This window comes from Streptomyces sp. Z423-1 (assembly GCF_013009255.1).
Taxonomy (GTDB): Bacteria; Actinomycetota; Actinomycetes; order Streptomycetales; family Streptomycetaceae; genus Streptomyces; species Streptomyces gossypiisoli.
Genome location: NZ_CP053109.1, coordinates 8,136,912 through 8,194,067, shown reverse-complemented (window position 1 = coordinate 8,194,067; position 57,156 = coordinate 8,136,912). Strand labels below are relative to the sequence as shown.

The 57,156-nt window shown below is 71.1% G+C and carries 49 protein-coding genes and 5 pseudogenes (2 of these 54 running past the window's edge); 25 read left to right on the top strand and 29 right to left on the bottom strand.

The features are described from left to right. Together HJD23_RS37205 and HJD23_RS37200 are read left to right on the top strand one after the other, a co-directional pair. Window positions 1-663: the final stretch of a DUF6493 family protein gene (locus tag HJD23_RS37205; RefSeq protein ID WP_171113070.1), read on the top strand. Its footprint begins 1,992 nt before the window's first position; the window shows 663 of its 2,655 coding nt (coding positions 1,993-2,655); the start codon falls outside the window, past its left edge; its stop codon occupies window positions 661-663. A gap of 167 nt (window positions 664-830) precedes the next feature. After that, the gene (locus tag HJD23_RS37200; protein WP_171113071.1) at window positions 831-2,273 is read left to right on the top strand and encodes a GNAT family N-acetyltransferase; all 1,443 of its coding nucleotides are present in this window, start codon (window positions 831-833) and stop codon (window positions 2,271-2,273) included. Between the two features lie 621 nt (window positions 2,274-2,894). Here the strand turns inward: HJD23_RS37200 and HJD23_RS37195 are convergent. Then, window positions 2,895-4,109, bottom strand: coding sequence for a PLP-dependent transferase (locus tag HJD23_RS37195; RefSeq protein ID WP_171118618.1), 1,215 nt, complete (start codon window positions 4,107-4,109; stop codon window positions 2,895-2,897). Between the two features lie 114 nt (window positions 4,110-4,223). Here HJD23_RS37195 and HJD23_RS37190 point away from each other — a divergent pair, with 114 nt between their 5' ends. Then, on the top strand, window positions 4,224-4,715 hold the full coding sequence (locus HJD23_RS37190) for an Lrp/AsnC family transcriptional regulator (protein WP_141310310.1): 492 nt from the start codon (window positions 4,224-4,226) through the stop codon (window positions 4,713-4,715). Between the two features lie 33 nt (window positions 4,716-4,748). Next, entirely contained in the window at window positions 4,749-6,440 is a 1,692-nt protein-coding gene (locus HJD23_RS37185) for a DUF885 domain-containing protein (RefSeq protein ID WP_171113073.1), read from the top strand. Window positions 6,441-6,448: 8 nt separating this feature from the next. On the opposite strand, the pseudogene HJD23_RS37180 reads toward HJD23_RS37185, so the two are convergent. Next, a pseudogene (locus HJD23_RS37180) lies at window positions 6,449-7,320 on the bottom strand (SDR family oxidoreductase). A 67-nt stretch (window positions 7,321-7,387) separates the two neighbouring features. Continuing rightward, entirely contained in the window at window positions 7,388-7,870 is a 483-nt protein-coding gene (locus tag HJD23_RS37175) for a rhodanese-like domain-containing protein (protein ID WP_171113076.1), read from the bottom strand. Window positions 7,871-8,011: 141 nt separating this feature from the next. Between HJD23_RS37175 and HJD23_RS37170 the strand changes: the two genes are divergently transcribed. The 4 genes from HJD23_RS37170 to HJD23_RS44380 all read left to right on the top strand — a co-directional run bounded on the left by HJD23_RS37170 (window position 8,012) and on the right by HJD23_RS44380 (window position 12,003). Beyond that, window positions 8,012-8,458 (top strand): Lrp/AsnC family transcriptional regulator, encoded by a 447-nt coding sequence (locus tag HJD23_RS37170; protein WP_171113078.1) that lies wholly within the window; start codon window positions 8,012-8,014, stop codon window positions 8,456-8,458. Between the two features lie 195 nt (window positions 8,459-8,653). Further along, on the top strand, window positions 8,654-8,854 hold the full coding sequence (locus HJD23_RS37165; RefSeq protein ID WP_171118620.1) for a benzoate/H(+) symporter BenE family transporter: 201 nt from the start codon (window positions 8,654-8,656) through the stop codon (window positions 8,852-8,854). 113 nt (window positions 8,855-8,967) lie between these two features. Further along, a complete protein-coding gene (locus HJD23_RS37160; protein WP_171113080.1) occupies window positions 8,968-11,637 on the top strand; it encodes a glycosyl hydrolase in 2,670 nt (889 codons plus the stop codon). Window positions 11,638-11,817: 180 nt separating this feature from the next. Next, window positions 11,818-12,003 carry a hypothetical protein gene (locus HJD23_RS44380; protein WP_171113082.1) on the top strand — a complete coding sequence of 62 codons (186 nt, stop codon included), beginning with the start codon at window positions 11,818-11,820 and terminating at the stop codon, window positions 12,001-12,003. Between the two features lie 101 nt (window positions 12,004-12,104). On the opposite strand, the pseudogene HJD23_RS44375 reads toward HJD23_RS44380, so the two are convergent. The 9 genes and pseudogenes from HJD23_RS44375 to HJD23_RS37110 form a co-directional block, all read right to left on the bottom strand. Continuing rightward, window positions 12,105-12,298, bottom strand: a pseudogene (locus HJD23_RS44375) (IS5/IS1182 family transposase); the annotation flags it as partial. Between the two features lie 21 nt (window positions 12,299-12,319). After that, window positions 12,320-15,304 (bottom strand): SMC family ATPase, encoded by a 2,985-nt coding sequence (locus HJD23_RS37150; RefSeq protein WP_171113084.1) that lies wholly within the window; start codon window positions 15,302-15,304, stop codon window positions 12,320-12,322. Continuing rightward, entirely contained in the window at window positions 15,301-16,464 is a 1,164-nt protein-coding gene (locus tag HJD23_RS37145) for an exonuclease SbcCD subunit D (protein WP_171113086.1), read from the bottom strand. The genes HJD23_RS37150 and HJD23_RS37145 overlap by 4 nt, the downstream gene beginning before the upstream one ends. Before the next feature lie 126 nt (window positions 16,465-16,590). Next, complete coding sequence (locus tag HJD23_RS37140) at window positions 16,591-17,217, bottom strand: YigZ family protein (RefSeq protein WP_171113088.1); 627 nt, start codon at window positions 17,215-17,217, stop codon at window positions 16,591-16,593. A gap of 94 nt (window positions 17,218-17,311) precedes the next feature. Then, window positions 17,312-17,851 carry a histidine phosphatase family protein gene (locus HJD23_RS37135; RefSeq protein ID WP_171113090.1) on the bottom strand — a complete coding sequence of 180 codons (540 nt, stop codon included), beginning with the start codon at window positions 17,849-17,851 and terminating at the stop codon, window positions 17,312-17,314. Next, window positions 17,848-18,561, bottom strand: coding sequence for a hypothetical protein (locus HJD23_RS37130; RefSeq protein ID WP_171113092.1), 714 nt, complete (start codon window positions 18,559-18,561; stop codon window positions 17,848-17,850). The genes HJD23_RS37135 and HJD23_RS37130 overlap by 4 nt, the downstream gene beginning before the upstream one ends. 823 nt (window positions 18,562-19,384) lie before the next feature. Then, window positions 19,385-20,536, bottom strand: a complete 1,152-nt coding sequence (locus tag HJD23_RS37120; RefSeq protein WP_171113094.1) for a zinc-binding dehydrogenase — start codon at window positions 20,534-20,536, stop codon at window positions 19,385-19,387. A gap of 75 nt (window positions 20,537-20,611) precedes the next feature. Further along, entirely contained in the window at window positions 20,612-20,920 is a 309-nt protein-coding gene (locus tag HJD23_RS37115; protein WP_346770349.1) for a hypothetical protein, read from the bottom strand. An 88-nt stretch (window positions 20,921-21,008) separates the two neighbouring features. Beyond that, window positions 21,009-21,605: pseudogene (locus HJD23_RS37110) on the bottom strand (transposase family protein); the annotation flags it as partial. A gap of 570 nt (window positions 21,606-22,175) precedes the next feature. Between HJD23_RS37110 and mgtA the strand changes: the two are divergent. The 3 genes and pseudogenes from mgtA to HJD23_RS44370 form a co-directional block, all read left to right on the top strand. Beyond that, window positions 22,176-24,887, top strand: coding sequence for a magnesium-translocating P-type ATPase (gene mgtA, locus HJD23_RS37105; RefSeq protein WP_240980897.1), 2,712 nt, complete (start codon window positions 22,176-22,178; stop codon window positions 24,885-24,887). 164 nt (window positions 24,888-25,051) lie between these two features. After that, window positions 25,052-26,419 carry a hypothetical protein gene (locus HJD23_RS37100; protein WP_171113098.1) on the top strand — a complete coding sequence of 456 codons (1,368 nt, stop codon included), beginning with the start codon at window positions 25,052-25,054 and terminating at the stop codon, window positions 26,417-26,419. Window positions 26,420-26,504: 85 nt separating this feature from the next. Continuing rightward, window positions 26,505-26,757, top strand: a pseudogene (locus HJD23_RS44370) (transcriptional regulator); the annotation flags it as partial. Window positions 26,758-26,946: 189 nt separating this feature from the next. Here the strand turns inward: HJD23_RS44370 and HJD23_RS37095 are convergent. Together HJD23_RS37095 and HJD23_RS37090 are read right to left on the bottom strand one after the other, a co-directional pair. Beyond that, window positions 26,947-27,611: pseudogene (locus tag HJD23_RS37095) on the bottom strand (L,D-transpeptidase); the annotation flags it as partial. A 297-nt stretch (window positions 27,612-27,908) separates the two neighbouring features. Beyond that, on the bottom strand, window positions 27,909-29,021 hold the full coding sequence (locus HJD23_RS37090) for an Ig-like domain-containing protein (RefSeq protein ID WP_240981011.1): 1,113 nt from the start codon (window positions 29,019-29,021) through the stop codon (window positions 27,909-27,911). A 371-nt stretch (window positions 29,022-29,392) separates the two neighbouring features. Between HJD23_RS37090 and HJD23_RS37085 the strand changes: the two genes are divergently transcribed. The 6 genes from HJD23_RS37085 to HJD23_RS37060 all read left to right on the top strand — a co-directional run bounded on the left by HJD23_RS37085 (window position 29,393) and on the right by HJD23_RS37060 (window position 34,825). Then, complete coding sequence (locus HJD23_RS37085; protein WP_171113100.1) at window positions 29,393-30,115, top strand: M23 family metallopeptidase; 723 nt, start codon at window positions 29,393-29,395, stop codon at window positions 30,113-30,115. Between the two features lie 145 nt (window positions 30,116-30,260). Then, window positions 30,261-30,599, top strand: a complete 339-nt coding sequence (locus tag HJD23_RS37080) for a WhiB family transcriptional regulator (RefSeq protein WP_171113102.1) — start codon at window positions 30,261-30,263, stop codon at window positions 30,597-30,599. A 227-nt stretch (window positions 30,600-30,826) separates the two neighbouring features. After that, window positions 30,827-31,558, top strand: coding sequence for a hypothetical protein (locus tag HJD23_RS37075; protein ID WP_171113104.1), 732 nt, complete (start codon window positions 30,827-30,829; stop codon window positions 31,556-31,558). A gap of 297 nt (window positions 31,559-31,855) precedes the next feature. Further along, entirely contained in the window at window positions 31,856-33,022 is a 1,167-nt protein-coding gene (locus HJD23_RS37070) for an ATP-binding protein (RefSeq protein WP_171113106.1), read from the top strand. A gap of 128 nt (window positions 33,023-33,150) precedes the next feature. Beyond that, window positions 33,151-33,558, top strand: coding sequence for a CoA-binding protein (locus HJD23_RS37065; RefSeq protein WP_171113108.1), 408 nt, complete (start codon window positions 33,151-33,153; stop codon window positions 33,556-33,558). Between the two features lie 43 nt (window positions 33,559-33,601). Further along, window positions 33,602-34,825: a 4-hydroxybenzoate 3-monooxygenase gene (locus tag HJD23_RS37060; protein WP_171113110.1), complete on the top strand. Its 1,224-nt coding sequence runs from the start codon at window positions 33,602-33,604 to the stop codon at window positions 34,823-34,825. Window positions 34,826-34,838: 13 nt separating this feature from the next. Here the strand turns inward: HJD23_RS37060 and HJD23_RS37055 are convergent, their stop codons facing one another. Further along, window positions 34,839-35,198, bottom strand: a complete 360-nt coding sequence (locus HJD23_RS37055; RefSeq protein WP_171113112.1) for a metalloregulator ArsR/SmtB family transcription factor — start codon at window positions 35,196-35,198, stop codon at window positions 34,839-34,841. Between the two features lie 62 nt (window positions 35,199-35,260). Between HJD23_RS37055 and HJD23_RS37050 the strand changes: the two genes are divergently transcribed. Continuing rightward, window positions 35,261-36,322 (top strand): cation diffusion facilitator family transporter, encoded by a 1,062-nt coding sequence (locus HJD23_RS37050; RefSeq protein WP_171113114.1) that lies wholly within the window; start codon window positions 35,261-35,263, stop codon window positions 36,320-36,322. A 9-nt stretch (window positions 36,323-36,331) separates the two neighbouring features. Here the strand turns inward: HJD23_RS37050 and HJD23_RS37045 are convergent, their stop codons facing one another. Further along, on the bottom strand, window positions 36,332-36,889 hold the full coding sequence (locus HJD23_RS37045) for a YbaK/EbsC family protein (protein WP_171113115.1): 558 nt from the start codon (window positions 36,887-36,889) through the stop codon (window positions 36,332-36,334). Window positions 36,890-36,931: 42 nt separating this feature from the next. Next, window positions 36,932-37,504 (bottom strand): XRE family transcriptional regulator, encoded by a 573-nt coding sequence (locus HJD23_RS37040; protein WP_171113117.1) that lies wholly within the window; start codon window positions 37,502-37,504, stop codon window positions 36,932-36,934. 94 nt (window positions 37,505-37,598) lie between these two features. Here HJD23_RS37040 and HJD23_RS37035 point away from each other — a divergent pair, with 94 nt between their 5' ends. After that, window positions 37,599-38,456 (top strand): EamA family transporter, encoded by an 858-nt coding sequence (locus tag HJD23_RS37035; protein ID WP_171113119.1) that lies wholly within the window; start codon window positions 37,599-37,601, stop codon window positions 38,454-38,456. A gap of 47 nt (window positions 38,457-38,503) precedes the next feature. Here the strand turns inward: HJD23_RS37035 and HJD23_RS37030 are convergent, their stop codons facing one another. Continuing rightward, window positions 38,504-39,268, bottom strand: a complete 765-nt coding sequence (locus tag HJD23_RS37030) for an acyltransferase (RefSeq protein WP_171113121.1) — start codon at window positions 39,266-39,268, stop codon at window positions 38,504-38,506. A 109-nt stretch (window positions 39,269-39,377) separates the two neighbouring features. Between HJD23_RS37030 and HJD23_RS37025 the strand changes: the two genes are divergently transcribed. Continuing rightward, window positions 39,378-39,905 carry a gamma carbonic anhydrase family protein gene (locus tag HJD23_RS37025; RefSeq protein WP_171113123.1) on the top strand — a complete coding sequence of 176 codons (528 nt, stop codon included), beginning with the start codon at window positions 39,378-39,380 and terminating at the stop codon, window positions 39,903-39,905. A 54-nt stretch (window positions 39,906-39,959) separates the two neighbouring features. Here the strand turns inward: HJD23_RS37025 and HJD23_RS37020 are convergent, their stop codons facing one another. The 4 genes from HJD23_RS37020 to HJD23_RS37005 form a co-directional block, all read right to left on the bottom strand. Continuing rightward, on the bottom strand, window positions 39,960-40,610 hold the full coding sequence (locus HJD23_RS37020; protein WP_171113125.1) for a DedA family protein: 651 nt from the start codon (window positions 40,608-40,610) through the stop codon (window positions 39,960-39,962). Window positions 40,611-40,849: 239 nt separating this feature from the next. Continuing rightward, window positions 40,850-42,646: an RICIN domain-containing protein gene (locus tag HJD23_RS37015; RefSeq protein ID WP_171118626.1), complete on the bottom strand. Its 1,797-nt coding sequence runs from the start codon at window positions 42,644-42,646 to the stop codon at window positions 40,850-40,852. Window positions 42,647-43,919: 1,273 nt separating this feature from the next. Next, on the bottom strand, window positions 43,920-44,102 hold the full coding sequence (locus HJD23_RS37010; protein ID WP_171113127.1) for a hypothetical protein: 183 nt from the start codon (window positions 44,100-44,102) through the stop codon (window positions 43,920-43,922). Between the two features lie 143 nt (window positions 44,103-44,245). Beyond that, entirely contained in the window at window positions 44,246-44,683 is a 438-nt protein-coding gene (locus HJD23_RS37005) for a DUF4442 domain-containing protein (protein ID WP_141311695.1), read from the bottom strand. 202 nt (window positions 44,684-44,885) lie between these two features. On the opposite strand from HJD23_RS37005, the gene HJD23_RS37000 reads away from it, so the two are divergent. Together HJD23_RS37000 and HJD23_RS36995 are read left to right on the top strand one after the other, a co-directional pair. Further along, the gene (locus HJD23_RS37000) at window positions 44,886-45,908 is read left to right on the top strand and encodes a hypothetical protein (protein ID WP_171113129.1); all 1,023 of its coding nucleotides are present in this window, start codon (window positions 44,886-44,888) and stop codon (window positions 45,906-45,908) included. 48 nt (window positions 45,909-45,956) lie between these two features. After that, window positions 45,957-47,255, top strand: coding sequence for an MFS transporter (locus HJD23_RS36995; RefSeq protein WP_240980896.1), 1,299 nt, complete (start codon window positions 45,957-45,959; stop codon window positions 47,253-47,255). Here the strand turns inward: HJD23_RS36995 and HJD23_RS36990 are convergent. From HJD23_RS36990 to HJD23_RS36980, 3 genes are all read right to left on the bottom strand, one after another. Then, window positions 47,217-48,062, bottom strand: a complete 846-nt coding sequence (locus HJD23_RS36990) for a fused MFS/spermidine synthase (RefSeq protein ID WP_171134115.1) — start codon at window positions 48,060-48,062, stop codon at window positions 47,217-47,219. The two genes, HJD23_RS36995 and HJD23_RS36990, sit on opposite strands and share 39 nt — an antisense overlap. Before the next feature lie 97 nt (window positions 48,063-48,159). Further along, window positions 48,160-49,332, bottom strand: a complete 1,173-nt coding sequence (gene tuf, locus HJD23_RS36985; RefSeq protein WP_171113133.1) for an elongation factor Tu — start codon at window positions 49,330-49,332, stop codon at window positions 48,160-48,162. Between the two features lie 320 nt (window positions 49,333-49,652). Next, complete coding sequence (locus HJD23_RS36980; protein WP_171113135.1) at window positions 49,653-50,375, bottom strand: DNA alkylation repair protein; 723 nt, start codon at window positions 50,373-50,375, stop codon at window positions 49,653-49,655. 49 nt (window positions 50,376-50,424) lie between these two features. On the opposite strand from HJD23_RS36980, the gene HJD23_RS36975 reads away from it, so the two are divergent. Then, on the top strand, window positions 50,425-51,216 hold the full coding sequence (locus tag HJD23_RS36975) for a TVP38/TMEM64 family protein (protein WP_171113148.1): 792 nt from the start codon (window positions 50,425-50,427) through the stop codon (window positions 51,214-51,216). Window positions 51,217-51,418: 202 nt separating this feature from the next. Here HJD23_RS36975 and HJD23_RS36970 read toward each other — a convergent pair whose 3' ends face one another. Continuing rightward, a complete protein-coding gene (locus tag HJD23_RS36970) occupies window positions 51,419-52,588 on the bottom strand; it encodes a thiolase family protein (RefSeq protein WP_171113150.1) in 1,170 nt (389 codons plus the stop codon). Between the two features lie 150 nt (window positions 52,589-52,738). Between HJD23_RS36970 and HJD23_RS36965 the strand changes: the two genes are divergently transcribed. After that, window positions 52,739-53,206: a helix-turn-helix domain-containing protein gene (locus HJD23_RS36965; RefSeq protein WP_171113152.1), complete on the top strand. Its 468-nt coding sequence runs from the start codon at window positions 52,739-52,741 to the stop codon at window positions 53,204-53,206. A gap of 112 nt (window positions 53,207-53,318) precedes the next feature. On the opposite strand, the gene HJD23_RS36960 is transcribed toward HJD23_RS36965, so the two are convergent. The 3 genes from HJD23_RS36960 to HJD23_RS36950 are packed head-to-tail and all read right to left on the bottom strand — an operon-like array spanning window position 53,319 to window position 56,214. Continuing rightward, window positions 53,319-54,047: a cupin gene (locus HJD23_RS36960; RefSeq protein ID WP_171113154.1), complete on the bottom strand. Its 729-nt coding sequence runs from the start codon at window positions 54,045-54,047 to the stop codon at window positions 53,319-53,321. Next, complete coding sequence (locus HJD23_RS36955) at window positions 54,041-54,967, bottom strand: PmoA family protein (RefSeq protein WP_171113156.1); 927 nt, start codon at window positions 54,965-54,967, stop codon at window positions 54,041-54,043. Before HJD23_RS36955 ends, HJD23_RS36960 begins: the two co-directional genes overlap by 7 nt. Further along, complete coding sequence (locus tag HJD23_RS36950) at window positions 54,964-56,214, bottom strand: Gfo/Idh/MocA family oxidoreductase (RefSeq protein WP_232108338.1); 1,251 nt, start codon at window positions 56,212-56,214, stop codon at window positions 54,964-54,966. The genes HJD23_RS36955 and HJD23_RS36950 overlap by 4 nt, the downstream gene beginning before the upstream one ends. A 259-nt stretch (window positions 56,215-56,473) precedes the next feature. Between HJD23_RS36950 and HJD23_RS36945 the strand changes: the two genes are divergently transcribed. Beyond that, window positions 56,474-57,156 carry the 5' portion of an undecaprenyl-diphosphate phosphatase gene (locus HJD23_RS36945; RefSeq protein ID WP_171113157.1) on the top strand. The gene runs 193 nt beyond the window's last position, so only the first 683 of its 876 coding nucleotides appear in the window; its start codon is at window positions 56,474-56,476; its stop codon lies beyond the right edge, outside the window.

The window sequence follows — 57,156 nt, the reverse complement described above, 5'->3', positions numbered from 1 at the left end:
CCGATGAGCGTCTTCCAGAAACGGGCGTGGTGCCACCACTGGGACGACGACATACGGCAGCACTGGTCGGCCCTGCTCCCGGAGCGGCGCGAGCTGGTGGCGGCGCGGCTGCTGCAGGATCTGTCCGACCTCGCCGTGGACGACGCCCAGGGTGCCGCCGCCGCGCTGCCGCCGCTGGCCGAGTCCGGCGGCGAGGCGGGCGAGGCCGTTCATCTGGGCCTGGCCTACGGGCTCGGGGCACGGCATGAGGAGGACCGGCTCGCCGCCGTGGACGCGCTGCTGGTGCTGGCCGCGCGCGGGCAGTTGGACGTGGTTCGGCTGGGCACGGACCTCGGGCAGCTGGTCCAGTGCGGCGCGGTGAAGACGCAGCGGCTGGCCGAGTCGGCGCGGACGGCGGCGGCCACCGGCGCCAACGCCACCATCTGGAGCGTCCTGAGCCGGACGCTGCCCGTGCTGCTCGCCGATCTCACGACCGGCGGGGCGGCCGCGCCGGCCCGGGGGCTCGGGGAGCTGCTGGCGGTGGCGGCCGAGTGCGCCGAGCGGTCCGGGGCGCGCGGCGATCTGCCGCACCTGGCGCAGGCGGCGACACGGCGTGGCTCCTCGCGTCTGGTGACGCAGGCACGTCGGCTGCGCAATGCGTTGGTCGAGGAGGTGGCCGCATGACGTAGGCCGCTTGGTACAGGGCCTTGGGCGGACAGGCATGTCGTCGCAGGCCACGCATCCGCGGCACGACAGCAGTAGAAAGAGCAACAAAAGGGGCAGATCCACGCTTTACCGATCAGTCACAAAGCGTTCGTGATCACGCAACACCTTTCCTTCACAGTGGGTCCATGAGTCGAAACCTGTCTGATGTGACGCGAGCGAAACACGGCCGCCCCGTGCACCACTGGCGACGGGACGTCGTGGAACTCGCCGCGCTGTTCACCGCCGTCGCGGTGGCGGACGCCGTGGCGAACCTGATCGGCCACGGCCCCGACGGCCCCGCACTGCTGGTGATCTCCGCGATCGTCCTGCTCGCCACGGCGACCTTCCACATCTGGTGGTCACGCCGCCACGGTCACGCACCGCCGACCAGCGATACCGGCGCCCGGCCGCCCTCCCCGGAGCGGCAGGCCGGGCCGTCCGCGCCGACGTCGGCGAACCCGGAGTCCGAGTCCGGGGACGGCGCGCTGTGGCGGATGCGGACGACGGTGAAGGACGAACCCGGTTCGCTGGCCGCGCTGTGCACGGCGCTGGCCGGGCACCGCGTCGACATCCTGAGCCTGCAGACGCATCCGCTGGGTGACGGCACGGTGGACGAGTTCCTGCTCCGGGCTCCTGCCGGGCTCGCGGCGTCCGAGCTGACCCGGGCGGTGTCCCAGGCGGGCGGTACGCGCACGTGGATCGAGCGGGCCGACGCCCACGACCTGGTGGACGCGCCGACCCGGGTCCTGGGCCTGGCCACCCGTACGGCGCTGGACGCCGCCGAAATGCCGCTCGCACTACGGCAGTTGCTCGGCCGGTGCACGATCCGTTCGCTGCCCGCGGCCCCGGTGGGCGGCGGTCGCGCGACGGACGGCGTGCCGGTGGAGGGGGTTCTGGAGGACACCGTGATGCGGCTGCGCGCACCGGAAGGCGGAGTGATCACCGTGGAGCGGCCGTATCTGCCGTTCACGCCGACCGAGTTCGCGCGGGCCCGGGCCCTGGTGGAGCTGGACTCGCGGCTCGGACCGCGTGTCCCGGGCGGCCAGGATGTGCTGACGCTGCCGCAGGGCAACGCCATCACCGTGCGCCGCGCCGACACCGGCGACGTTCAGGCCGCGAAGGAGATGCACGACCGCTGCTCGGCGCGCACCCTGTCGATGCGCTACCACGGGCCGGTCGGGGACGCCGACCGCTACCTCAACCACCTGCTCAGCCCGCGCTTCGGCCGGACGCTCGCCGTGCAGACCGCGTCGGGCCGGATCGTCGGGCTCGGCCACCTGCTGTGGGACGGGGACGAGACGGAGGTCGCGCTGCTCGTCGAGGACGAGTGGCAGCGCCGGGGTGTCGGCGCCGAGCTGCTCGGCCGCCTGGTGGCGATGGCGGTCGAGGCGGGCTGCGAGAGCGTGTACGCCGTGACGCAGTCCTCCAACACCGGCATGGTCGCCGCGATGCGCGGCCTTGGCCTGCCCCTCGACTACCAGATCGAGGAGGGCACCCTGGTGATCACGGCCCGGCTGGACGCGACGCCGGTTCGTCCGGGGCTGCCGTACGACGAGGAGCGGCTCGGCGAGCGGATCGTACGGGAGTGAGGTGACCGACGGGTCGGGGGCGGCACGGTGCTGGACACCGGGCCGCCCCGAGCGGTCCCGGAGTGGTCCCCGAGCGGTCCCGGAGTGGTCCCCGAGCGGTCCCGGAGTGGTCCCCGAGCGGTCCCGGAGTGGTCCCCGAGCGGTCCCGGAGTGGTCCGCGAGCCATCCCCGGCCTCCCCGAGCCATCCCGGAGCGATCCCCGAGCCATCCCCGACCGTCCCCGAGCGATCCCCGAGCACCCCCGACCTCCCCGAGCCATCCCGAAGCGATCCCCCGAGCGGTCCCCGAGCCATCTCCGAGCCGTCCCCCGAGCGGCCCGCGAACCTCCTCGAGCCGTCCCTGAGCGGTCCGCAAGCCACCCGAACATCCCCGAGCCATCCCGAAGCGATCCCCCGAGCCATCCCCCGAGCGGCCCGCAAACCATCCCCGAGCGGCCCGCGAGCCATCCCGAAGCGATCCCCCGAGCCGTCCCCGAGCGGCCCGCGAACCATCCCCGACCGGTCCCCGAGCCATCCCCCGAGCGGCCCGCGAACCATCCCCGACCGGTCCCCGAGCCATCCCCCGAGCGGCCCGCGAGCCATCCCTGAGCCGCCCCGAGCCGCCCCTACGCGTTCTTGCCGCTCACGCGTGCCACACCCCGGCCGACGCCCGCATCCGCGTCGGTGCCTCCCCCAGCGCAGCGTCCAGATCGGCCCACAGGTCCTCGACGTCCTCCAGCCCCACCGACAACCTGAGCAACCGGTCACTGACCCCGGCGCCCCGGCGGTCGTCCGCGTCCACGATGCGGTGGCTGATGGACGCCGGGTGCTGGATAAGGGTGTCGACGCTGCCCAGGCTCACGGCGGGGGTGATCAGACGGACGCCGGCGATGACCTCATGCGGGTCGCCGTGCACCTCGAAGGCGATCATCGCGCCGCCGATGCGCGGGTAGTGGACGCGGGCGACGCGCGGGTCGGCGGAGAGGCGACGGACGAGTTCGGCGGCGTTCGCGGACGCCGCGCGCACCCGTACGGGCAGGGTCGCCAGGCCGCGCAGCAGCAGATAACCGGCCAGCGGATGCAGCACCCCGCCCGTGGCGAACCGCACCTGCCGCAACCGCCCCGCGAACTCCTCGTCGCAGGCGACCACTCCGGCGAGTACGTCACCGTGCCCGCCGAGGTACTTGGTCGCGCTGTGCAGCACAAGTCCCGCGCCCTGTTCGGCGGGGCGCTGGAGTACGGGCGTGGCGAAGGTGTTGTCCACGAGCAGCGGTACCGAGCCGCAGGCGTGGGCGGCGGCCCGTAGGTCGATTTCGGCGAGGGTCGGGTTCGCCGGGGACTCCACCAGGACGAGCCCGGTGTCGGGCCGCAGCGCGTCCGCGATACCGGTCGGGTCGGTCCAGGTCACCTCCGAGCCGAGCAGACCGGCGGTGAGGAGGTGGTCGCTGCAGCCGTACAGGGGACGTACCGCCACGACATGGCGCAGGCCCAGGGAGGCCCGTACGAGCAGCACCGCGCTCAGCGCGGCCATGCCGCTGGCGAACGCGACGGCGGACTCGGTGCCTTCGAGGCGGGCGAGGGCGGTCTCGAAGCGGGCGACGGTCGGGTTGCCCAGCCGGGCGTAGACGGGCGGGCCGTCCGGTTCGGCGCCGGTGGTGGCGAAGGCGTCGATGCGGGCGGCCTCGGCCCGGCTGTCGTACGAGGGGTAGGTGGTGGACAGGTCGATGGGCGGGGTGTGCAAGCCCTGCCGGGCGAGATCGTCCCGCCCGGCGTGCACGGCTTCGGTGGCGAACCTCCTGGCGCGCCCGGCCGCCGACGGCTCGGCCGACCCACGCCACCCCTCAGCCGCCGCTGTCATGTCCCCGGCGTCCACCGCTGCGGCGTCCCCGCTGTCCAGCGCTCTCATCTCCATGCCGCGAAGAGTGAACACCGACCGGGTCTCAGGGGGCCGAGCCCGTGTTACGTTCGACCAATGGCTGAATCTGTCGTACTGGATCCGGTGGATCTCGATCTGCTGCGGCTGTTGCAGAACGACGCCCGGACGACTTACCGCGACCTCGCCGCGCAGGTGGGCGTCGCGCCGTCGACCTGTCTGGACCGGGTGACCCGGCTGCGGCGCGCGGGCGTGATCCTCGGGCATCAGCTGCGGCTGGATCCGGCCAAGTTGGGACGCGGGCTGCAAGCCCTGCTGTCCGTGCAGGTCAGGCCGCATCGGCGGGAGCTGGTGGGGCCGTTCGTGGAGCGGATCCGGGCGTTGCCGGAGTCGCTGACCGTCTTCCACCTCACCGGTCCCGACGACTACCTGGTGCACGTCGCGGTCGCGGACATGGCCGATCTGCAACGGCTGGTGCTGGACGAGTTCACGGCCCGCCGCGAAGTGGCCCGTGTCGAGACCCGGTTGATCTTCCAGCAGTGGGACTGCGGGCCCCTGCTGCCGCCTTCGCCCTCGGCTCAATCCGGGTGACGCGCCGTGGCCCCTCGTATGAGGATGGTCCCCATGTCAGAGACCAAGAGCCCGCTGCCCCGAGAGGTCGCCGACGCATACGTCGACGAACTCATCGCCCTCGACCCGGTCACCGGTACCTATCTCGGCGTGAAGGAGAGTTCGAGTCGCCTGCCCGACATATCGCCCGCGGGCCAGGATGCGCTCGCCGAGCTGGCGCGGGCGACCCTCGCGAAGCTCGACGAGGCCGAGCGCGCGCCCGGCGCGGACAGCGACATCGAGCGCCGGTGTGCGCGCCTGCTGCGCGAGCGGCTCACCGCCGAACTCGCCGTGCACGAGGCCGAGGAGGGACTCCGCTCGGTCGGCAACCTCGGCACGATCGTGCACCCGGTGCGCGAGGTGTTCACCGTGACGCCCGCGGAGACGGAGGAGGACTGGGCCGCGATCGCCCAGCGGCTGCGCGCGGTGCCGGCCGCGCTGGCCGGCTACCGCGACTCCCTCGCGCTCGGTCTGGAGCGCAAGCTGTACGCGGGACCGCGCCCGGTGGCGACCTTCATCGACCAGCTCGGTGAGTGGGCGGACACAGACGGCAGCGGGCGCGGCTGGTTCGAGGACTTCGCCTCGGCCGGTCCCGAGGCGCTGCGCGCGGAGTTGGACAAGGCCGCCCGCGGAGCGACCGCGGCCGTGGTGGAGCTGCGGGACTGGATGCGTGAGGTGTACGCGCCGACGGTCGAGGGCGCGCCGAACACGGTGGGCCGGGAGCGGTACGCCCGCTGGTCGCGCTACTTCAACGGCACCGACCTCGATCTGGACGAGGCGTACGCGTACGGCTGGTCGGAGTTCCACCGCATCCTCGGCGAGATGAAGCAGGAGGCCGAGAAGATCCTGCCGGGCGCCGAGACGCCGTGGGTGGCGCTCGCCCACCTCGACGAGCACGGCAAGCACATCGAGGGCGTCGACGAGGTCCGGCAGTGGCTGCAGGACCTGATGGACCAGGCGATCGATGCGCTGGACGGCACGCACTTCGACCTCGCCGAGCGGGTCCGGAAGGTGGAGTCCTGCATCGCCCCGCCCGGCAGCGCCGCCGCCCCCTATTACACGCCCCCGTCGGAGGACTTCTCCCGCCCGGGCCGCACCTGGCTGCCGACGATGGGGCAGACCCGGTTCCCGGTCTACGACCTGGTGTCGACCTGGTACCACGAAGGCGTCCCCGGCCATCACCTCCAGCTCGCGCAGTGGACGCACGTGGCCGGGAACCTCTCCCGCTACCAGGCGACCATCGGCGGCGTCAGCGCCAACGCCGAGGGCTGGGCGCTGTACGCGGAGCGTCTGATGGACGAGCTGGGCTTCCTCACCGATCCGGAGCAGCGGCTCGGCTACCTCGACGCGCAGATGATGCGGGCCGCCCGGGTCATCGTCGACATCGGTATGCACCTGGAGCTGGAGATCCCTGCGGACTCGCCCTTCCACCCGGGTGAGCGCTGGACCCCCGAGCTGGCACAGGAGTTCTTCGGCGCGCACAGCAGCCGCCCGGCGGACTTCGTGGAGAGCGAGCTGACCCGCTACCTCACGATCCCCGGCCAGGCGATCGGCTACAAGCTGGGCGAACGCGCCTGGCTGCTGGGCCGCGAGAACGCCCGCGAGCGGCACGGCGACGCCTTCGACCTCAAGGCCTGGCACATGGCCGCCCTCTCCCAGGGCTCGTTGGGCCTGGACGACCTGGTGGACGAGTTGTCCGGCCTCTGACGGTCACGTCAACGCCGGAAGCCGCCCTCCGAGTTGATCACCTGACCGGGGATCCAGTCCGCCTCGTCCGTCGGAGCCAGGCGATGAGGCGGACCGGGTCGTCGGGCATGCCCCACCACCCGGCGGGGAAACGCGCGGCGATGGCCGTGTAGTCCTCGCCGGTCAGGTAGCCCGTGTCGACGGGACCCGGATTGACCGTGTTCACCGTGACCCCCTGCTCGGCGAGCGTCGTCGCCGGCGAGCGGGTGATCGAGTCGAGCGCGCCCTTCTGGAGGGCGTAGGCGATCTCGCCCGGCATACCGCCCGCGATGTCCTGCCCCGACGTCATCATCACCACGCGCCCGCCACGGCGTCGGTCCGGCTGCCGGGCATAGACCTGGGTCAGGAGCAGCACGGACCGCGTGTCGACCGCCCAGTGCGCGTCGAGCATGGCGGCGTCGATCGCGTCGAGCGGTCCGTCGGATCCGCTGAGGGCGTGATGGGCGACGAGGATGTCCAGCCGTCCGCCGAGTTCCCCCACGCTCGAACAAAGCTCGCGCGGGGGCATCCCCATCGGCGGCGCCGGTGATCAGCTCGGCGGGCGCGGCCGGATCGGCGAGATCGCCGGGCCCGGCGACGATTCGCGCCTCCGGATCACCGGCGGCCGCGCGCACGGAGGCGACCACGTCCTCGATCCGGTCGGCACCCCAGGGCATGGCGGCATCGTGCGGCGGCACATGGTGATGCAGATCGACGCTCGCCCCGTACGCGACGAGCCGCCGGGCCACGGCATGCCCGATGCCACCGCGTCGGCTGGCCCCGGTGACCAGGGCGGTACGGCCGCGCAAGGCAGGGCGTCGCGGTCGAGGTCTTCAGGGCAGGGATGCGGCAGGTGAGGCATGGTCAATCATGATGGGCGACGAGCGGACGGGACGCACCCGGCTTTCACACCGCCGGTGGACACGACATCAGCATCCGCAGTCCTCCGCGCGCACCGGCGCCGTCAGCGGATCGGCGTCCCGCCGCTCACGCCCCTGCCAGGTCTCGTACGCGAAGCCCTCGCGCGCCCAGTACTCGAACCCGCCGAGCATCTCCTTGACCTGGTAGCCGAGTTGGGCGAGGGCGAGCGCGGCACGGGTGGCGCCGTTGCAGCCGGGGCCCCAGCAGTACGTCACCACCGGCACCGACTTGTCGAGGAGTTGCTCGGCCCGCTCGGGGATGAGCGCGGTGGGGAGGTGGATCGCGCCGGGGATGTGGCCCTGGTCCCAGGACTCGGTCGAGCGGGAGTCCACGACGACGAAACCGGGGTCACCGTCGGCCGCGAGCGCGGCGGCCACGTCGGAGACGTCGGCGTGGAAGGCGAGGCTGGCGCGGAAGTGGGCGGCGGCCTCGGCCGGGGCGGCGGGGGCGACGCGCAGGACGGGGTTGGCGGCGGTCGTGGTGCTGCTCATCGACGGGCCTTTCCTTGGGCAGGCTGAGGAGTCATCAGGGATCCGGTGACCAGAAATCTACGTCCGTTGATCAACACCCTGAAGGAACAATCCCCGGCGTCCCCCTTGATCAGCCGGGGTTTCCCCTGCTATCCATCCGGGATGACCGCGTTTTCCCCGGACGCCACCGACTGGCGCCTCCTCGACGTCCTCCAGCGGGAGGGCCGGGCCAGCTTCGCCGAGCTGGCGCGTGCCGTCTCGATGTCCGCGAGCGCGGTCACCGAGCGGGTGCGGCGGCTGGAGGAGGCGGGCGTCATCCAGGGGTACGCCGCCGTCGTGGACCCCGAGCGGCTGGGGCTGCCGATCCTGGCGTTCGTCCGCCTGCGCTATCCGACCGGCAACTACAAGCCGTTCCACGACCTCGTCGCCGCGACGCCCGAGATCCTGGAGGCGCACCATGTGACGGGCGACGACTGCTTCGTCATCAAGGTCGCCGCGCGCTCGATGCGGCACCTGGAGGAGGTGTCGGGCAGGATCGGCGCGCTGGGTTCGGTGACCACGAGCGTCGTGTACTCGTCGCCCCTGCCCAGACGGCCCCTTGGTCAATGACCGGCGCCGCGCTGCCGCAGCACCGACCCCGATCTCCCCTTCACCACCTCCAACTGCGCGTGGATACGCCGCCGCAGGTCGGCGCCATGACTCACTGCGCGAGCGGGACTGCAGCGATCAGGCGGCGGTCTTTGCCTCATCCCGAGGGGCGGGCGCCCTCAGCGGCACGTTGGAACCCGGTGAGACGCAGGTGGCATCGCCGGGATCGGACTGCTCGCCACCATCTCCACCTCGCTCACCGCCGCCCTCTCGGACGGCGACTGGCGCGAGCCGGCCGTTGTCACGTTTTTGGCAACGGTCTCCCTGACCGGCAAGAAGCGTCAACGCCACCCTACGGTGTCACCGGCTTCGCGGACTGTGGGAGCCTGCCCCAGCAGTCCGGTGCTGCGCCGCTGAAGATTCTTTTACATACTGATTGCCATTTTCAGATCCCCCACAACTCCCCTTTGATCAAAGCTGTTTCACAGCAAGTGTCATGTGCACCACGCGCTTCTTAGGGGAGGCACTTCATGGCAGTAAGCGGTCGGCGAGCGAGACGCATATGGGCGGTACTCGCCACCTCCGCCGCACTGGGCCTGACCGTCACTCAGGCCCAGGCGGCACCCGGCGGCGACGATCCGTTCGGCGTCCGCACCCTGGACGAACGGGCCCACCTGCATGAACAGCAGGGGGGCCTGTCCCTTTCGGCGGAGGAGGAACCAGGGGAAGAAGGACCAGGGGAAGAGGAACCGGGAGACGGCGGCGAGGAGAACGAGCACATCGCCGCGCGGGCCGAGGAGTACGCCCAGGCCCGCACCGCGCCGGGCGGCATCGTGGCGCCGGGCGCCTTCGGGGCGGCGTACGGGGAGATGCTGAACCTGCCCAGCACCAAGGGCGGTTGGCGCAACAACACCCGGCTGCCGTACGACGCCGACGACCCCCGCTACCGGGACATCAACTCCAACTCCAGTGGCGGCGCGGGCAAGGTGACCGGCCGGGTGACCGGCATGGCGGCCGACGACCGCGGCAATGTGTACGCGGGCTCGGCCAACGGCGGCGTGTTCCGGTCGCGGACCGGCGGCGGCCACTGGACGAACATCTCCGACGAGTTGCCCGCCCTGTCCACCGGCGACCTCCAGCTCGACCCGCGCGGCCGCCTCTGGTACGCCACCGGAGAGGCCAACACCAGCGCGACCGCCTTCCTCGGCACCGGCGTCTACGTCCTGAAGGACCCGCGCCACGGCAAGTTCAGCCGGCGCGACCGGGTCGGCGGCGACGAGCTGGAGTCGACGTCCATCAACGCGCTGCGCTTCGCCGGCGACAAGGTGTGGGCGGCGACCACGCGGGGCGTGTGGAGCCACAGCACCAAGACGCTCAAGGGCGCCTGGAAACTGGAGTTCGCGCCCAACCCGGACTATCTGCCGGGCGGCCCGAAGGACGACGACGAGAACGCCGCGTACAAGAACATCGCCAGCGACATCGCCATCGATCCCAAGGACCCGAGCAAGGTCGTCCTCGCGATCGGCTGGCGCAGCGGCGACAGCTACAACGGCTTCTACACCAAGGGCCGTAGCGGCTGGGAGCGGCTGACCGACCTCGGTGAGCTGCCGACCAACGCGGAGGACGTCGGCAACGTCAGCTTCGCGCGCAGCGCGGACGGGTCGCGGTACTACGCCATCGACCAGTCGCCGCAGCAGATGGCCACCAACCCGGACAGCGGCCTCGCGGGCATCTACGTCTCCAAGTCCGGCTCACCGACCGGCAAGTGGACGAAGATCGCCGACTACAAGCAGCTGCGTGACTCCGGCTCGGCGCTCACCGGCGACGGCTACCAGCCCGGCATCCAGGCCTGGTACAACCAGTTCCTCACCGTCGACCCGAAGGACCCGGACCATGTGTACGCCGGTCTGGAGGAGGTCTTCGAGACCAAGGACGGCGGCAGGACCTGGACCGTCCCGGGCCCGTACTGGAACTTCGGCTTCGACTGCTGGTCCATCGACCCGGCCAAGCAGTCCGGCGACTGCCCGCAGACCACGCACCCCGACCAGCACGCGGTGGCGATCGGCAGCTACTACGGCAAGCCGTACGTCCTCGTCGGCAACGACGGCGGCGTCTACCGGCGCCCGGTGAACGGCAGCGCGAACGCCGACGGTCACGCCACCGACTGGACGTCCCTGAACGACGGCACGATGGACGCCCTGCAGTACTACTCGGTGGGCGTCGGCATCGACCCGGACAAGCGCGGCATCGCCATCACCGGCGGACTGCAGGACAACGGCCAGTCGATGCTGCGGCCCGGCGACCGCGTGATGGGCTCCAACTTCGGCGGCGACGGCGGCGACACGCTCACCGACCCGGACAACGGGTGCAACATCGCCGAGGAGTACGTCTACCTCTCGGTGTCCGTCACGCAGAACTGCGCGGTGAACGACGGCAGCTGGATCGACGACCCGTCGAAGGTCACGTCGTATTCGGTCGCGCCGCCCGACAGCGAGACGGCCGAGGCGCGCTTCATCGCGCCGCTGAGCGCCGACATCAAGGACAAGAACACCTGGGTCGCGGGCGGCCGCCACATCTGGATCAACACCAAGGGCTACGGGATCCGCAGCGGCGACGAGTGGTTCGAGGCCTTCGACCTGGGCGAGGGCCGCACGGCCACGGCGGTCGCGTCCTCCGGCGGCAAGGTGTACGCCGCCTGGTGCGGCCCCTGCAACAACCAGGGCTTCGCCCGGGGCATCGCGGTCGGCAACGCCGACGGCACCGGCTGGCACGAGCTGAACCTGCCGGCCGAGAGCACGGTCCCCAACCGCTACCTGTCCGGTCTCGCCGTCGACCCGGCCGACTCCGACCACGTCCTGCTCGCCGTCAACGGCTTCTCCCGGAAGTGGACGGAGGGCCCCGGCGCGGGCGTCGGCCACCTCTTCGAGACCAGGGACGGCGGCGCGACCTGGAGGGACATCTCCGGCAACCTGCCGGACGTGCCCGCCAACTCGGTGGTCCTGCTGAAGAACGGCACGATCGCCCTGGGCACGGACCTCGGCGTCCTGGTCCGCACGCCGAAGTCGTCGGGCTGGAAGGTGGCCGGCACCAACCTGCCGACCACCGCCGTACTCCAGCTCAAGACCGGCCCGGACGGGCGCCTGTACGCGGCCACGCACGGACGCGGGATCTGGTCCATCGATGTGCGGCGTCTGCGGTGATCCTCCAGCGTACGGCGGGGTCGCGGTGACGTGAGCCGGAGCAGCACGACCTGACGTGCGGAGGCGGGGAGAGGGGCCTGCGGTCCGATGGACCAACCAGAGGACCGTTCGGCCTCCTCCCGCTCCTTTTCGACGCGTGGCCGTGCGCTCCGCTCACTTGGGGGCGCAGGTATGAGTGCTATGCCCTCCGACACCCGGATCACGCAGACCGTCGACGAAGGCCCCGAGGTGACCCTGTACGTGGTCGAAGGCCGGTGGACTGCCGCCGCGGCTTCCCTTGCGAAGCCGGTGACCGCGTTGGCCCGCCGGGATCGGGATGACCGCCCGGATCCGGCGTTTGCGCAGGTGTTCGCGGATGACGCGTGAGGAGCACGTCTTGTCGGCCAGGACCACATTGGGCCGCGTGCGAGGCCGCCCCACGGGCGGGGAACGCACAGGCGAGCCATCACGTCGGGGAAGGCAGGTGCATCGCCGGCTTGCCCGGCAGTCAGCGCGAAGGCCGGCGGCCGGCAGCGGTCGTCGGCTGCGAGGTGGACTTTCGTCGTCAGTCCTCCGCGGGACCGGCCGATGGCATGGTCGTGCGGCTCGCCGGCCGTGCCCCCTTTTTCCGAGCCCCCGCCGCGTGCTGATGCGCGCGCACGATCGTAGAGTCCACCGAGACTTCGCCGGCGCGCCCCCTCGGTCAGTGACCGCGCTGCCGCAGCACCGACCCCGATCTCCCCTTCACCACCTCCAACTGCGCGTGAATCCGCCGCCGCAGATCGGCCACATGACTCACGATGCCGACGCTCCGGTCCCGCTCGCGCAGTGAGTCGAGCACGTCGAGGACCTCGTCCAGGGTCTGGTCGTCGAGGCTGCCGAATCCCTCGTCGATGAAGAGGGTGTCCAGCCGCACCCCGCCCGCCTCGTCGGTGACGACGTCCGCGAGGCCGAGGGCGAGCGCGAGTGAGGCGAAGAACGTCTCGCCGCCCGACAGCGTCGAGGTGTCCCGCTCCCGCCCGGTCCAGGCGTCGACGACATGGAGGCCGAGGCCACTGCGCCCGCGCCCCGACCGGTCGTCGGAGTGGACGAGGGTGTAGCGGCCGGAGGACATCCGCTGCAGCCGTACGGTCGCGGCTGCGGCCACCTGCTCCAGGCGAGCCGCGAGGACGTACGACTCCAGCCGCATCCGGCGTTCGTTCTCGGCGGAGGTGCCGGCGGCGAGCGCGGCCAGCCGGGCCACCCGGTCGTACTCCTCGCGCAGCGGCGCCAGCCGTCGTACCCCGGCGGCGGCCCGCGCGGAGAGCCGGTCGAGTTCGGCACAGCGGCGGGCGGCGGCATCGCAGGCGGAGGCGGCGTCGCGCACCCGCTGTTCGGCGGCCGCGGCGGCATCCTCGGCGGCGGCGAGGTCGGCGGGCGGCTGCTGGGCGGCGGCCGCGGTGTCGGCCTCGGCGAGGACGGCCCGTACGGCGGCCTCCTCGGCCTGCCGGGCGTCGAGCCGTCGTTGCAGCTCACGGTGGGCGGCGGCGTCCAGCAGGGCGGCGGCCGCGGCCTGCGGGGTGTCGAAACCGGCGCGGAAGGCGGCGTCGGCGAGGCGGGCGTCGGCGTCCTTGAGGCGTTGGGCGGTGTCCTCGGCGTGCCGCGCGGCCTCGGCCGCCTCGGTGAGCCGGGCGACCCGGTCCTCGAGTTCGGCGGCCCGCGCGGCCACGCTGCCGGAGGAGCCCCGCGCCTGCGCCAACTCCCCTTCCAAGGAGGTCCTCTCCCGGTCCAGGGCATCGCGGCGGGCCAGCCGGGACGCAGTCCTGAGCTCGGCCTCCCTGCGAGCGGCGGTTCTGCGCTCGTGCTCCTGCTCGGCCCGGCGCAGTTCCTCGCGCGCGGCATGCAGCCCGGACGCCGACTGCCGCGCCTGCGCGTGCAGCCGCTCCAACTCCTCGGCAGCGTCGACGAGTTGGCTGGTTGGCGTGTCGCCCGCCTCGGCGGTCGCGGCGGCCAGTGCCTCGCGCACGACGCCCAGACGGCGCTCGTCCTCGGCGTGTGCCTCCTCTGCGCGCTGATAGGCGACGAGTGCGCGCTCCTCGGCCTCCCGGTCGACGTGCCCGGCGACCTTCCGCGCGGGGGCGGGGTGCTCGGTGGCGCCGCAGACGGCACAGGGTTCGCCGTCCCGGAGTCCTGCGGCCAGCTCGGCGGCGATGCCGTTGAGGCGCTGCTCCTTCAGGTCGAGCCAGTGCGCACGCGCTTGGAGCGCGCGCTCGCCCGAGGCGAGGGCCTGTTGCTGGGCCTGCTCGGTGTCTCCGGCCAGCTGGTCGCGCATCCGTGCGGCGCCGAGCCGCTTCTGCACCGGCTCACGGCGCACAGCGAGTTGCTCTGCTTGGGAGGCGGCCTCCTGGGCGGCGTCGATACGGTCCTGGAGTCCGGCCCGTGTCGCCTCCCACCCGGCGAGCCAGACCTCGGCCTCGTGCAGCACCTCCTCGTCCGCGCGCTCCTGCCGGTCCAGGCCGGCGCGCTCCGCGCGGACGTCGGCCAGCCGCCGCTCGGCCCGGCGGGCGGAGTCCAGCCCGCCCAGCTCCTCGGCGGTCCGGCGCGCGGCGGCCGCGAGCCCGGCCGCGCCCGCCTCGGCGAGGCTCGCCGGCAGCGCGGCACGCGCGCGTGCCTCCGCCGCGGCCGCCGCGCGGTGCTCGGCGTCGGCCGCCTCCCGCAGCTCCAGCGCGGGCGCGACCGCCTCGGCCTTCCGAGCCCGCTCCATGCGCTGCCGGTCCGCCCGATGGGCGTCGCCGCGCTCCTCCAGCAGCCGGGCCCGCTCCCGCGCGTCCGCGAACCGCCGCTGGAGGCGGGCCACTTCGCGTACGTCGTCCAGGGCGCGGTCGGCCGCGCCCCGGGCGGACTCGGCGGCGGCGAGCCGGCACCGGGCGACCGTCAGCTGTTCCCGCGCGGTGCTCCGGGCGACGGCGGCGGCGGTCAGCACGGCCTCGGCCAGCCCCGGATCGCCGGGCGCCAGCTCGGGCAGCTCCATCGCGCCGCCCGCCGCCTGCTGCATGCGGTGGGCGTCGGCCAGCAGTTCCGCGTCCCCGTCGCGCACGCCCGCCTCGGTGGCGCGCCGGCGCTCGGCGAGCCGCTGCTCGACCTCCGCGAACCGATGGGTGTCGAAGAGGCGGCCCAGCAGCCGGCCGCGGGCCTCGGCGTCGGCGCGCAGGAAGCGTGCGAAGTCGCCCTGCGGCAGCAGGACGACCTGGCAGAACTGCTCCCGGCTCATGCCGAGCAGCTGGGTGATCTCCTCACCGATCTCCTGGTGGGAGCGACTGAGGTCCTTCCAGGAGCCTGCTTCGTACTCGCGCAGCCACGTCTGGGCCTTGTCCAGGGTGGTGCCCGTGCCGCGCTTCTTGGGGCGTTCCCAGGGCGGCTGCCGGGTGACCTCCAACCGGCGTCCGGCGACGGTCAGTTCGAGCGTCACGGACGTGCGCGCGCCGGGTGCGGCGTGGTCGCTGCGCAGGGCGGTGCCCTGGCCGTTCTGCCGGGCGCCCGGTACGGAGCCGTAGAGGGCGTAGCACACGGCGTCCAGGACGGAGGTCTTGCCCGCGCCGGTCGGTCCGTGCAGCAGGAAGAGTCCCGCGGCGGACAGTTCGTCGAAGTCGACGCTCTGGTAGCCGCCGAAGGGACCGAAGGCGGTGATGTCGAGCCGGTGCAGCCTCACCGGGCCACCTCCCGCAGGGTCTGGTCCGCGCGCACGGCGTCGAACGCGTCCCGCAGCACGGCCTGTTCGTGCTCGTCGGGCCCCGCGCCGCGCACGTGTGCCACGAAGTCCTCGGCGATCTGCTGGTCGCTGCGGTCTGCGAGACGGCTGGCGTACGACACCTCGGGCTCGTCGGGGGCCCGCTCGGGGGCGAAGACGAGGCTGAGGGTGTGGGGGAAGCGTTCGGTGAGGCGGGCCATGGGGTCGGCCGGGCGGACCGGGTCGGTGAGGGTCGCCTCGACCCACGCCTCCTCGTGCCGGGCGAGCGCGGGATCGGCGAGCAGTTCCTCCAGCGGCCCCCGGATGCGGGCCAGCGGCCGCGGCACGGGGCAGTCGACGCGCTCGGCGGTGACGGACCCCTCGGCGTCGAGGTCGACGAGCCACATGCTCTTGCGGTGCCCGGCCTCCGAGAAGGAGTAGGCGAGCGGAGAGCCCGAGTACCGCACGCGCTCGGTGATGGTCTGGCAGCCGTGCAGATGCCCGAGGGCCACGTAGTCGACGCCGTCGAACACTCCGGCGGGCACGGCGGCCACGCCGCCGACGGTGATGTCCCGCTCGCTGTCGCTTGCCTCCCCGCCGGTGACGAAGGCGTGCGCCAGGACGACGGACCGCGTGCCACGCGCGCGCGTGGCGAGATCGGAGCGGACGCGGCGCATCGCGGCGGCGAGGACGGCCTCGTGTCCCGGCTTGTCGACCCGGAACTCGTCCTTCACCAGGGCGGGTTCGAGGTAGGGAAGGCCGTAGAACGCCACGTCCCCGTGCTCGTCCGCCAGGATCACCGGCATTCCGGCCGCGGAGGGGTCGGTGCACAGGTAGATGCCCGCGCGCTCCATCAGCCCGGCACCGACGCCGAGCCTGCGCGCCGAGTCGTGGTTCCCGGAGATCATCACTGTCGGCACGCCCAGCTCGGCGAGGCTGTGCAGGGCGTAGTCGAACAACTCGACCGCGGCGAGCGGCGGCACCGCCCGGTCGTACACGTCCCCCGACACCACCACCGCGTCCACATCGCACTCACGCACGGTCGCGACGAGATGGCAGATGAACTCGTTCTGGGCGTCGAGCATGTTCACCCGGTGGAACGCCCGGCCGAGATGCCAGTCGGAAGTGTGCAGCAGTCTCATGATCCCCGAGACTAACGGCCGGGTCTGACACCACGGGCGGTTACTCCTGTATCGCCCCGTCATGACCGGCGCAGACCATGTCCGTTACGGGCATTTGACCCCGTTTACCGCGGAAAAGCCCCCGAACTAGGCGTCCCCGTACGCCTCCCCACCCAACTCGAACCCCGCCGCCCCCGCGGTGACGTCCGCGAGCCATGCCCGAAACGCGTCCACGTCGGCGTCCGGCAGCCCGATCTCGATCGTGACCGCCTCCCCGTAGCGCACGTCGCGCACCTCGCGCCCGGTGGCGCGCAGGTCGTTCTGGACCTTGCCCGCACGCTGGTGGTCGACGGTCACCGTGGCCAGCCGGAAGCGGCGCCGGGTGAGGGTGCCGAGGGCGTCGAGGGCCTCGCCGACCGCTCCGCCGTAGGCGCGGATGAGCCCGCCCGCGCCGAGCTTGACCCCGCCGTAGTAGCGGGTGACGACGGCGACGACGTACCGCATGTCGCGGCGCAGCAGCATCTGAAGCATGGGGACGCCGGCGGTGCCGCCCGGTTCGCCGTCGTCGCTCGCCTTCTGGATGGCGGCGTCGGCGCCGATGACGTACGCCCAGCAGTTGTGGGTGGCGTCGGCGTGCTCCTTGCGCACGGCGGTGATGAAGGCCTGGGCCTCCTGCTCGGTGGCGGCCGGGGCGAGGGCGCACAGGAAGCGCGAGCGGTTGACCTCGGTTTCGTGCACACCCGCGCGGGCGACGGTGCGGTACTCGTCCTGCATCCGGCCAGCCTATGCGCTACGCGCGCGTGCCCCGCGACGGGCGAAACCGCTCCCCAGGAGCCCTCCCAGCGAGCGCCCCCTGCGAGAGCCGTCCCTACTTCTTCCCTCGGGGCACCAGCACGTCGGTCAGCAGCGCCATCCCGGGCCGCAGCGCGTCCCAACCGCTCCCGTACCAGGCGAGCACGGCGATCGCCGAGGTGGGGAACTTCGCCCGCACACGGTCAAGCGTGTCACCGATACCGTCCCCGGCGAGCGCCAGGACCAGCTCCTCCAGGCCGGGGTTGTGTCCGACGAGGAGCAGGGTCCGAATCTCGGGCGCCACCGCGTGCACGGCCGCCAGCAGGTCGGGTACGTCGGCCGCGTACAGCCGTGGGTCGTGCCGCACCGGCGGCGGGGTGCCCCACTGGGCGGACGCCAGTTGCCAGGTCTGGCGGGCGCGTACGGCGGTGGAGCACAGGGCGAGGTCCGGCAGGCAGTCCGACTCGGCGAGCGCGCGACCGGCGGCCGGCGCGTCCCGGCGGCCCCGGGGCCCGAGCGGGCGCTCGTGGTCGGCGACGTCCGGCGGCCACGCGGACTTGGCGTGCCGCAGCACGACCAGGCGGCGCAGGGGGCCCGATCCCGCGCGCGAGATCATGCCGGGGCTCCCAGGTCGCGGGTCAGATCGAGCCCGAGCAGCCGGTCCGCGTAGGCGTACGTCTCGAAGCGGGCGCCGTACGGCAGGTCCGGTTCGTTCTCCACACGGCGCAGGACGCGCAGCACCGAGGGCACGTCCAGGTCGTCCTCCCAGGCGGTACGGAGCTGTCCGCGCACCTCTTCGGGGACCGGCCGCGACGGATGCCGCGCCCAGTCGGCGACGGCCCGCCGCCAGCGGGCGAGCGTGTCACGAGCCTCGCCCAGGGCCGTGTCGTCGAGCTGCGCGGGATCACTGCGGCGCCGGGACAGCAGCGCCAGACGGAACACGGCGGGATCGTCGCCCACCGGCCTGCCCCCGCCGTCCGACACCGGCGCCACCGCGACGCACACCCCTTCGAGGAGCGCCCCGCCCTCCTCCACCACATGGATGACCTGCCACTCCCCGAGCCCCGCCCCCACGTCCTCGAAGGGCCGGATGCCGAGGGCCGCGGCGGCCGCCCGGATTTCCGCCCGGTCCCGGTCGCCGGACAGCACCCCCAGGACCGGCGTACCCCCCAGTTCCAGGGCCCTGACCAGCACGTCGGCGACGAGCAGGACGCGCAGGGCGGTGGGACCGAGGGCGGGCGCGTGGGCCTCGACACAGGTCAGTCCCCGGCGGGTCGTGGACGCGTCGACGGGTTCTCCGGTCCGGGCGTCGATGATGCGCAGCACGCAGCGAGCCTAGGCCTGCGGACGGCCGTACGCACGACACGCGTTCCGGATGGAAGGCCCGGGGACGTCCAGGCGTACCCGGGAGGGCATCGCACCCCGAGCTTCTCGTCGACCTCGCCACGGGCGGCAGCCTCCCGGAGTCCCACGGACGCGTCGGCATCACCGACGTCACCGCTGGCAGGAAACGGCTGCCATCTTGACGCATCCGGATCCGGACGGCCGGCCGCTGCGGATCTCCCGGTGGACGCCGGACCGCTGGATCGCGGACTGGCGGCGGGGCGGCCTGACGCGCTGGTGCCCTTACGGTGACCGCCAGTTGGTAGCACGCGATCAGGGATCCTCGGCGGTCGGCGGGAGAAAGCTCGGCGATCAGCACAGGGGCGACCGAGGTGGTGACTCCCACGGCGAACCCGAGAATGAGGCGCCCCGCGACCAACGTCTCGAGTGTCGGTGCCGCCGCGGCGACGGCGCTGCCGGCCGTGGCCAGCAGACCCGACCACACCAGGAGGCTTCGTCGGCCGTACCTGGCGGCGAGCCGCCCTGCTGTGACACAGCCCAGCAGCGCTCCCATCAGCAGGCCACTGACCAGCGCCCCATGGGCCAGACCTGTCAGAGTGAACGTGTCGTTCAAGGGCCGCAGAGCTTCGTTGACAGCAGCGATCGAATATCCGAACAAGCCGCCGGCTGTCAGGCCGACGAGCAAGAGTCCGCCGCCAATCACACTCTTATTCTGATGTCGTGGCATACACGCGATTCCCCACTGCGTTTGCTGACTGGCTGGTGAAGTCCAAGGCCCTGCCGTTTCGCGGCAGACAAGCACTTGCTAGACGGTCAGCGTTACCTTGACCGTGTCGTCGCCGGTCAGATCCTCCAGCGCGCGGTCGATCGCGGTGAATGGATGCGCGTGAGTGATCAGACGTTCGAACGGGATCTTGTCGTGCTGAGTGAGCAGCGCCATGCCCTCCGCATAGGAGCGCGGCGGATTGAAGCTCATACCGATGAGGCGGATATTGCGCTGGCAGACGTCCAGCGCCGGATCGATCGTGATGCCGTGGTCGCCGGGGACGATATTGCCCACTTCGATTACGGTGCCCAGACGGCGGACCATCCCAAGCGCCTCGCTCAGAGCGGCGGGCCGACTGGCCGCGTCGATCACCAGATCCGCTCCGCGTCCCTGGGTCAGGTCGAGGACGGCCTTCCGGCGTGTCGCCGCGTCGCTTCCGGCGGTGTCCAGGACGACGTCCACGCCGACGTCCCTCGCCGCTTGGATACGGCCCGGACGAGACCCGGAGACGACCACCTTGCCGACGCCCACGTGGCGCAGGACCATCGCCGTCAGAAGTCCGACCGCGCCGGCCCCGAGGACCACGGCCGTCGCGTCGCTCGTGAGGGTCTCGTCCCAAGAGCCTGAGTTCGTTCGGGCCAGATCCACCGCACGCACGGCCACGCCGAGGGGATCCAGCAAGGACGCCACCGTAGTGGGTACATGCTCGGGCACGCGCCACAGATAGGTTCCCGCCTGCACGGCGATGTGGCGGCCCAGCCCACCGGTAAGGGCGGGGCCGTCGCCGGACATGCTCGTCACGCCGCCCTCCAGTCCGATGTCCTCCAGGGGGATTCCGTAGACGAAGGCTTCCGTGCACGTCGCCGCGCCAGGGCCGAAGCGTCGGCATGCCCAGCATGTGTGGCACGGCACCCAGGGAAACAGCGCCACGGTGTCCCCCTCGCGCAGGGGCCGGTCGTCGGCGTCCCGCTGTGGGTGTCCGGGGCCGAAGGAGACGACACGTCCGACGATTTCGTGTCCCAGCACGGTCGGCCTCCTCGGCTCACGGGAGATCAGGTGCTGGTCGGTGCCGCAGATTCCGTTGGCGGTGACCTCCAGCAGCAGGCCGCCGGGTGGGGTTTGAGGCATCGGTAGTTCGAGCCGCTCGATGCGGTTCTTACCGGTCCATGTGTAGGCGTGGGTGGTTTCCATGACGCTGCGTTTGATTCCTTGCGTTGCGTGGGTGGGGGCACGGGGCCGGCGCCGCGGGAGACGCGACCGCGGATGTCAGGTCTGCTCCGGCGGCCAGAGGACGGGGCAACCTCGGATGTCCCGGTAGGGCTCGGAACCGTCGTCTTTGACGATGGGCTGCGGTGTCGTGCTCACGTATTCGAGGCGCATGCCGTTCAGGTGCTTCTTGGACGTGAACCACAGCAGGATGCTGTTGTCCGGTGCGAGAGCCATGCCGTCGTCGTGGATCCCCAGGGCTGCGAGATCGGCGAGGCGGCCCTCGGGGTCGGGGTGATCGAGGAAGCCCAGGTGGTGAAACCCTTCTCCTTGGGCACTCGAATGCGTTCCCGAACCATGGAATTCCATGAGTTCGATGTACGGCGGACCCTCCTTGGAGAAGGAGATCCGGGCATCGTGGTGATGCGGCTCGGGGTTGGACTTGTCGCAGTAGCGGTCGGTTGAACTGCTGGTAGTGATCGGGTTGTTCGCGGTGGTGGTAGTAGGGGGTGCGGACGGTGGCGCCGGCGCCCTGGTAGGCGCGGTCGGCGAGGACGAGGATGTCTCTGGTGAGGCAGGCTTGGACGATGCCGTGGGCGCGGGCTGCGGTCAGATCGTGCGTGCGGCCCGGCAGTGCGCGTGAGAGCCACAGCGGTGTGCCGTCCGGACGAGCGACGACCTGCACGTTCATGCCGTGCTTCTTGTGTTTCTGGGAGTAGTACGGCTCGTCCGCGGCGATGCGGTCGGTGGGGATCAAGGTCCCGTCGACGATGACGAAGTCGCCCTCGCCCAGCCCGACGAGGGCCTCGCGCAGGCCCGGGGCCCACGCGGCCAGGACCTCGAGGGTCTCGTCGACGTAGCGCCAGGCCGTCGCCTCCGAGACACCGAAACCGGCTCCCACCTGGGCGAACGTCTCGTTCTTCCGTAGGTGGGCCAGGGCGAGCAGAGCCTGCTTGAAGCAACCGAGCTTCCGCCACGGCGAGTTCAGTTCACGCCTTCGGGCGTAGATGAGCCAGGAGACATGCTCAACCAGCTCGTACGGGACGTCGAGCATGGAAGGATACGGAACCAACGAAGCCCCCCGGCCGATGGTCGTGTTGAGTGAGATCACCACAACCAACGACGAGGGGCTTCGCCACGTCATCATCCCTCTGACCTGGACCTATGACCCTTCAGAGACAGGATGAAAGAGGCTCAGTCAGAGGCCTGAAAGAAGAAAATGCTCCGATCAGCACCGGAGCACCGGGCACGGAATCGGCTCTCCCGGTATCGCCTCGTACGAATCCTCCGCCGTGTGGTCCGATCGGCCGACATTTCCTCCGGCGTGTGATTGCAACACTCGTGGCTGCGGCATCGGCGGTGCGCCGTTGCCCCCTGAGCTGAGGAGGTGGTCGGGATAAGTCCCGAGGGAAGTAGTCCTTGCCGCAGTCCGAGGACCACGCACTCATCAATGCCGGAGGCGGCCCTTCTGCCGCCGACACGTCTTTTCAGAGCTCCGCGACCACGACCGCCGCTGTCGCCCGTCGTCCCTCCATGACCGTCATCCCTCCATGACCGTCATCCCTCCATGAGGTGCCTGACGCGGCCACAGGGCAGCCGGTCGTGCGCGGAAGGAGGTATCCCCGTGATCACACTCACCCCCGAGACCCTCGCCCCTCCCGGCCGCAGCCGCCGCAGGCGCAAGACCGTCGAACTGGAGGCACGGACCCGCGCCGTCGGTGATCGTCTCGCGGCCATCAGCAGCCGGCCCGCCGGCACCGCGCTGGCGGAACTGGGCGTCACCTACAAGGGTCTGACTCAGCAGGAGGCAGCCCGCCGACTGCACCGGCTCGGCCCCAACGTGGTGGCCCAGCAGCGCGTACCGCACTGGACCATCCAGCTGGTCACGTCGTTCCGCAACCCCTTCATCGTCGTCCTGGCGTGCCTCGCCGCGGTCATGTGCATCAGTGACCCGGCGGACCCCGGCGTCCTCATTCTCACCACCATGGTCCTGATCAGCGGGCTGCTGCGGTTCTGGCAGGAGCACCGGTCCGCCAGGTCCGCCCGTGCGCTGACGGCACTCGTCAGCACCACGACGGCCGTACGTCGCCGGCCGTCGCGTCACGCCACCCCCGTCACCGCGGAAGTGCCACTCGACGACGTCGTCCCCGGTGACATCGTGCATCTGGCTGCCGGTGATCTGGTCCCCGCCGATCTGCGTCTGCTCACCGCCAAGGACCTCATGGTGAGTCAGGCCGCGCTGTCCGGCGAGTCACTGCCGGTCGCCAAAGCCGACACTCGCGAGGGCGGGGACGGCCAGTCCGAGACGACCGACCCCGTGGAGGCGGACAACCTGTGCCTGATGGGCACTTCGGTGACGTCCGGGACCGCTGCCGGTGTGGTGGTCGCCACGGGTGCCGACACGTACTTCGGTTCCATGGCCGGCTCGCTGTCGGGAGAACGGCCCGAGACGAGCTTCGACGTCGGTGTGCGCAAGGTCAGTTTCCTGCTGATCCGGTTCATGCTCGTCATGGTCCCCGTCGTCTTCGCCATCAACGGCCTGACCAAGCACGACTGGGCCGAGGCCTTCATGTTCGCCGTGGCGGTCGCGGTCGGCCTCACCCCGGAGATGCTTCCGATGGTGGTGACCACCAACCTGGCGCGCGGTGCCGTGGCCATGGCCCGTCACAAGGTCGTGGTGAAGAAGCTGAACGCCATCCAGAACCTCGGGGCGATGGACGTACTATGCACCGACAAGACCGGCACGCTCACCGAGGACCGCATCGTCCTGGACCGCTGCCTCGATGTGCACGGCCGTGAGGACGACGAGGTGCTGCAGTACGCGTACCTCAACAGCCACTTCCAGACAGGTCTGCGCAATCTGCTCGACAAGGCCGTCATCGACCACGTGCACGAGGCCGAAGAGATCGTCGTGGACGCCGCCTTCACCAAGGTCGACGAGGTTCCCTTCGACTTCGAGCGGCGCTGCATGTCCGTTGTCCTCGCCAGGACCGCTCTGACGGGCCGCCCGGGGGATGGACAGCACATCCTGATCAGCAAGGGCGCGGCAGAGGAGATCCTCGCCCGGTGCCTGCGGATGAGGGACGGGTCCCGTACGGTCGCGCTCACCGACGAGCTGCGCCAGCACGTGACGCGCGTCTGCGAGGACAACAACAGGCAGGGGCTGCGCGTCCTCGCCGTGGCGACGCGTACCTTCCCCGGGGACCGCGACACCTACGGCGTCGATGACGAGTCCGAGCTGACCCTGGTCGGTTTCCTGGCCTTCCTCGATCCGCCGAAGCGCGACGCCGCTGCCGCGCTGCGCGGTCTCGCGGACAAGGGGATCGCGGTCAAGGTCGTCACGGGCGACAACGAGCTGGTCGCCGCACGTGTGTGCGCAGACGTCGGCATTGATGTCGGAGACGTGGTGACGGGCTCGGAGATCGATGCCATGGACGATGCGCTGCTGCGCGAGTGCGTCGCCCGGAACACCGTCTTCGCCAAGGTCAACCCTGTACAGAAGGCGCGGATCGTGCGGGCCGTCCAGGCCGACGGGCACACCGTCGGATTCCTCGGCGACGGCATCAATGACGCGGCCGCCCTGCGCGAGTCGGACGTCGGCATCTCCGTCGACACGGCTGTCGACATAGCCAAGGAGTCCGCGGACATCATCCTGCTCGAGAAGGACATGACGGTCCTGGAGCGCGGCGTACTGCAGGGCAGGGCGACGTTCGGCAACACCATCAAGTACATCAAGATGACGGCCAGCTCGAACTTCGGCAATGTCTTCTCGGTGCTGGTGGCCAGCGCGTTCATCCCGTTCCAGCCGATGCTGGCGATCCAGCTGCTGGTGCAGAACCTGGCGTACGACATCTCACAGCTCGCGACCCCCTGGGACCGGATGGACCCGGAATACCTGCAAAAGCCCCGCACATGGGATCCGAGGGGCATCGGACGCTTCATGCTGCTGATCGGCCCCACCAGCTCGATCTTCGACATGACGACCTTCCTGCTCATGTGGCACGTCTTCGGCGCCGACAGCACCGCCCACCAGACGCTCTTCCAGTCGGGATGGTTCATCGAGGGACTGCTGTCCCAGACGCTGATCGTGCACATGATCCGTACGAGGAAGATCCCCTTCATCCAGTCCCGGGCCTCCCTGCCGGTCCTGTTCATGACGGCGGCCGTCATGGCGTTCGGTGTCTTCCTGCCGTTCTCACCGCTGGCTTCGTCTGTCGGGATGCAGGCGCTACCGCTGGGGTACTTCCCGTGGCTGATCGCCACCCTGCTCGCCTACTGCGCGCTCACCCAGCTGGTGAAGACGTGGTACGTGCGCCGGTTCGACGCCTGGTTGTAGGCGTGGCAGGGCACGTCACGGTGATGACAACAGACCGTTAGCGACAATTTAGCGACACGCGGGCGAAATTGGACGAGTAGGAACATTCGCCTCTACCTGAATGGCAACTTCTCATGAGCAACGTGACTCGATCTCGGATCTATCGCACGGCAATCTGCGGAGTCGTGCTCGGTGCTGCCAGCCTGGGGCTGGCCGGCGTCTCACCCGCGATGGCCGCGGACTGGAACGACAAGAATCCGGCGGCAATCGAGACCACGGACCACCACCGTGCCGACACTTCCGAAGGGGCTTGGAACGTGCACGGCCCCAAGGGCCCCAAGGGTGACAAGGGTGCCGAGGACGGCGCCTCGCGGCAGGACGGCACCGCGGATGACTCTTCCCGCACCGCGGAGGAAGCCGTGATCGCCGTGGGTGAGGCGCCGAGGTCCGTGGTCGTCGCCCCTGACGGCAGCCACGGTTACGTGCTTCTCCCCGAATCGGTGTCGGTGATCGACACCGCGGCCAACAAGGTGGCCCATCGAATCAACCTGCCCACCCAGCAGGAAGAGCGTGGCGCCCGGTCGATGGCCATGAGTCCCGACGGAAGCCGCCTCTACGTCGTCGGCGAGTCGGGCACGCACGTGATCGACACCGCGACCAACACCCTGCTGCCCGACGTGTGGGGACCCGCGAAGGCCCAGAGCGTCGCGGTCTCGCCCGACGGCGAGTACATCGGACTGGCGGACGGAGACGGCGCGGCTTGGCTGGTCGATGTCGCCAAGCACACGAAGCACGAAATCCGCCTGCCGGAAGGCGCCGCGGCGCTCCGCGGCGGACTGGCCTTCGCCTCCGGCGACCGGCTCTACCTCGCCACCGACCATGGAGCGGTAGCCATCGAGGTGAAGCAGCCCGACCGGATCGCAGGCGAGTTCCTGACCCATGACGGAGGAGTGGAAGACGTCGCCCTCTCCCCCGACGGACGTCTCTACACCGTCGGAGCCAAGGGGGAAATCACGGTATTCGACGCTTCCACGAAGCGGATTGTGGCCCATATGCCCGAAGCCGACGCCAGGACCGTGGCGTTCTCCCCGGACGGCAAGCACGTCTACAGCGCCGGGAGCTCGCACACCGAGAGCGGGCTGGCCAAGCTCGGTGTGGGCGTCTTCGATGCCACGAAGGACCAGATCGTTCCCAGCGCTGCGGAGAAGGCCGACCTCGCCAAGGCGATCGCCGTGTCTGCTGATGGCGGCCGGGCGTACGTCACCGACCCCGAGGCCGGGACGGTCACCGTCGTGGCGCTCGCGCGGGACGCAGCTCCGGAAGCGGAGTCCGGGGCGGAGACGGGGACCGGCAGTGAACAGCCCGCACCCGTACAGTCCGAGCCGCACACCGCCCCGTCCCCCACGGCGGAGCCGAAGGCCGAGGATGCCCAGCCGACGGCCGAACCGCAGGCCGACGACGCACGGCCCACGGCCGAACCGCAGAAAGCAGAGCCTGCCTCGTCCCCCTCAGCGGACACGGCCAAGGCCGATCGGACGACCGCAGCGCACTGAAGCCGCGGGACCTGACGCCGCTACCTCGCCCCGGAGGACCTGACCGTCCTTCGGGGCGAGGTAGCGGCATTCACCGTTCGCCCGCTTCGTTGCCGAACACTTCGTCCGACGCGTACAGCCCTGGACATGCGCCACCGCCCCATCCACGGCCCGCGACCGGCCTCGTCCTCGGGGCCATGGACATCACTGACGGGAACGGTCTCGCCCACCCCCACAGCCTCGGCTTCATCGCAGCCGTAGGACGAGCGGCGGAGTCCCAGCCGGCGCTGCCCACCCGCCGACGCACCGCTGGGCACGGGCCCGAACTGGCGGCAGTGGGCCGCGACCACGCACTGCTGCCAGCTCGCCCAGCCGGCGGCCCTCGTCCTGCCATGCCTCATCGAGGACATGCGGGGCGATGTTGGCCAGCAGCGGGGAGATCGGTGAGCCCTGCGGGGTCCCGCCCGGTCGGGGTGTACTTCAGGCCCAGGTGATCAAACGTCGCACTCGATCGGGAGGACGGGCGCGACGTGCAGGACGACACCGCGTCAGACGGCCGAGCCGGCCTTCCACTCGTTCCAGGTCATGTTCCAGTCGCCGAAGCCGTTGTCGGGCCGGATCGTCTTGTCGCCGGAGTTCTTGACGATCACGACATCGCCGATGAGCGAGGGGGCGAAGAACCAGGCGGCAGGGGTGCTCGGATCCTCTCCGCCCCGGGTGTCACTGAGCCCGATGCATCCATGGCTGGTGTTGGCGGTGCCGAAGACACCTTTATTCGACCAGTAGTTGCCGTGCAGGAAGGTACCCGAGCTGCTCAGCCGCAGGGCGTGGGTCACGTCGGGGATGTCGTACGCGGGCTGGTCGTGCTCGTCCGTGAAGCCGACCGTGGCGCAGTTCATCCGTGGCTCGTGCTCCTTCTGCGAGATCACCATCTGCCCGTTGTACGTAGGAGGAAGTGGCGGGTCTCGTTCTTCGTACCGGTGATGCCCTCGGTGCCCGGGATGCCGTTCCGCCTGATCTTGACGGTGGTCTCGGAGCCAGGCTTCCAGTACGTCCTCGGGCGGAAGTCGAGGCGGTTCCTGCCCAACCAGTGGCCGACCACGCGCTGGCCGCTGCTGGAGATCACTGTGATCGCCGATTGGACCGCCTTGCGGTCGGCGACCGGCTTGTCGAAGTGGAGGGAGACCGGCATGCCGACACCGACGGTCGAACCTTCCCCGGGCAGGAGGCCCGTCTCACGGGGCACCGGTCCGGCCGCTTGCTCTCCGGGGGCGGTATGTGCCGCCGCCGGAAGGGCGAGTACGGTCGCGGCCGCCACGGTGAGCGGAACAGCGGCTCGACGCTTGCTCATCACGATTTCTACCTGTCTTCCTCGACTTCAGAGGCTCAACGGCATGCGCCGCCGCTGAACCGTCGTCGGGCAGCGCCGTTCGTGAGCGGAGTCGCCGGCCGGCCCTTCGGGAGGCCCGCGTTCTTTCCCTCGATCGGTGGACGGTGCCTGAGCCACCCGTCAGCTGAGGGCGGACAGATGCTGCCAGGCGGGCCACGTCAGGTTCCAGTCGCCGAAGCCGTTGCCCACGGCGGCTGTCTCCTTGCCTCCGGCGACCTGGAACACGTCGCCGACCTGGGCCTGACGGTAGAGCCAGGCGGCATCTGCGGGGTTCATACCGATACAGCCGTGGCTGGCGTTCGTCCTGCCGATGGCGGCGGCGGCCCACTCGGCCTGGTGGGCGTAGGTGCCCGAGCCGGTCAGGCGCAGGGCGTTGTGGACCAGCAGGTTGTAGGAACTCCCCATGCCGACGGTTTCGGAGTTCATCCGGACCGTCCCCTCCTTGGCCAGGACCAGCATGATTCCGCTCCAGGTCCGGTGCTGGTGATCGCCGCCGGAGACGGGGATCGTCCTGACGGGCTTGCCGTCGCGGTAGAAGGTGAGCCGGTGGGCGGTGAGGTCGACCTTTGCCAGCTGGCTGCGGCCGATGGTGAAGGAGGTGGCGTAGTCCCGCACCAGGTATCGGCCGTCACCGCTGTCGACGCCGTTGAGGTCGGCCTTGAGCGTGACGGTGGTGCCGGGCTTCCAGTAGGTGTGAGGGCGCCAGTCGATGCGGTCCCGGCCGCTGAAGTCCTTCACCCAACCCCAGGAGCCCTGGGTGTTGTTGCTGCTGGTGACCCTCAAGTGCCGCTCGACCGCGGCCTTGTCGGTGACCGGGTCGTCGAACAGCACCGACACGGGTTGCCCGACTCCCACGACGGAGTCCTTCGACGGCAACAGGGTGATCTTGTTGACCGTGTCCGGCGTGAGCGTGGTGAAGTGGCTGATCCGGGTGTGCTTGTGGCCCTGGGTATCGACGACGGTCGCCGCGACGCTGTACGTGGTCCCGGTGGCGAGCAGCCGAGTGGGGACGAAGGTGCCGCCCTTCAGCGCGCCTGGCCGCGGGGTGCCGTCCGGCCCCGTGAGGGTCATGGAGCTGAGCGTCCCCCCTTTGGAACTCACGGATATCGGCTCGGCGGGCTTCACGTCTTTCGCCCCGTCGGCGGGTGTGATGGTGATCTGTGGAGGTGGTGGAGGTGGCGGTGCGGCAGAGCCGGCGGCGTGGACGGGACAACAGGCGGACAGTGCCAGCATCCCGGCTACGGACAGCAGGACGGCCAGGGGCCGCATCCTCCCCAGTTTCCCGAGAGTGCGGATGATGGAAGACGTCATGGCGGAAACCTCTGGGATTGCGCGTTCGGATCCGGTGCGGAGACGCTGGGAATTGCGCGACGACGCTATGGCCCGCCCACAGTGACCGATATCCTCCAATCGGCCCTTCATCGGGTGTCTTCACATTCCTACGGGCGGCGACCGCTGCATCGACCCAGCAGTTCCCTGACGCTGAGCCGAACCAGGCTTCGGAAGACAACAACTACTTGTCGCAGGGAATGTGGTCCGTCTACTTTTCAACTCCCGCCGGCAGGAGCGGCAACTCGCCCCGCAGGCATCGGAGAGGAAATCCCATGGCTCGACGCAGCCGTCACCGTCGCCCCAAGTACACCCGAAAGTCCCGCGCCTTGCTCGTGCTCGGAGCCGCAGGCGCCGGCATCGTCCTGCCCCTCGTCGCTGCGACGGGGGCCGTCGCGGCTCCCGTCAGCACCTCCGACAGGGTGTCCCCGTGCGAGACCGGCAGCGACTGGAGCGCCGACGGCTGGAGCACGGATCCCGGCAACGGGCCGGACGGGAGCGGCGGTTCGGGCGACTGCTCGGTCGATGCACAGGCCACCCGAGACAGCGTCGTACCCTCCGCACACCCGGAAGGCGATCCCTCCACCGGCCCCGACGGCTACAGCGCACCGGTCAAGGCCGCACCGGGCACCCCGTACCGCGCGGCGGGCGCCATGTGGGCCAGCGGCTATCACACGGGCGTCGACTTCCCCGTCCCCACGGGTACGCCCATCAAGGCAGTCGCCGACGGCTGTGTCGTCTCCGCGGGCTGGGCCGGCTCCTACGGCAACCAGGTCGTCATCAAGCACGACGACGGCGAGTACAGCGAGTACGCCCATCTCTCCCGCATCACCGTTCACGCCGGGGACAAAGTCAAGGCCGGTCAGGAGATCGGTCTTTCCGGCTCCACCGGAAACGTCTCTGGTCCCCACCTTCATTTCGAGGTGCGTACGACTCCTGACTACGGCTCGGACATCGACCCCGTCGAGTATCTGCGCCGCCACGGAATCCGCGTCTGATGCCCCGCAGACGGGCATGGTCCGGGCTCCGACTCGGGCGTCCGGTGGACAGGCACTTCCCCCAATCGGCCGACCTCATCGGCAGCAGCGTCATGCTCCACCCGGAGGGCCACCCCGGCTCGATTCCGGTTGCTAAACACGAGGTATGGCACGCACAACCGTACTGAGTGACACCTATCCCCGGCGGCAACTGCCCGCCTATTTCGTCGGCCTGAAGAGCCTTCCCACCTGGAACAGCCGAGCGGCATGCATCGGTGCTGAACCAAGGCTGTTCTTTCCCAAGGGGAAGAATCAGGACGAGCAGGCAAGCCAAGCCCGAGAAATCTGCGCCACCTGCCCAGTGACCGCCGAATGCCTCAAGCACGCCGAATCGATGCCCGAACCGTTCGGAGTCTGGGGCGGTACGACACCGCAGGAGCGCGGCTGGGACACGTACGGCCGGCGCAAGCGGTCCATGCGAGGAGCAGCACCACCCACGCCGTGAGCCGTTCGGCTTCGTCCCCCATCCGTCGGTGGTCGGAGGATCGCTGTGTGGCCCCGGGCAGGGTCCGGCCGATGGATAGGGCACTCACCACGCAGCCCTAATTCTGGAATGGCACGCGACAGGCGACGGGGCCCAACGGGCCCCCGCCGAGCTGCCGCGCCTTCACCTCTTGTCTTGCCGATCCGAGCTCGATCCCAGCCGATCGGCCCAGTCCTGAAAGGCCCCTCATGCGTCTGTCCAAGATCACGGCCGCTGCGGCCATCATCGCCGCATCCGTCGCCATTCCCGCCGGTACTGCCTCCGCCAGTGATCTCAGCATCGGTCCCGACACGACGAGCGTCGCGTCCCAGCAGCAGCACTGGTACGAGCCGGCCGTCATGAACGCCGCGCCGTCGAAGGTGGCGCCGGGGGCGAAGATCACCTTCGACGGCGCGGTGGCCACCCACAACGGCAAGCCGCTCGGGCACGTCACCAAGATCGTTTCCTATGGGTTCGCGGGCAGCTCCCACCAGGCCATGGTCACCCACAACCACTCACTCGGTTTCACCGCTACCGCCACGGCCACCCAGACCCCTGGCACCTACACGGCATACCTCTACACGAGTGACCACCCGAACAATGCCGCGGCCACGGCGAGCTTCAAGGTCGTCTCCCCCGCCCCCGCCCCGACCGCCACGATCACCGTCAACCCCACGGGGGCGGCGAACGGCCAGAAGGTCACGATCACCGGCAGTGTTCCCGCCGGGGCCTCCAGGAGCGGGTTGTACGCCGTGACCTCGCCCGCCTTCGCGGGCAAGGGCGCCACGTCGATGAAGGTGAACACTGACGGCACCTACAAGGCCACCGCCACGGTGAGCAACACCCCGGGGCAGTACAAGGTCTCGCTGCTCTGCAACGGCAAGCAGCTCGCGTCCACCCCGTTCACGATCGTCGTACTCGGCGGCTCCAGCGCTGGCTAGCCCACGTCTCGGCAGTCGGGCCCGTCCCTGAGCAGGGACCGGGCCCGACTGCACTTCCCTCATAAGGGGGACAAACCGTCCAAACTTGAGCAATGGCGTATTCTCCTAGACAGGGTGATCATGTTCATCTTCGATGCCGATCGGACACATGCGGGGTGTCTGATGATGTCTCCCTCGGTTGCTCGGGCCCGTGGCCGCCTCAAGGACGCGGTCCGCGGCCGTCGGGCCGACGTGCCATGAGCCGTCGGCACGGCCACTGGCCGTCCCCCGTGGCGGGCGTGGCCGGGAAGTAACACCGTGGCCCTGGACCACCCCCAAGGCGTCGCGCGCGTCCAGGCCCTCCTGCGATGCGTGCTGGTGGTGCTGCTGGTGATCGAGGCGTCCGTCTTCCCCGACAGGCAGCACGTCGCCGCCGGAAACGTCCTGATCATTGCGTACGGCGTGTGGTCGGTCCTACGACTGCGGGCCGTATGGCAAGGGCGGGCGCGCCCGAAGCTCATCTGGGCCGTACTGATCGTGGACTTGGCCGTGCTCGTGGGACTCGTCGTACTCACCCGCGGCTACCCCGTCCCCGAGCCGTCGCTGCCGCTGATCGACGACGCGTTCTTCGTGGTGGCCATGATGGCCTCGTTCCAGCTGCAGCCGAGGACCACCGTCGCCCTGATGACGCTCACCGCCTTCGTCTATCTCGTGGCGGCCACCGGCGTCGGCGAGGGCCCACGAGGGCTGCTGGCCGCGGTCATGCACACCATCTTCCTCGTCACGGTCGGCATGGCCTGTGCCCTCACGTCCTGGGTCCATCGGGCACGGGTCCACACCATCGCCGGCCTCGGCCAGGACCGCTCCCGGCTCCTTGTCGAAGTCCTCAACGTCGAGGAACGCGAGCGCACCGCACTGGCCGAAGCCCTCCACGACAACGCCCTGCAGAGCGTCCTCGCGGCGCGCCAGGACATCGAGGACGCCCGCTTGCTGGAACAGCCGGCGGAATCCCTGGACCGGGCCGAGCGCACCCTCACGGACGCGGCCCGTCAGATGCGCTCCGTCGTCTCGGAGCTGCACCCGTCGGTGCTGGAGCACATCGGACTGGCCGGAGCGGTGCGGACAGCCGCCCAGGCCGCCGGCGAGCGGGGCGGCTTCAGCGTCGACGTCCAGTGCGAGGAGGGCATCCGCCATCCCCAGGAGCAACTGGTCTTCGCCGCCGCCCGGGAGCTGCTGACCAACGTGGTCAAACACGCCGCCGCGAAACATGTGACCGTGCGGCTGACCGGGCACGCGGGCGGGGTACGTCTGGAGATCACCGACGACGGACGCGGCATACCGCCCGGCGCCGCCGAAGCGGCCCGCGCCACCGGACACATCGGCCTCGCCTCACACCGCATCCGGCTCGAAAGCGCCGGAGGAAGCCTCACCCTGGGTCCCCATACCCCGACCGGCACGCACGCCATCATCCATCTCCCCTGGTAGCCCCTGGACGACCACCCGTAACAGGGCGCCACCCGGGTCGGGGTCCTGGCACCAGCAGGCCAGGGGAATGACGCGCACCCGCCCGTCGTTCCCTACTGCGCGAACATCCGTCCCACAGGAGGAGCACCGTGCGCAGCGAGACCGAGGCAATCCGCAAGATCCTCACCGAACTGGGGGACACATGGGCGATCGTTGGTCTCTCCAGCAATGAACGGCGCGCCGCTTACGGTGTCGCTGAGGTCCTGCAACGCTATGGCAAGCGGATCGTGCCCGTTCACCCGAAGGCCGAGACGGTGCACGGCGAACAGGGCTACGCCTCCCTCGCCGATATCCCCTTCGACGTGGACGTGGTCGACGTCTTCGTCAACAGCGACCTCGCCGGAGCGGTCGCCGACGAGGCGGTCGCCAAGGGCGCCAAGGCGGTCTGGTTCCAGCTCGGCGTCGTCGACGAGGCCGCCTACGAGCGCACCCGCGCCGCCGGCCTCGACATGGTGATGGACCGCTGCCCCGCCATCGAGATACCACGCCTCGGCTAGCGCGCGCCTCCCCCACCTGTCCGGCCACCGTCATAATGCTCGCGTGGCCATACCTCCCCCCAACGCCAACTCCCCCGCTCCGCACCGCTGTCCAGTCGTCATCGTCGGCGCCGGGCCCGCCGGTCTGACGCTCGGCAACATCCTGCGGGCCGCGTCCGTCGACTGTGTCGTGCTGGAAGTGGAGAGCAGGGAGTTCATCGAACAGCGGCCACGGGCCGGGGTCCTGGAGGAGTGGGCCGTGCGCGGGCTCGCACGGCGGGGCCTGGCCGGCAACCTGCTGGAGCGGGCCCAGCGGCACACCCAGTGCGAGTTCCGCTTCGCCGGAGGGCGCTACCGGCTGTCGTACACCGAACTGACGGGGCAACACCACTGGATATACCCGCAGCCGCTGCTGGTCACGGACCTGGTGCGGGAGTACGCCGACGTCCGCGGCGGCGACATACGGTTCGGCGTGCGGGACGTCCGCCTCCACGACCTGGACACCGACCGGCCTGCGGTGTCGTACACCTGCCCGGAGACCGGCGAACGTCAGGTCATCCACTGCGAGTTCGTGGCCGGTTGTGATGGTGCGCGTGGCGTGACACGTGCCGCGCTGCCGCCGCAGCGGGTCCGTATCGCGCGGCACGACTACGGCATCGGCTGGCTGGCGCTGCTCGCCGAGGCGCCGCCGTCCTCGGACTGCGTGGTGTTCGGGATCCACCCCCGCGGCTTCGCCGGGCACATGGCCCGCAGCCCCGAGGTGACCCGGTACTACCTCCAGTGCCCGCCCGGCGACGATCCGGAGAACTGGTCGCAGGAAAGGGTCTGGGCCGAGCTCCAGGAGCGGCTGGGCGCCCGGGACACCCCGCCCCTCACCGAGGGCCGGCTGATCGAGAAGCGGGTGCTCGACATGCACAACTACGTGGTCGAGCCGATGGCGTTCGGGCGGCTGTTCCTGGCCGGTGACGCGGCCCACCTCACAGCGCCGATCGCCGCGAAGGGCATGAACCTCGCCCTGCACGACGCGTTCCTGCTCGGCGACGCGCTCGTCGCGTACCTCACGAAGGGCGACGCGAGCGGGCTGCACGGCTACTCGGCCGAGTGCCTGGAGCGGGTCTGGGACTACCAGGAGTTCTCGCGGTGGCTGTCCGACGTGTACCACGGGACCGCGTCGGGCGACCCGTACCACGCGGGCACCACCCTGGCCCGGCTCCGCCGCCTGTTCACGTCACCCGCCGCCGCGTCCGCGTTCGCGGAGCAGTACCTCGGCACGGACCCCGCGCTCTGACCAGGCATCGGCGTCAGTCGTGCTCCGGCCGCCCGGTGAGCCGGTGGTCGGCGAGGTTCAGCGCCTCGTCCACGACCCTGCGCAGATGGCCGTCGCGCAGCGAGTAGATCACCCGGCGGCCTTCCTTGCGGGTGTTCACCAGACCCGCCAGCCGCAGCCGCGCCAGATGCTGACTGACCGCGGGCCGGGCCGCCCCGCACGCCTCGGTCAGCGTCGAGACGTCCGCCTCACCGCCGCTCAACGCGTGCAGCAGCGCGAGACGGGTGCGGTCGCCGAGCAGGGCGAGCAGTTCGGCGGCGAGCGCGAACTGTTCCTCGCCGGGGGTGCGCGGATGCGCATCCTGTGCAGGTGATAGGTGCATGCGTGCGCTCATACGCACATAATGGTGCCCGAGGACGGCGTACGTCCAGCGACGCGCACCGGAAGGGGACAACCGTGAGCGACCGGCACGAGCACCAGCACCAGCACGGCCACGCGCATCACCACCAGGACCAGCGACATCACCGCCGCTCCCGCCTCCCCCACCGCCTGACCCACCTCCTCACCCCCCACTCCCACGACACCGCCGACAAGGTCGACTCGGCCCTGGAGTCCTCCGCCCGTGGCATGCGTGCCCTGTGGGTGTCGCTGGCGGTGCTCGGCGTGACCGCGCTCGCGCAGGCCGTGGTGGTCGTGGTGTCCGGGTCGGTGGCGCTGCTCGGCGACACGGTGCACAACACCGCGGACGCGCTGACGGCCGTACCGCTCGGGATCGCCTTCGTACTGGGCCGGCGCGCGGCGACCCGCCGCTTCACCTACGGCTACGGCCGTGCGGAGGACCTGGCGGGCATCGTGATCGTGCTGACCATCGCCGCGTCGGCCGCCTTCGCGGGGTGGACGGCGATCGAGCGGCTGCTCGACCCGCGTCCGGTGCAGCACATCCCGGCGGTCGCGGTGGCCGCGCTGGTCGGTTTCGCGGGCAACGAGTGGGTGGCTCGCTACCGGATCCGCGTCGGCCGCTCGATCGGCTCGGCGGCGCTGGTCGCCGATGGGCTGCACGCGCGTACGGACGGATTCACCTCACTGGCGGTGCTGCTGGGCGCGGGCGGCGCGGCGCTGGGCTGGCAACTGGCCGACCCGATCGTGGGGTTGGCGATCACCGCGGCGATCACGCTGGTGCTGCGGGACGCGGCGCGCGAGGTGTTCCGGCGGGTGCTGGACGCCGTCGACCCGGCCCTGGTGGACCGGGCCGAGCGGGCGCTGCGCACGGTGCCGGGCGTACAGGAGGTGGGCGAGCTGCGGCTGCGCTGGATCGGGCACCGGCTGCGGGCCGAGGTGGCGGTGGTCGTGGACGGGGAGGTGACGGTACGTCAGGCCCATGCGATCGCCGTCGAGGCCGAACACGCCCTGCTGCACGCCGTACCGCGCCTCACCGCGGCCCTCGTGCACGCCGACCCGGCGCACGCGCCCGGCGAGGCGGACCCGCATCTGCCGCTGGCCCACCACGCCACGGCGTGAGGCCCGGCCTCAGGCGATCCCCAGCCCCTCCAGCACCACGGCGCCCGGGAGTTCCGCGAAGGCCTTGCCCGGCACCAGCAGCTTGCCGCGCCGTCGGCCGCTGCCGACCAGGACGTACGGCAGGTCGACGACGGCGGAGTCCACCAGCACCGGCCAGCCCTCGGGCAGTCCGATCGGGGTGATGCCGCCGTACTCCATGCCGGACTCGCCGGTCGCCGTGTCCATCGCGGCGAACGAGGCCTTGCGGGCGCCGAGTTGGCGTCGGACGACCCCGTTGACGTCGACGCGGGTGGTGGAGAGCACGACGCAGGCCGCCAGCGTGGTCTCGCCGCCGCGCTTGCCCGCGACGACCACGCAGTTCGCGGACTGCTCCAGCAGTTCCCGGCCGTAGTGCTCGACGAAGACGTTGGTGTCGGCCCACCGCGGGTCGGTGTCGACATAGACGATCTGGTCGGCGGGGACGCTGCCGCGCCAGTGCCGGACGGCGTCGGCGACCGGGCCGGTCAGCTCGTCGAGGCAGTCGGGGGCGGGCGTCGCCTGGTCGAAGTGTCCGATGGGTGCGCGCATATCGGCACGCTAACAGCCGTTCGGCGGCTCTTCGTACGTGCCTCAGTGCACGGGCGGCACGGACACGGCCAGCACCATCTCCATCGGTACGTCGCCCTCGTTGCCGTACGTGTGCGGCACCCCGGCGTCGAAGGACGCGCTGGCGCCCGCCGGGACGCCGTAGTCCACGCCGTCGACGGTGAGCGTCAGTTCACCGGCCGTGACGTGGACGAGTTCGACCGTGCCGGCCGGGTGCGGGTCGGAGGAGCTGCTCTCGCCCGGCATCAGCCGCCAGTCCCACAGCTCCAGCGGGCCGGGGGCCTCGGCGCCGGCGAGCAGCCGGTTGTAGCTGCCCGCGTCAGTGTGCCACATCCGTACGGCCTGGTCGGCGGGGACGATACGGACCTTGGGGCCCTGCTCGTAGTCGAGCAGTGAGGTGATGCTGACGCCGAGGGCGTCGCCGATCTTGACGACCGTGCCGAGGCTGGGGTTGGTCCGGGCCTGCTCGATCTGGATCAGCATGCCGCGGCTGACCCCGGCGCGGGCGGCGAGGGTGTCCAGGGTGAAGCCGCGCTCGGTGCGCCAGCGTTTGACGTTCCGCGCCAGGGACTGGGTCAGCAGGTCGAGGTCCGACACATTCCGTCCATTATTCTAGATGGCAGAGTTCAGTCTATTGAACTATGATGTGGTGCACCCATTCGTTCACTGAACTGTACTGCGAGGCGACTCGATGACAGCACTCTTCGCCCTGGCCACGAGCCTCCTGTGGGGTCTGGCCGACTTCGGCGGCGGGCTGCTGACCCAGCGTACGCCCGCGCTGACCGTGGTCGTCGTCTCGCAGTCGATCGCGGTGGTCGTCCTCGGCACGATCGTGGTCGCGACCGGCGGCTGGAGCGAGGCGGGACCGCAGCTCTGGTTCGCCGTGGGCGCCGGTCTGGTGGGCCCGGTGGCGATGCTCGCCTTCTACAAGGCGCTCGCCCTGGGCCCGATGGGTGTCGTCTCGCCGCTGGGGTCGCTCGGCGTGGCGGTACCGGTGGGCGTGGGTCTGGTGCTGGGCGAGCGTCCGGGGCTGTTGCAGGTCGCCGGGATCGTGGTCGCCGTGGCCGGGGTCGTGCTCGCGGGCGGGCCGCAGTTCAGGGGTGCGCCGGTGCAGCGGCAGGCCGTACTGCTCACGCTGCTCGCGGCGTTCGGCTTCGGCGCGGTGATGGCCCTGATCGCGGAGGCGTCGACGACGCTCACCGGGCTGTTCCTGGCGCTGTTCGTGCAGCGCGTCACCAACGTCGTCGCGGGCGGCACCGCCCTGTACATCTCGGTACGGCGCGGCTCCCCCGCCCTGCCCGCGGACGGCTTCCCCTGGGCCTCACTCCCGGCGCTCGGCTTCGTCGGCCTGGCGGACGTGGCGGCCAACGGCACGTACTCGATCGCCGCGCAGCACGGCCCGGTCACCGTCGCCGCCGTACTCGCCTCGCTCTACCCGGTGGTGACGGCCCTGGCCGCCCGCGGCTTCCTCAGCGAACGGCTGCGGGCCGTCCAGGCGGCGGGCGCGGGACTGGCCCTCGCCGGGACGCTGCTGCTGGCGACCGGCTAGGGCCTGTCGTCCCGCGACGTCGGCATGGTCAAACGGCAGGCCCTGGGTCAGGCCTCCGGCTCCAGCTCTGCCAGCCGCGCTGCCGCCTCCTCGTCGAGGTCCGCGAGCGCCGTCAGCTGCTCGGGGGTGACGCCCTCGGGTATGGGCACCGGCGCCGGCGTCCTGAGCGGCGGCTGCCAGCCGTCGGCGTCAGTCCAGCGCCGTACGACCCGGGCGGGCGCCCCCGCCACCACGGCATGGTCGGGCACCACCCCGCGCACCACCGCACCCGCGGCCACCACCACGTTCCGCCCGATCCGCGCGCCCGGCAGGATCACCGCGCCGGTCCCGATCCAGCAGCCCGGCCCGATCTCCACCGGCTCCATCCGGGGCCACTGCTTGCCGATGGGCTGGTGCGGGTCGTCGTACGAGTGGTTGGTGGACGTGACGTAGACATACGGCCCGAAGTAGCAGTCGCTGCCGATGGTGACCGTCGTGTCGGCGATGACGTGGCTGCCGCGACCGAGGACGACACCGTCGCCGATGCGCAGGATGGGCTCGGGCCCGAGGTCGAGGTCGGGCATCAGTCCGGCCGTCAGCGTGACCTGTTCGCCGACGATGCAGTGGGCGCCGAGGTGGATCCAGGGCTCACCGAAGACGGTGCCGAGCGGGAAGGCGAGCCGGGTGGCTTCGCCGATCGAGCCGAAGTGGAAACGGCCGGGGTTCTCGGCCGTCACCGAACCCGTGCGCTGCACCCAGGCCCAGCCCGCGTGGACGGCGCGCTGCGCCACTCGGTGTCGCCAGGATGAGAACGTGTTCTTGCGCTTCGGCACGCGCACACGTTACTCAGCGGGCGGTTCGCGCACCGTGCCGGAGGCCTGTGATCTTCGCCCCATGGAGTGGCGTACCGTTCCCTCGTACTCGACGACCAGGGAGACGAGGATGACGCAGCAGGCGCTGATCACCGGCATCGGCGGCAAGGAGCCGAGGGTCGATCAGGAGGCGTTCGTCGCACCGACGGCGGCGGTGATCGGGGACGTGACGGTGGGGGCCGGGGCGAGTGTCTGGTACGGGGCCGTGCTGCGGGGGGACGTCGAGCGGATCTCCGTGGGGTCGAACAGCAATGTGCAGGACAACTGCACGCTGCACGCCGATCCCGGGTTTCCGGTGAGCGTCGGGGAGCGGGTGTCCATCGGGCACAACGCCGTGGTGCATGGGGCGACCGTTGAGGACGACTGCCTGATCGGGATGGGGGCGACCGTGCTCAACGGGGCGGTGATCGGGGCGGGGTCCCTGGTCGCGGCTCAGGCGCTGGTTCCGCAGGGGATGGTGGTGCCGCCGGGTTCGCTTGTCGCGGGGGTGCCTGCGAAGGTACGGCGCGAGCTCAGTGGTGAGGAGCGGGAGGGGATCACGCTGAACGGGACGATGTATGCGGAGCTGGGTAAGGCGCATCGGGAGGTTCACGGGTAGGGGTGCAGGCCGGTTGTGGCTGGTCGGGCAGTTCCCCGCGCCCCTGACGTACGTCTACTCGCCGACGATGACCGGTTTCCGTTCGGTCACCTGCTGTCCCGCCGTCGACTTCGCGGCCTTGCGCTTGAGCACCAGCATCGACGTCAGGCCGATCAGAACCGCGAGCACCAGCCCCACCCACGAGAACCGCTTCAGCCACGCCTCGGCCACGACACCCACGTAGTAGATGACCGCCGTCGTGCCGCCCGCCCACAGGATGCCGCCGAAGACGTTGGCGATCAGGAACTTCCAGTACGGCATCCGCAGCACGCCCGCGAGCGGGCCCGCGAAGATGCGGAGCAGGGCGACGAAGCGGCCGAAGAAGACGGCCCACATGCCCCACTTCTCGAAGGAGCGCTCGGCCGTGGCGATGTGGGCCTCGCTGAAGTGCTTCGGGAACTTCCCGCCGAGCCAGGCGAGCAGCGGCCGCCCGCCCTTGCGGCCGATGGCGTAGCCGATGGAGTCGCCGATGATCGCGCCGGCACTGGCGCACGCGCCCAGGACGAACGGGTCGATGTCGCCGTGCTGGGAGGCGAGCAGCGCGGAGGAGACCAGGATGATCTCGCCCGGTAGCGGGATGCCCAGGCTCTCCAGGCCGATGACGACTCCCACCAGCGCGTAGATGGCGACCGCGGGTACGGTCTCGAGCCACTCCTGGACGTGCACCGCCGGTTCCTCCCGAATCGCGTCCCTGCAGACATACGGCGTGCGCCCGGTCCCGGGCGCACGCCGTGAAGCCTACCGGGTCACGATGACACTCCCCGGGTCCCGAAGATCGCGGTGCTCAGCGCGTTGCCGCCGTCGGAGCCTGTGCCGCGCGGAGCGCCGGAACAGGTTCTTCCTGCCCGCGTCCGTGCGCGGGGCCGCCCACGGTGAGGTGACCCCGGATCCGCGGAGGGGGAGGTTCAGCCCAGCAGGGACTGCGCCACCTCCGTCCCACGCGACGTGACCGCGTCCCGGATGCCGCCGGTCAGCTGGTGCACGCCGGCTTCCAGCGCCGGCACGGCGACCGGCTCGGCGGGCTCGGCCTGCTCGTCGCAGCAGCCGACCTGGGCGAACCGTGTCTCGTAAACGTCCGGCGCATCCTCGGGGACCTCCTGGCCGTTACGGTCCTGCTCATCACCGTCGGGGTCGCCGCCACGCCGGTCGTCGCCAGCCCCACGCCGGTCACCGTCCCCCTCACGCCGGTCGGAGTCGCCACGCCGCTCCTCCGACGGGCCGCCGCGGAAGTCGCGCTCCTGGCCGTCGTCGCTCTTCGGCGACGTCTCCCCCGGCTCCCCCGCCTCCCCCGTCTCGGCGTGCACCGCCTCCATCCGCCACCGCTGCTCCGCCGAGCCGTCCCGCCCGGCGACGACCAGCTCCCCGCCCGTACCCGGAGCGACGAGTCTGCCCTTGCCCCAGCGGAGGAGCAGTTCGCCGCGCACGGTCAGGTCGAACTGCACCTGACCGGACGGCGCCCCGCAGTCGGCCAGCGTGACCCTTCCGGCATCGGCATCGGCATCGGGGTCGGCGTCGAGGCAGAGGGAAGGGTCGGCGACGCTGCGCAGCTGACCGTCGTCCTGGTACGACCACTGCTGCGAGTCGGCGGTCGTACAGGCCGCCAGCCCGACCTCGCCGCCCCGACCGTCGAGGCACAGGCCCATCGAGAGGTTGCGCAGGCGTCCCCGGGCGACCTCGGCGGGGCGTTCCACGGAGGCGGCGGACGGGGCTCCGGCGGACGGGTACTCGGACGCCGGTCCGGGGCGGACGGCCCGGCTACTGGGGGCTCCCCAGGTGGCGCCCGGGCCGGGGGCACCGTTGTCATCGGACCAGCCCCTGGCCGCAAGCACCGTCGCGAGCAGCGCGAGGGAGGTCAGGCCGACGCCGGCGGCCAAGGTCCGGGCGTGGCGTCGGGGCATGGTGAGGAATCCGGTCTGCGTCGCGGTCCGATGGCGGCCGCCGGTTCTCGGGCGGGTGGCGGCTGTCGGGCGGGCGGCGGCGAGCGGGCGCGGCCGGGGCGGTGGCGCCGCGGTACGGCCGGGGCGGGAGTCGAGGTAGCGGTGGGCGCCCCAGCCGAGCACGGTTTCGGCGAGCAGAACGTCCAGGCCGCCGGCGAAATGGCTGAGTTGTTCAGCGGCGTGACGGCAGTACCCGCACTGCGTCAGATGCCGTTGCACATCGGGCAGCAGGGCGCCGCCGCGTCGCATGGGGACGTCCAGGAGGCGGTTGTAGAAACGGCATTCCCTGGTGGGCGCGAGTTCCCGGTGGGCGCGTACGCAGCCGGCCCGGAATTCCTCGCGTGCCCGCTCCAGGGCGGAGGACGCAGTAAGGGCGTCAATGCCCAGCAGACCGGCCGGTATGGTTATCGTTTCCGTTTCGACCTCGGTGTGCCAGAGGAGGCATTGGGAGGCCGACGGAAGGGCATGGAACGCACGCTCTGCAAGGCGCCGCTTTTCGGGCGTCGCGGACCGAACCGCGCGCAGTCCACGGGCTCCGGTGGGTTTGGCGAGTTCCGGCAGCAGGGCCGTCACATCGTCCTCGGCGGCCCATTCCCGGACCGTGTTCCGAACGGTCATCAGCAGCTGGGGGCGCAGTGCGCCGACCGGCATCCTGCGGCCGAGCACCTGCTGAAACGCGGCGCCGGCCGCCATCGACGCCGAAACCGAGGAAGCGGCCAGGCAGATGACAGCGTATTCGTACACGGCGCGCCAGTGCCGGGCCATGAGCAGGGCGACGGCCCTGACGTCCGGTTCGGGGTCGGCGAGCCGGGCGAGAAGATCGCGGTCGGACTGCCCCGGGCGGGATCCGGGTCGGGGCGGGTAGGGCGGACGTGGGGGGTTGGGGGGCTGCACTGAACCATTTCCTTCCAAGCCGAGGACAGCACACGGAATGTGCTTCCTTCGGAAAGAGGTGCTGATTGGTGCGTACTTATCGGCCTTGACCTGTGCCTTTGCCTTCCCGCGGGGGGCATACCTTCGCACATGCGCCGCACAGGAAACAAGGAGTTCGAGCGACCGGAGCTCAAGGGGCCGGAAATTCCCGGGCGTTACCTCGGGTATCCGCACCCGTATTCGAAATCAGCCGGTGGTGCCATCCTCAACTTGTGTACGTACAAGGCCCGTTGACGCACACAATCTCCAACTTACGCGCGGGTATGACCCACCCCACGCCAGCGCTGGTGCTTGCGGGGTCGGCCAAGGCGATGGCGCCCCGGGACATGCCACGCGTGCGCGCTGTGCCCACACACCCTGCCGCCTCCGCCCCGGCGGGCGCCTTGCCATACGGTGATCAGCGCTGCGACACCGCTGAGGAAGCCCCCGGTGCCTGACACCCCGGCGATCACAAGGGTCAGCACGCTGTCGAGACCGGTCGGGGTCGGATCGCCGTCACCGCTGGCGCCCCCGTCTGAATTGGGTCGGCCGCCGACGTCTTGCCACTTGAGGCCACCGTCAGCCGGCTGGAGGCCAGGGCCCGGCTCGGCCCCACCGCCAGGGCCCGACTCGGCGCCATTGGACGTGCCTCCGGTGAATGGACCGGGGCCGCTCTCGGAGGCAGGCTGAAGGAGATGGGAGGGCTCCGTGATGGACCACGCCACCGCGAGAGTGCAGAAGCAGATGGCGAAGCCGACGAGAGCGATGATCTGCCATCGCAGTGCGGCGCGGAAGCCCCTCGGTCGACACCGGGCGGCCGTTGTCCCGACGCCCGCCGAAGTCCGCTCAGGACGATCCAGCATCTGACTCACTCCAAACCTCAGCCGGCGCCACACCTCCGTGTGAACCCATGCCTCCATTGCGCCCTGGCCGCGGATGCGCGTCACGGCACTGCATTTCGGGACTTGACACTGAGATCCGGATCGTGCCCGGCGCCGAGCAGGCACCTGGCACCGGGCGGGGCCGAACGGGTCGACCGGATGTCGCCTCGCTCGATCAGCGAGGGTTCGTCGTGACCGGGCTGTCGACGAAGGGGTGCACGGGGTGTGTGCCCCTGTGCGTTCCGTCAGTCGTCCGAGCCCGACCCCCCGGCCCGACCCCCCTCCGACCGGCGCACCAGTTCACCCGCGCCCAAGGTCACGGCGGCCACCGCGCGCACCCAGCGCGGGCCGCCCCGCGACGCCCACACGACGCAGACGCACCCGCCGACGACGAGCAGGAGAACGACGGACAAGACGACTACGGCCATGCTGCTCGCCCTCCTTCTGCCGTGTGGGCGACCCTTCTGCCGTGTGGGCGACGCCATCCTGCCAGGAGTCACAACGGGCGGTCACAGCGGGCCGGTTGGCGAGTGGCCCCGGCGTACGGCCGGGGCCTTCCGCAGTGCGGCTATCAGCTGTTGGGTCGCAGCGTCCACACCACGGTCATCTCCGTGGTCACCGCCCCGTCCTCCCGCTGGATGGCGACGGCCACCGGAAACTCCGGGCGCTTGCCCTCGTCGAGCTCGGCGACGACCTCGGCGGCCGGGCGTCCGAGCGTCGCGGTGGCCGTGACGGGACCCAGGGCGATCTTCTTGAACGCGATCTCGGCATGCACCGGCAGCGGCACGGCCCGCGAGAGCTGGTCACCGAACGCGGCCAGCACGATCGCGCCGCTGGCCGACTCGCCCAGCGTGAACATGGCCCCCGCGTGCGGCCCGCCGACGTGATTGCGGTACTCGCTCTGATCCGGCAAGGCCAGCACGGCCTTCTCCGGAGTGGTCTCCAGGTACTCCAGGTTCAGCGTCCGAACCATCGGCACCGTGGCGGCGAGCATCTCGCCGATCGACATCTGATCTGCGCTCATGACCGCATGTTACCCATGGGTAGCCTCAGCTGACCAGATCCGCCCAGATCCGCGTGATGATCGTCGCGCCCTCGCATCCGCCCAACGGCGCCCGCAGCACGGAGGAGATGGCCCGTGCGGATTTGCTACGTCCCTGACAAAACCTGGTGACCGAATCGTGTCCCCAGCCCTACTAGGGTTACCGCTCATGTGGCCAGGACAGCAGCCGCCCGGGGGCGAGCAGAACCCGCAAGGGCAGAACAACCCGTACCAGCAGCCGGGGTACCAGCAGCCGAATCCGTACCAGCAACCCGGCTACCAGCAGCCCAACCCCTATGCACAGCAGCCGCAGTGGGGCACCCCGGCGCCGGTGGGTACGCCGCAGCCGCAGCCCGGCGGGGGCGGTGACGGCAACCGGACGAAGCTGGTCGCCATCATCGCGGCCACCGCCGTGGTGGTGACCGCTGGTGTCACGGGCTTCCTGGTCCTCGGCGGCGACAAGGACGACCAGGCCGACGGCGGCGGGCAGACGAAGACCAGTCAGTCGCCGTCGGACCCCGCCGAACCCACCGCGTCGGAGTCGGGTTCCGGGTCGGACGACAACCCGCGGAGCAACGAGACCGAGCAGCCGACGATCCCGGGCTGGAAGGTCGTCGTCAACCCCAAGCGCGGCGTCGCCTTCGACGTGCCGCCGGACTGGGAGGTCGAGTCGCCGGGGACGTCCATCGGATTCGAGGACCAGAAGTCGGACGACGCCAAACCGCTGATCGTGATGTCGGCACCGGCGTACTACAAGTCGAAGTGGTGCACGACCGACGAGAACAAGGACGGCCGGACGGAGGACACCCACCTGGCCGCCGTGGGCACCAAGGGAGCCGACGGCGCCAAGGACACCGACGAGGTGGCCATCAACACGGTCCCGTGGTGGGTCTACGGCGGCTACACCCAGCCGGACAAGAAGAGCCTCAAGTTCGAGGAGAAGGCCGAGTCCTACACCACCAAGTCCGGCATCCAGGGCAGCGTCGCCTGGGCCGAGTCGCAGAACACGCCCCAGAAGGGCAAGTGCGACAGCGACGGCAAGGCCGTCACGTTCGGCTTCAAGAACTCCGTCGGCGACTTCGTGTCGTGGAACTTCTACGGTGCCAAGGGCGTCGAGGGCGAGGTCCCCAAGGCGACCATCATGCAGATCCTGAGCACGGTACGGCTGCACGGGGAGCCCACCGGAGGCTGACCGACAACCGGTTTGGCAAGTCGGGGGCCGGGCGGTGATAGTCGGCCGGTGAACACCGTCGCCGAAACCTCCCGCCCCCGCAGGCCCGCGTGGGCGGGCCGCAACTACAGCCTGCTGACCGCCGCCGCGGTCGTCACCCACCTCGGCAGCAACGGCGCGCTCGTCGCCGCCGCGTTCGCGGTGCTGCAGGCGGGCGGCGACGGCGGCGACGTGGGCCTCGTGGCCGCCGCCCGCACCCTGCCGCTGGTGCTCTTCCTGCTGATCGGCGGCGCGGTCGCGGACCGGCTGCCCCGGCACCGCGTGATGGTCGCCGCCAACGCCCTCAACTGCGTCTCGCAGGGCCTGTTCGCCCTGATCGTGCTCGCCGGCGAGCCGCAGCTGTGGCAGATGATGCTGCTGAGCGCGCTGGGCGGCACCGGCCAGGCCTTCTTCGGTCCGGCCGCCGAGGGCATGCTCATGTCGTCGGTGCAGGGCGAGCAGGTGAGCCGCGCGTTCGCGGTGTTCCGGATGGCGATGCAGGGCGCGGCCCTGGGCGGCGCCGCCCTCGGCGGGGCGATGGTCGCCGCGATCGGCCCGGGCTGGGTGCTCGCCGCGGACGCGGCCGCGTTCGCCGTCGCCGGGGCGCTGCGTGCCTTCCTCGACGTCAGCCACATCCCGCCGCGCGAGCCGGGCGGCGGGATGCTCGCGGATCTCCGCGAGGGCTGGCGGGAGTTCGCCGGCCGGCCGTGGCTGTGGGGCGTCGTCGTCCAGTTCTCCGTCGCCAACGCGGTGGTGGCGGCCGCCGAGTCGGTCTACGGCCCCCTGGTCGCCCGGGACCATCTGGGCGGAGCGGCGCCCTGGGGTCTGGCGCTGGGCTTCTTCGGCGCGGGCACGGTCGTCGGCGCGCTGCTGATGACCCGCTGGAAGCCACGCCGGCTGCTCCTCGCGGGCACCCTCTGCGTCTTCCCGCTGGCCCTGCCGTCCGCCGCGCTCGCGGTGCCGGTGCCGACCGGGGGCCTGTGGGCGGTGATGTTCGTGACCGGCGTGACGCTGGAGGTCTTCGGCGTCTCCTGGATGACCGCCCTCCATCAGGAGATCCCCGAGAACAAGCTCTCGCGCGTCGCGGCCTACGACTGGTTCGGCTCGGTCGCCCTGGTGCCGCTGACCACGGCACTGGCGGGTCCTGCCGAGATGGTGTTCGGGCGGACGGCGGCGCTGTGGGGCTGCGCGACGCTCGTCGTGGTGGTCACGGCGGCGGTGCTGTGCGTCCCGGACGTACGGAACCTACGGCGCCGTACCCACGAGGTGGCCAAGGGCGCACCGGCCGACTCAACCGATGCCGAACGCCCCGTCCGGGGGCTCGGGTGAGGGCACGGCGTCCTCGTCCCGCACCGGCGCCGCATCGCCGATGAACTTCCGCAACGCCGGCCCGTGTTCGACGCGGGCCGGGAACGCGTCGGCGGCGGTGCGCCGGGCCAGGGCGGCCGTGTCGACCGGGTGGTGCGCGGCGACCAGCACCGCGTTGCCGAACCGGCGCCCGCGCAGCACGGCCGGTTCGGCGATCAGCGCGAGCTCCTCGAATACCGTGGCCAAGGTGGCCAGTTGGGAACGGAGGAACGCGAAGGGCGCGGCGTCCGCCAGATTGGCCATGTAGGCCCCGTCGGCACGCAACACCCGCTCGACCTCACCGGCATGGCCGACGGTCGTGAACCCGGCCGGAACCCGCGAGCCGCCGAAGACGTCACCGACGACGACGTCCGCCGAGTCCGCCGGGGCATCCGCCAGCCAGCGGCGCGCGTCCGCGACATGCAATGCGATCCCGGACCCCGCGCCGACCGGCAGATACTCGCCGACCAGCTCCACCAGCCCCTGATCGGCCTCGACGACGTCCTGCCGGGAACCGGGCCGCGTCGCCGCCAGATACCGCGGCAGGGTGAGCGCGCCCCCACCGAGGTGCAGCACATCAAGCGGCCGCCCCGCCTCCGCGACGGTGTCCAGCACATGCCCGAGCCGCCGCGCGTACTCGAACTCCAGATGCGTCGGTTCATCGAGATCGACGTAGGACTGCGGCGCCCCGTCGACCGTGAGCAGCCAGGCCCGCTCACGGTCGACGTCGGGCATCAGTTTGGCGAACCCGTGATCGACGGCACGACCGACGGGAAGGGGCTCGTTCACTCCTCCATTGTGCGGGCGACCATCGCCGGTAAGGGGCGCGGGGAACTGCGCGACCAGCCACACACGGCCCGCAGTCCCCCACGGACAGCACACCCCCCTATGAAACGGCCGTCACCGTCCCGGCGCCCACGGTCCGTCCACCCTCACGGATGGCGAAACCGAGCCCGGGCTCCAGCGGCACGTCCCGCCCCAGCTCCACGGTCATCGTCACCGTCTCCCCGGGCCGCGCAACCGCGACCTCACCGAGGTCGACGTCGCCGACCACATCCGCCGTACGGATATAGAACTGCGGCCGATACCCGGTGGAGACCGGCGTCGTACGCCCGCCCTCACGCGCCGACAGCACATACACCTGCGCGGAGAACCGACGCCGCGGCACCACACTCCCCGGCGCGGCCACGACATGCCCACGACGGACCGCGTCCCGCGCGACGCCCCGCAGCAGCAACGCCACGTTGTCCCCGGCCTGCGCCTCCTCCATCGGCTTGCCGAAGGTCTCCAGGCCGGTGACGACGGACTCCAGCTCGGCGCCCAGCACCTCGACCCGGTCACCGATCCGAACGGTTCCCCGCTCCACCGCACCGGTGACAACCGTCCCGCGCCCGGTGATGGTGAGCACGTTCTCCACCGGCAGCAGGAACGGCGCGTCCAGATACCGCTCCGGCATCGGCACATAGGTGTCCACCGCGTCCAGCAGCGCCTCGATGGACGCCGTCCAGCGCGGGTCGCCCTCCAGCGCCCGCAGCCCGGACACCCGTACGACCGGCACGGAGTCACCCGCGTAGCCGTGCTGGGTGAGCAGGTCACGCACCTCCAGTTCGACGAGGTCGATCAGCTCCTCGTCGCCCGCGCCGTCCGCCTTGTTGAGGGCGACGACGATGTGGTCGACGCCCACCTGCCGGGCGAGCAGCACGTGCTCGGCGGTCTGCGGCATGATCCCGTCGAGCGCGGAGACGACGAGGATCGCCCCGTCGAGCTGCGCCGCGCCGGTGACCATGTTCTTGACGTAGTCGGCGTGGCCCGGCATGTCGACGTGCGCGTAGTGCCGGGTGTCGGTCTCGTACTCGACGTGCGCGATGTTGATGGTGATGCCGCGCGCCGCCTCCTCGGGGGCACGGTCGATGCGGTCGAACGGCACGAAGGTGCCGCTGCCGCGCTCGGCGAGGACCTTGGTGATGGCGGCCGTCAGGGTGGTCTTGCCGTGGTCGACGTGACCCATCGTGCCGATGTTCAGGTGCGGTTTGGTGCGCACGTATGCCGTCTTGGGCATGGCGATACCTCGAAGCGTCTCGATGGTGGCTGGGACCCCGGGGACTGACCGACCCTCCCCTTGCGGGGTCCGCCGGACGATCCGGGGAGGGTCAGCTTCGGGCGCCGTCGACAGCGGCCAGGAGGATCACGACGGCAGCCTTCGGGGCATCCGCGACTGCGGATGCTGCGAGGAGGAAGGCGTGCCGGAACATGACGTCGATCATCGCCGACGCCGGGGCGCGCGTCGAATGGTTTTTCCAGGCAAGGGGGTTCAGACCGCCCCGCCCGCACCCACAGTCACGGCCCGATCCTCACGGCCCGATCGTCACGGCCCGACACTCACGGCCCGATGTTCTTCAGCGCCTCCCGCACCGACAGCGGCGCGAACCGCCCCCGCTCCCGCGCGAGGAAGCCGCGCACGGCGTCGGGATCGGTCTTGGCGTACTCCCGCAGGCACCAGCCGATGGCCTTGCGGATGAAAAAGTCCGGGTGCCCGGACTGGCGCAGGCAGTAGGTGAACAGGCGTTCGGTGTCGGTGCGCTCCTTGTAGCGCAGTTGGTGGAGCAGGGCCGCCCGGGCGACCCACAGGTCGTCGTCCACGATCCAGGCGTCCATCTCGGCCTTCAGCCCGGGATCGGCGGCCACCAGTGGGCCCACCACGTGGGCGGCGATCAGGTCGACGGTGTCCCACCACGACACGGTGGTGATCAGCTGCCGGGCCACCGGCAGGAAGGCGGACGAGCAGCGGCTCACATGGCGGCGCAGATAGTCGACGACGAAGTAGTGGTACTCGCGTTCCGGCAGCTGCCAGCAGCGCAGGGCGACGGCGGTGCAGTCGGCCTCGTCCGGGCGGGGCGTGCCCTCGACGACCGTGCGGGACAGGGCGCGGCGCACGGGTGTGGTCAGGCCGAGGAAGGGCGCGACATCCTTCATGTACGCCCGCATGGGCGCCGCGCGCGCCGGGTCGGCCGCGGCGCTGTATGTGGCGGTGAGCCGTGTCACCAGCATGTCGGCGAGGGTGCTGCGCGGGACACCCACCGTTCCCGCACCCGTGACGCTCATGAGACGAACCATACGGCGATCACACATATTTGTCGGTTAGTGTCACCGAATGCTCGATGCCCACACCCGCTCTGGGGGCACCGCACCGGCCTCTCCCCGGGCCACTGCCACCGAACTCGCGGCCGCCGTCCCCGTCCCCGCCGGCGCCGCGGCCGCGGCCGTCCGCCTCGGCTTCGCCGCCCGGTGCGTGAGAGTCCTGCTCTCGCCCTGGGCACGTTTCTCCCTGCTCGTCGCCCTGCTGGTCGGAGCCGGGGCGGCGGTACTGCTCTTCCAGCCGCAGCGGCTGCTCGCGCACGGCTGGCCACCCCAGCTCGGCGGCGTCGTGGCCGCGCTCATCTTCGCGGTCGCTTACGGCGTCATCACCGTCGCGTTCGTGCCGCGGCCGCTGCTCAACCTGGCGGCGGGCGCGCTGTTCGGCTCCGAGCTGGGCATCGCGGCGGCGATCGGGGGCTCGGTGATCGGTGCCGGGCTCGCTTTCGGGCTCGGCCGGTTCCTGGGCCAGGACGCACTGCGCCCGCTGCTGCGCGGCAAGTTCCTGAAGACCGTCGACGGACAGTTCAGCCGGCACGGCTTCCGCTCCATGCTGGCGGTGCGGCTGTTCCCGGGCGTGCCGTTCTGGGCCGCGAACTACTGCGCCGCCGTCTCCCGTATGGGCTGGCTGCCGTTCCTGCTGGCGACGGCGCTCGGCTCGCTGCCGAACACCACCGCGTACGTCGTCGCCGGCGCCCGCGCCTCGACGCCGACGTCGCCGGTGTTCCTGATCGCGATGGCCGCCATCGCCATTCCGGGTCTGGCGGGCGCGGTGGTGGCCTGGCGCAAACGCCACCACCTGCGCGGCTGACCAGCGGTCAGAAGGCTTAGGGCCTGTCGTTTGGATCATGCCGGCGTCGCGGGGCCTGGTGCGTGCATCTGCCGCGTTGTCGTCGGTTGCCGACGCTCCGCGTCGCCGCCCTCCTCCGCCTTGCAGCTGCACGCACCAGGCCCCGCTCGGGTCGGGGGAAAGGCGCAGTCCCTCGCAGCCGACCTGATCCAAACGACAGACCCTACGCGGCTTCCAGGATCATCGCGTTGGCCAGCCCGCCCGCCTCGCACATGGTCTGCAGGGCGTAGCGGGCGCCGCGCTCGCGCATGGCGTGCACGAGCGTGGTCGTCAGCCGGGTGCCGCTCGCGCCGAGCGGATGGCCGATGGCGATGGCGCCGCCGTGCACGTTGACCTTGGCCAGGTCGGCGCCGGTCTCCTGCTGCCAGGCGAGAACGACGCTGGAGAACGCCTCGTTGACCTCGAACAGGTCGATGTCGTCCAGGGTCAGGGAGGCCCTGCGCAGTACCTTCTCGGTCGCCGGGATGACGCCGGTGAGCATCAGCAGCGGGTCGGAGCCGGTGACGGCGAAGCTGTGCAGCCGGGCGAGCGGGCGCAGGCCGAGGCGGGCCGCGGTCTCGCTCGACGTGATCAGCACGGCGGAGGCGCCGTCGTTGATGGGGCTGGCGTTGCCGGCGGTGACGTTCCACTCGATCTGCGGGAAGCGCTCGGCGAAGACGGGGTCGTGATAGGCGGGCTTGAGTCCGGCCAGGATCTCGGTGGTGCTGCCGGGCCGTACGCACTCGTCGCGCGCGACCCCGCCCAGGGGCGCGACCTCGGCGTCGAACAGGCCGCCGTCCCAGGCCGCGGCCGCCTTCCGGTGCGAGGAGACGGCGAAGGCGTCCATCTGCTCGCGCGTGATGGACCACTTGGCGGCGATCAGCTCGGCGCTGATGCCCTGCGGGACGAGGCCCTCCGGATAGCGCTCGGCGACACCGGGGCCGAAGGGGTCCTTGCCGGGCGGGACGTTCGACCACATCGGCACGCGGCTCATGGACTCGACGCCGCAGGCGACCACGATGTCGTACGCGCCCGAGAGGACACCCTGCGCGGCGAAGTGCACGGCCTGCTGGGAGGAGCCGCACTGACGGTCCACCGTGGTCGCGGGGACGGTCTCCGGGAAGCCCGCCGACAGCACGGCGTACCGGGTGGTGTTCATGGCCTGCTCGCCGACCTGGTCGACGGTGCCGCCGATGACGTCGTCGATCAGCGCCGGGTCGACGCCGGAGCGCTCGACGAGGGTGCGCAGGGTGTGGGCGAGGAGTTCGACGGGGTGGACGTGCGCGAGCGAGCCGTTCGGCTTGCCCTTGCCTATGGGGGTGCGTACGGCTTCGACGATGACTGCGTCACGCATGCTGCGGGCCTCCTTGGCCGCCTGGAGCCACCTGGGCGCCTACCAGTGAGTAGGAAATCCAGACTCACCATAGCCCGACGAGTTGGAAAAACAAACCCATGAGCACGAGCGATCAGTTGGATAACCAAACGCTCCCCTAGACTGAGCTGCATGGCCGCCACCAAAGATCCGCGCCCCTGCTCGATCGCCGACGCCCTCGCGCTCGTCGGCGAGAAGTACTCCCTGCTCGTCCTGCGGGAGGTCTGCCTCGGCAACGGCCGTTTCGACCAGCTCGTGCGCAACATCGGCGCCCCGCGCGACATCCTGGCCACCCGGCTGCGCCGCCTGGTCGACGCCGGGGTCCTCACCAAGCGGGCCTACAGCGAGCGCCCGCAGCGCTTCGAGTACCGGCCCACCCAGGCGGGCCTCGAACTGGAGCCGGTCCTGCTCACCCTCATGGAGTGGGGCAACCGCCACCTGCGCCAGGACGACCGTCCCATGGTCGTCGAGCACATCTGCGGCCACGAGCTGGTCCCGCTCGTCACCTGCCAGGCCTGCGGCGACCCGGTCCAGCACGAGGACCTCACCCCCCACCCCCAGTCCCCGGGCTGGACCGTCACCGGTCCGACGGCGGCGTGATCCAGACCTACCGGCCGCGTGATCCGACCTGACGGCCGCGTGATCCGGACCTACCGGCCGCGTAATCGGACCTGACGGCCGCGTGATCCGACCTAACGGGCCGCGATCCAACCTAGTGGCCGGGATACACGTCCAACCGCCCGCACATCCCGAACTTGCCGCGCGCCGACGGCTGTTCACTGCGGACGACGGCCCCCGCGAGGTGGGACACCTCGCCCCGCGCCAGCCGGTCGAGCTGCTCCCCCGTCGCCGCGGCGGCCGCCTCGGCGCCCCGCCGCCAGCGCTCACGCCACTCGGCGAGCCGGGGCCGTACCAGCGCGGCCGCGGCCCGGTGGAACTCGGCCAGCGCCTCGGGGCCGGACGCGCGCAGCACGCGGTAGCCCTCCAGGGCGAGGTCGCGCCGGGCGCGGGCCACGCGCTCCTGCTCGGCGACGGGTGCGTCCGCCGGGATCACGGTGGCGGCGGCATACGTCTCCGGGTCGGTCAGGTACTCCGGCGGCAGCGTGAGCACCGCGTCCCCCGCCTCCGGCAGCCCGCTGTTCTGCATCAGGACGGTGATGCGCAGGTCGTCGTCGTTGACCAGCCGGTGGATCGTGCCGGGCGTGAACCAGGCGACCGTGCCGGCCGCGAGCGGCGTGACCTCGTACCCGGACGTCGTGAGCGTCTGCACCGCGCCGCGCCCGCCGGTGACGACGTACGCCTCCGAGCAGGTCAGGTGCAGGTGCGGAGTTCCGCCGCACACCCCGTCCGCGGCCGGCCAGTCGTAGACGGACAGGTGCGACACGGCGACCGAGCCGGGCAGGCCGGTGAACACGCCCGTCAGCTCCTCGGCGTTCACCACGGGTGCGCCTCCAGGTACTTGGCGATCTCGTCGCGTTCCCAGGCCCCGTCGGCGACGACGACCCGGTAGCGGCGGGTGAGGGTGTCGCCCGGGGCGAGCTGGAGTTCGTCGTAGAAGGCCCAGGAGGGGGCGACGGCGGCGAACGGCTCGTTGCGGACGAACCAGTGGGCGGGGTGGGCGCCCCCGGCACCGGTGTGGTCGTTCTCCGGGGCGTGCGCGAAGACCAGCGTGGCGTGGCCGTCGACGCCGTCGTGCTCGCCGGAGTACGCCAGCCAGGGCGCCTGCTTGCCCATCAGGTCGGGGCCCTCGCTGTCCGGCCCGAGGACGCGGCCGTCCCGGAAGGCGCGCGGTCCGCGCCAGAACAGGCCCGTGTAACCGGCCATCTCGCGCCCCGCCGTGGTCGGGCTGCCGAACAGCAGCGGCTCGTCCCGCCGGTTGGTGATGGCGCTGGTCCAGGTCAGCGCCCACGAGCCCGCCGCCGGGTCCACGTCGTGCACCTCGATCCGGCGCTGCTCGTCGGCCCACAGCTCCCCGCCGTGCGGGTGCCAGGTGAGCCGCTCGGCGATCACGACCCGCGAGCCGTCGGAGGCGACCTCGTCGAAGCCGACGTGCGCCATGGACCCGACGCGCTCCGGGAGGGCGACATAGCCCTCTCCGTGCACGTAGCTGTTGCCGCCCCACAGATTCTGGCCGGACAGGTGGGAGGCCGTCAGCTGCAGTCCCTTGTGCCAGCGGTGGTCATTGGGCCGGTAGTCCGTGACGACCGCGTTCCCCAGGGTCCGGATCGGGTGCAGATACGGCTTCGGCGCCTCCCAGGCCGCCTCGGGCCCATAGACGTAGGAGAACAGGTCGACGCCGGTGGTGGGTTCGGTGACCGTGATCCGGTCGCCGTGCGCGTGGACGATGCGCGGACCGGTCATGCGGGCACCTCCTGGTTCGCGGCGGCCTCGGGGACGACGGGTGCCCAGCCGGGCGCACCGCCGTGCAGAGCCGTGTAGTACGGGTCACCGGGGCCGATCTCGCCCTGGCGGACGGTCGTGTCGGTGAACGCGGACTTGTACAGCGCGGTGATCAGCTCCAGGCTCTTGCGCCCGTCCGGTCCGCTGCTGCGCGGCCGCTCGCCCGCGCGCATGCTGGCGACCAGCTCACGCAGCTGCGCCAGGTGCGAACTGGGCACGTCCGGGCCGAAGTCCCGCCAGAGCGCGGCCTCCTCGGCCGGTACGTCCGGTGCCGGAGTGATCCGCCAGTCGGCGTTGGCGTGCCCGTACAGGTGGGTGAGTTCGACGGTGGCGCGCTCGCAGTCGACGCGGATACGGCTCACTTCGTCGGGGCTGAGGACGCTGTTCACGACCGTCGCCATGGTGCCGTTCTCGAAGCGGACCAGCGCGGTCGAGACGTCCTCGGTCTCCACGTCGTGCACCAGGCGCCCGGCCATCGCGCGCACCTCGCTCCACGGACCGAGCAGATCGAGCAGCAGGTCCATCTGGTGGATGCCGTGCCCCATGGCGGGCCCGCCGCCCTCGGTCTGCCAGCGGCCGCGCCAGGGCACGGCGTAGTAGGCGGCGTTGCGGTACCAGGTGGTCTGACAGTGCGCCACCAGCGGCCGCCCCATGGCCTGCGCGGCGAGCAGCCGTCGCACATGGGCGGCACCGGAGCCGAACCGGTGCTGGAAGACGATCGAGGCGTACGGTCCACCGGCCGGCCCCTCCGCCGCCTCGACGGCGTCGAAGTCGGCGAGCGTGGGCACGGGCGGCTTCTCGCACCACACCCAGGCGCCGGCGCGCAGGGCGGCGATGGTCTGCTCGCGGTGCAGCGTGGGCGGTGTGCAGATCGTCACCAGGTCGGGCCGCTGTTCCCGCAGCATGCGCTCCATGTCGGTGTACGCGTGGGGGATCCCGCCCTGCGCGCAGAACGCCTCGACGGCGGCCCGGTCGATGTCGACGGCCGCGACGACCTCCGTCTCGCCCTCGTCGGCGAGCCGGGTGAGGGCGGGGAGGTGGCATCCGCGGGCGATGCCGCCGGTGCCGATGACAGCGGTTCTGACGGGGCGGCCGGAGAGGGGGGCGGAGGGGGATCGGGAGGTCTCGGGGTCGTGGGTGTCGACTGCCGTGGTGGTCGTGGATGGTGTGTCAGCCGCTGACGGCATCGATGTCGCGGGTGTGGGCATGAACCTGATCAGCACTCCTCCGGGGTCCCTGGACGCATGGCAAGCGCCACAGCAAGCGCTTTCCCCGTGTGCAACGTAAGCGCGGCACGGCGGCCGGTCAACACCCCGAACCGATCACCGTCGATCGCCCCGGAAACCCCTGTGTCGGGCGTGTCGGCCCGGGACGCTACGCTGCCCCTCAACACACCCGATCACCGCGCGCGGGGGCCCGGTGTGTCCTCCGTCCGTTCCACGATCGGCACTTGGACTCCGTAACTTCATGTCTTGGTTCGAATCACTCATCCTCGGACTCGTCCAGGGGCTGACCGAGTTCCTCCCCGTGTCCTCCAGCGCGCACCTGCGCCTGACCGCAGCCTTCTCCGGCTGGGAGGACCCCGGCGCCGCCTTCACGGCGATCACCCAGATCGGCACGGAGACCGCCGTGCTGATCTACTTCCGCAAGGACATCGGGCGCATCCTGTCGGCGTGGACCCGCTCGCTCTACGACAAGACGTGGCGCAAGGACCAGGACGCCCGGATGGGCTGGCTGGTGATCGTCGGCTCGATACCGATCGGCATCCTCGGCGTGACCCTCAAGGACCAGATCGTCGGGCCGTTCCGTGATCTGCGCATCACCGCGACCATGCTGATCGTGGTCGGCCTGATCATGGGTATCGCCGACCGGATCGCGGCGCGCGACGAGACCGGCGGGCGCCACCGGGCGGCCAAGGAGCGCAAGACGCTGAAGGAACTGGGGGTGCGGGACGGCCTGATCTTCGGCATCTGCCAGGCCATGGCGCTCGTCCCGGGCGTCTCCCGCTCCGGCGCGACGATCACCGGCGGCCTCTTCATGGGCTACACCCGCGAGGCCGCGGCCCGCTACTCCTTCCTGCTCGCCATCCCGGCGGTGCTCGCCTCGGGCGCGTACGAACTGAACGACGCGATGGAGACCGGCCATGTGTC

Excerpts from the sequence above, each read along its gene's own strand:
- HJD23_RS37015 (WP_171118626.1), bottom strand. The coding sequence starts at position 42,646 with ATGGCCCGGCACTGGCGCGCCGTGTACGAATACGCTGTCATCTGCCTG.
- HJD23_RS37175 (WP_171113076.1), bottom strand. The coding sequence starts at position 7,870 with ATGAGCAGCACCACGACCGCCGCCAACCCCGTCCTGCGCGTCGCCCCC.
- HJD23_RS37000 (WP_171113129.1), top strand. The coding sequence starts at position 44,886 with ATGTGGCCAGGACAGCAGCCGCCCGGGGGCGAGCAGAACCCGCAAGGG.
- HJD23_RS37035 (WP_171113119.1), top strand. The coding sequence starts at position 37,599 with ATGACAGCACTCTTCGCCCTGGCCACGAGCCTCCTGTGGGGTCTGGCC.
- HJD23_RS37075 (WP_171113104.1), top strand. The coding sequence starts at position 30,827 with ATGCGTCTGTCCAAGATCACGGCCGCTGCGGCCATCATCGCCGCATCC.
- HJD23_RS44380 (WP_171113082.1), top strand. The coding sequence starts at position 11,818 with ATGCCCTCCGACACCCGGATCACGCAGACCGTCGACGAAGGCCCCGAG.
- HJD23_RS36975 (WP_171113148.1), top strand. The coding sequence starts at position 50,425 with ATGCTCGATGCCCACACCCGCTCTGGGGGCACCGCACCGGCCTCTCCC.
- HJD23_RS37045 (WP_171113115.1), bottom strand. The coding sequence starts at position 36,889 with ATGCGCGCACCCATCGGACACTTCGACCAGGCGACGCCCGCCCCCGAC.
- HJD23_RS37010 (WP_171113127.1), bottom strand. The coding sequence starts at position 44,102 with ATGGCCGTAGTCGTCTTGTCCGTCGTTCTCCTGCTCGTCGTCGGCGGG.
- HJD23_RS37195 (WP_171118618.1), bottom strand. The coding sequence starts at position 4,109 with ATGACAGCGGCGGCTGAGGGGTGGCGTGGGTCGGCCGAGCCGTCGGCG.
- HJD23_RS37085 (WP_171113100.1), top strand. The coding sequence starts at position 29,393 with ATGGCTCGACGCAGCCGTCACCGTCGCCCCAAGTACACCCGAAAGTCC.
- HJD23_RS36965 (WP_171113152.1), top strand. The coding sequence starts at position 52,739 with ATGGCCGCCACCAAAGATCCGCGCCCCTGCTCGATCGCCGACGCCCTC.
- HJD23_RS37135 (WP_171113090.1), bottom strand. The coding sequence starts at position 17,851 with ATGATCTCGCGCGCGGGATCGGGCCCCCTGCGCCGCCTGGTCGTGCTG.
- HJD23_RS37170 (WP_171113078.1), top strand. The coding sequence starts at position 8,012 with ATGACCGCGTTTTCCCCGGACGCCACCGACTGGCGCCTCCTCGACGTC.
- HJD23_RS36950 (WP_232108338.1), bottom strand. The coding sequence starts at position 56,214 with ATGCCCACACCCGCGACATCGATGCCGTCAGCGGCTGACACACCATCC.
- HJD23_RS36980 (WP_171113135.1), bottom strand. The coding sequence starts at position 50,375 with ATGAGCGTCACGGGTGCGGGAACGGTGGGTGTCCCGCGCAGCACCCTC.
- HJD23_RS36955 (WP_171113156.1), bottom strand. The coding sequence starts at position 54,967 with ATGACCGGTCCGCGCATCGTCCACGCGCACGGCGACCGGATCACGGTC.
- HJD23_RS37145 (WP_171113086.1), bottom strand. The coding sequence starts at position 16,464 with ATGAGACTGCTGCACACTTCCGACTGGCATCTCGGCCGGGCGTTCCAC.
- HJD23_RS37160 (WP_171113080.1), top strand. The coding sequence starts at position 8,968 with ATGGCAGTAAGCGGTCGGCGAGCGAGACGCATATGGGCGGTACTCGCC.
- tuf (WP_171113133.1), bottom strand. The coding sequence starts at position 49,332 with ATGCCCAAGACGGCATACGTGCGCACCAAACCGCACCTGAACATCGGC.
- HJD23_RS37090 (WP_240981011.1), bottom strand. The coding sequence starts at position 29,021 with ATGCTGGCACTGTCCGCCTGTTGTCCCGTCCACGCCGCCGGCTCTGCC.
- HJD23_RS37190 (WP_141310310.1), top strand. The coding sequence starts at position 4,224 with ATGGCTGAATCTGTCGTACTGGATCCGGTGGATCTCGATCTGCTGCGG.
- HJD23_RS37140 (WP_171113088.1), bottom strand. The coding sequence starts at position 17,217 with ATGCAGGACGAGTACCGCACCGTCGCCCGCGCGGGTGTGCACGAAACC.
- HJD23_RS37080 (WP_171113102.1), top strand. The coding sequence starts at position 30,261 with ATGGCACGCACAACCGTACTGAGTGACACCTATCCCCGGCGGCAACTG.
- HJD23_RS37120 (WP_171113094.1), bottom strand. The coding sequence starts at position 20,536 with ATGGAAACCACCCACGCCTACACATGGACCGGTAAGAACCGCATCGAG.
- HJD23_RS37200 (WP_171113071.1), top strand. The coding sequence starts at position 831 with ATGAGTCGAAACCTGTCTGATGTGACGCGAGCGAAACACGGCCGCCCC.
- HJD23_RS37185 (WP_171113073.1), top strand. The coding sequence starts at position 4,749 with ATGTCAGAGACCAAGAGCCCGCTGCCCCGAGAGGTCGCCGACGCATAC.
- HJD23_RS37115 (WP_346770349.1), bottom strand. The coding sequence starts at position 20,920 with ATGGAATTCCATGGTTCGGGAACGCATTCGAGTGCCCAAGGAGAAGGG.
- HJD23_RS37025 (WP_171113123.1), top strand. The coding sequence starts at position 39,378 with ATGACGCAGCAGGCGCTGATCACCGGCATCGGCGGCAAGGAGCCGAGG.
- HJD23_RS36970 (WP_171113150.1), bottom strand. The coding sequence starts at position 52,588 with ATGCGTGACGCAGTCATCGTCGAAGCCGTACGCACCCCCATAGGCAAG.
- HJD23_RS37005 (WP_141311695.1), bottom strand. The coding sequence starts at position 44,683 with ATGTCGATCGGCGAGATGCTCGCCGCCACGGTGCCGATGGTTCGGACG.
- HJD23_RS37055 (WP_171113112.1), bottom strand. The coding sequence starts at position 35,198 with ATGAGCGCACGCATGCACCTATCACCTGCACAGGATGCGCATCCGCGC.